Below are 57,671 nucleotides of genomic sequence, written 5' to 3' on the forward strand. Positions count from 1 at the left end.
GCACGATTGTGACCTTGCGGCGGCCCGCGCTGCGGGCCAGCTCGAAGGCGTAGCGGACGATGCGCTCCGAGCCCTTGCGGGTGATCTTCTGGGTCAGGGTGGCGACATCGCCATCCGGCGACACCGTCTGGCCTTCGCCGATGTAGGCGCCTTCGGTATTCTCGCGGACGGTGATGATGTCGATGCCGCTGTAGCGCGCCTTGGTGTTCGGAAACGAGATCGCCGGACGCACGTTGGCGTAGAGGTCGAAGCGCTTGCGCAGCTCGACGTTGATCGAGGAAAAGCCCTCGCCCACCGGCGTGGTCAGCGGGCTCTTGAGCGCCACACCCAGCCGACCGATGGCCTCCAGTGTCGCCGCCGGCAGCAGCTCGCCGTGCTTCTCCAGAGCCACCATGCCGGCGTCGACGAATTCGTACTTCAGGCCGAGCTGCATCGAATCCAGCACATGCAGGGTAGCGTCCATGATCTCGGGGCCGATGCCGTCGCCGCGGATGACCGCGATTGTGGTGCTCATAAATTAGGGTCCGTTTGCTGGTCTGGAGTCGAGGGCGGGGCGCGTCGCGCCGTCAGGGCACGCGGCCGTCGAGGCCCGGTGTGATGGCGAATACCGCGGGCCGCGGATCGGCCGGTGACGTCGTTCCGGCCTGGCCCGCCACCATAGCGGCCGCCCGGTTGACCCGCCATTATCCGAAAGACGCAAAGCCTGCGTAACCCTCCGCTGGTCATGGGGTTCAGCCGCGAGGCGGCCGCAGCGCCGAGGCCGCGACAGCCCGGAAGCGGCCGACGGGAGCCGCAGTCGGATGGTAGAGTAGCCGTCTTTCCTGTACGCCCATGACGCTCGATGCCTCGTTCCTGGCTTTCGCTACTGCTTCTGATCCTTGCCCCGGCGCTTGGCCAGGCCGCAGGCGCCCGCATCACGGTCGAGCAGTCGGCAGAGCGGGTCGGCGAAGCGTTCACGGTCAGGGTCGAGGACTCATGGCCGAACGCCTGCGTTCCCGAGCTCGAAGCCGTCGAGGTGGATGGCCCGCAGATCTGGGTGATCGCCCGCGATACCAGCGAAGCACGGTTCTGCGGCAATGCGGTCAGCGACTACAGCCTCGACACCGGCCAGCTCGGCGCCGCCAGGCTTGGGGCCGCCGGCGTGCAGCAGATCCACTACGTTGTCCGCTCCAGTGCTGGCGTGCGCCTGCGTGGCTTCGAGCTCGCGGCCATGGCCGGCACCAATGACCCTGCGCCAGCGTTGGAAAGCGGCTACTGGTGGGCGGACCCAGGGCTTGCCAACGCGTTCGCCGGCCGCGGCATCGGCATCAATATCGAGCGGCAAGGCGGCATCCTCAGTGCTGTGCTCTACGGCTACGACGAGGCCGGGGATCCCGACTGGAGCCTGGGCTCCGGCAGCGTCGGCGCGCAGTTCAGCAGGCTTGGCCTGAGCCGGCTGTCGTCAGGCGCAGGCCCGCACGCGCGCTATCGCGAACCGCGTGAGCTGCAGAGCTTGGGCGCGATGTTGATCCAACCGCTGTCGCCCTCGCGCGCGCGCCTGTGGCTCGCCTACCTGGAGTCCACGACCGGCGACCTGAGCCTGCGCGAGATCGAGATCGTGCGTTTCGGCTTTGCGTCCTCGCCCGCCAGCGCCTGGGCCGGCGAGTGGTTGCTGGCGCCCGCCGCGAACGCCGGAGGCGAGGTCGAGGCGCGTCAGTTCGCCTTCGTGGCGCTGCAGGGCGGCCGCGGCGAGTTCACTCTGCTCGACGCCTCGGGCGAGATCACCCTGACCTGCGCCATGGGCGGCGCCCGCAGCGATCGCATCCCCGAGCTGTGCAGCCTGCGGCTGCTGCAGGGCGAGGATCTGCGCGAGTACAGCTTCGATCGCATCGGCCTGCGCCGCATGGAAGGCGTGGACGCCGAAGGTCGCCCGGTGCGGATGCTGCTGCTGGGCGCGGACTGACGCCAACAGTTGAGCGCGGAAACAGCGGATAGGCCCTGGCGTGCGCTTGGCTGCCCCCGACAGCGGGCAGGCGACACGACTGCCCTGCCCCGCATTCTGGCCACTCCTGTGGTGAGTCACCCTTTGCAAACCGCGTCTGAAAGCTCCGTCGAGCGGACCTGACACCGGCTCAGGGCGGCCCGGGCTCTTCCAGTTCGAGATCGCTTCCGATGCGCACCAGCACGCTGCGCACGATCGTGCCGGGGAAACCGCGCCGCAGCAGGAAGTCCGCCAGGCGACGCTGCTCGCGTGGGTCTTTCGGATTGGCGCCGCGCAAACGCCTCTGCGCGAGCTCAAGGGCCCGGCTGACCCAGTCCTGGTCGCTCTCGGCCCGTTCGATCGCCTCCGCTGCCAGCCCCTCGGCCAGCCCGTGTCGCGCGAGCTCCGCGCGCAGCTGCAGTGGTCCGCGACCGCGGTTGGCCCGCGATCGGGCCAGCGCATCGGCGAAGCGCGCGTCGTCCTGCAGACCATTGCCCTGCAGGCGCTGCAGGGCGGCATCCACCTCGGCGGGCTCGAATCCACGCTCGATCAGCTTGCGGCGCAGCTCCAGGGCGGAATGCTCGCGCCGCGACAGCAGCGCGACCGCACGCGCGAGCACGCTGCTGCGGCGCGCGCGGCGGTCGGGCTCATCGGCATCAGCCATCCGAGCTGTCGTCACCGGGCACGGCCACCGTCGGCACGAACAGTTCGCGCAGCTTGGCCTCCAGCTCGGCCGCAGCGGCCGGATTGTCCTTCAGCCACTGGCGGGCGTTCTCCTTGCCCTGGCCGATGCGCTCGCTGCCGTAGCCGTACCAGGCGCCGGACTTTTCGACCAGCTTTGCCTCGACGCCCATGTCGATCAGCTCGCCTTCGCGGCTGATGCCCTCGCCGTACAGGATCTCGGTGACGATCTGCTTGAAGGGGGGCGCCATCTTGTTCTTGACGACCTTGATCTTGGTCTGGTTGCCGATGATCTCGTCGCCCTTCTTGACCGCACCGATGCGGCGGATGTCGAGACGCACCGAAGCGTAGAACTTCAGGGCATTGCCGCCGGTGGTGGTTTCCGGGCTCTGGCCCGGCATCATCACGCCGATCTTCATGCGCAGCTGGTTGATGAAGATGACCAGACAGTTGCTGCGCTTGATGTTGCCGGTGAGCTTGCGCAGGGCCTGGCTCATCAGGCGAGCCTGCAGGCCGGGCAGCTGATCGCCCATGTCGCCTTCGATCTCGGCCTTGGGCGTCAGCGCGGCCACCGAGTCGATCACCACCATGTCGACGGCGTTCGAACGCACCAGCATGTCGGCGATTTCCAGCGCCTGCTCGCCGGTGTCGGGCTGGCTGACCAGCAGGTCGTCGACGTTGACACCCAGCTTCAGTGCATAGGTGGGATCGAGCGCGTGCTCGGCGTCGACGAAGGCGGCGGTACCGCCCTGCTTCTGGCACTGCGCGATGGCCTGCAGGGTCAGGGTGGTCTTGCCGGAGGACTCGGGACCGTAGATCTCGACCACGCGGCCCTTGGGCAGGCCACCGATGCCCAGCGCGATATCGAGCATCAGCGAGCCGGTGCCGATGACCTCGGCCTTCTCGATGGCCTGGTCGCCCATGCGCATCACCGCGCCCTTGCCGAACTGCTTTTCGATCTGGGACAGGGCTGCGGAGAGGGCGCGCTTCTTGTTGTCGTCCATGGCGGATCCTTGACGGCGTCGTCGTTGAAAGTGCGGGGAGGCTGCGGAAGCGCGTTCTCAGGGACTGAGACCGCCGCCGCGATGCAGGGCCCAAAGTATCCCACAGCCCCGGGTGAGGGCCTCGGTGAAAGGCTTACCCCGGGGTCGGAATTGCGAGGATTCCGCGCAGGGCAACCGCCACGGTCTGCCGTCGGATGGCTTCACGGTCGCCCTCGAAGTGGTGCAGTTCTGCGCGCGGATACCCACCGCGGCGTTTCCAGGCCAGCCACACCGTGCCAACCGGCTTGTCCTCGGTGCCGCCGCTGGGTCCCGCGATGCCAGTGACCGCCACCGACACCGTGGCCCCGGCGTGGGTCAAGGCACCCGAAACCATTTCCAGCACGGTTTCGCGGCTGACCGCGCCGTGCTCCAGCAGGGTATCCGGGCGCACCCCGAGCAGACCCTGCTTGGCCTCGTAGCTGTAGGCGGCAATGCCGCACTCGAACCAGGCCGAGCAGCCCGGCACGTCCGTGATCATCTTGGCGATCCAGCCGCCGGTACAGCTCTCGGCGGTCACCAGGGACAGACGCTCGGCCTGCAGGCGCGCACCCACCTGCGTGGCGAGCTCAAGCAGTTCTGAGTCGGAGGGAGAGTGCATGGGCGGTGCCGCGGACAATCGAAGGCCGGCCAGCATGGCCAGCCCCTGCGCAACAGGCAAGTCGCTGCGCTCAGGCGACGGCGGCCTGCGCGAGTTGGGCGGCTGTTTCGGCCTTGAGCCCGGCTTCGCGCCGCTCCGAGTAGCGATCGACCAGCTGCTCCGCGTGCGGACGCAGCAGCACGGTGAAGCGCACCAGCTCTTCCATCACGTCGACGATGCGCTCGTAGTACGGCGAGGGTTTCATCCGGCCGTGCTCGTCGAACTCCTGCCAGGCCTTGGCCACGCTGGACTGGTTGGGGATGGTGAACATGCGCATCCAGCGCCCTAGAAGACGCAGGGTGTTGACCGCGTTGAAGGACTGCGAACCGCCCGAGACCTGCATCACCGCCAGCGTGCGGCCCTGGGTGGGGCGCACCGCCCCCATCGACAGCGGCAGGTGGTCGATCTGATTCTTCATGACCGCGGTGATCGCTCCATGCCGCTCCGGGCTGCACCAGACCTGGCCCTCGGACCACAGCGACAGCTCGCGCAACTCGCGCACCGCAGGGTGGTCATCGCCGCGGATCTGGTCCGGCATTGGCAGGGTGGAGGGGTCGAAGATGCGCGCCTCGGCGCCGAAATGGCGCAGCAGGCGCGCGGCCTCCTCCACTGCCAGCCGCGAGAACGAGCGCTCGCGCAGGGAGCCGTACAAGAGCAGGATCCGCGGCGGTGAAGCATCCCCCAGCCCTTCGGCCGGGCGTGCCTGTGCGTAGCGCTCATCCAGCGCGGGCAGGTGGTCAGGGTCGGGCAATTCACGCAGGGGCATGCAGAGGTTCCTGGGTTCGCAGTGGTACGGCCAAGGTGGCCGTGGTCGGGGGGTTGGACCGTCGATCAAGATCGCAGCCGCGCTCGGCTTCGATGCAGCACTCCGCGGCAATCGCCTCCAGCAGCTCGCCGAGCGCTCGCGGCTGGGCCCGGTAGCGCGGGCCATCCGGACTGGACACGCCGTCGATCAGACCTGCGCGCAGCAGCGCCTTCAGATGGAAAGACAGCGCGGTTCCGCCGATGCCGAACTCGGCCATGAGCCAAGACGCCGATACACCTTCGCTACCCCGACGCAACAGGCGACGGAACAGCGCCAGACGCGTGGGCTGGGCGAGGGCTGCGAGGCGACGAAGCGCGAGGTCGGATTGCATTATTTGATATTTCCCGAATTCTCGAATTGATGCAAGGCCCGCGGCGTGCGTGGCTCCAAGTCACTGCGCGGCCTACAATTGCCGGCTTCGCGCACGCCAACCTTGTCCCCGGCGCGCCCAACACCGGCGCCGCGCACATGCGCGCATCGCCCCACTCGCAGGACCGACACCCATGGCCGGCAAGCTCTTCGTCAAGACCCACGGCTGCCAGATGAACGAGTACGACTCGGACAAGATGGCGGCCGTGCTGGCCGAATCGCACGGCCTCGAACTCACCGAGAACGAGGACGAGGCCGACGTCATCCTGGTCAACACCTGCTCGATCCGCGAGAAGGCGCAGGAAAAGGTGTTCAGCCAGCTCGGCCGCTGGAAGCAGCTCAAGAAGAAGAACGACAAGGTCATCATCGGTGTCGGCGGCTGCGTCGCCAGCCAGGAGGGCGAAGCCATCCTGAAGCGCGCGCCCTACGTTGATCTGGTGTTCGGCCCGCAGACCCTGCACCGCCTGCCCGAGATGATCGAGGCCAAGCGCGAGTCCGGGCGTCCGCAGGTCGACATCAGCTTCCCGGAGATCGAGAAGTTCGACCGCCTGCCCGAGCCGCGCGCCGAAGGACCCACGGCCTTCGTCTCGATCATGGAAGGCTGCAGCAAGTACTGCACCTTCTGCGTGGTGCCCTACACCCGCGGGGAGGAAGTCAGCCGGCCCTTCGAGGACGTGCTGGTCGAGGTCGCCCAGCTGGCCGAGCAGGGTGTGAAGGAAGTGAACCTGCTGGGCCAGAACGTCAACGCCTACCGCGGCGCGCTGGACCGCAATGACGCTGACGCCGGCACCGCCGACCTCGCCGACCTGATCCGCGCGATCGCCGAGATCCCCGGTATCGGCCGCATCCGCTACACCACCTCGCACCCGGTCGAGTTCAGCAACAGTCTCATCGAAGCGCATCGCGACGTGCCGCAGCTGGCGTCCTTCGTGCACCTGCCGGTGCAAGCGGGCTCCGACCGCATCCTGGCGGCGATGAAGCGCGGCCACACCGCGCTGGAATACAAGGCCAAGATCCGCCGCCTGAAGGAAGCCAAGCCGGGCATCTCGATCAGCTCGGACTTCATCGTCGGCTTCCCAGGCGAAAGCGAGCGCGACTTCGAAGCCACGATGAAGCTGATCGAGGACATCGGCTTCGACCAGAGCTTCTCCTTCATCTACTCCTCGCGCCCCGGCACCCCGGCGGCCAACCTGCCGGACGAGACGCCGGCTGCGGAAAAGAGCGCGCGGCTGGCGAGGCTGCAGGCGGCGATCGACGCCAATGCGAAGAAGATCTCGCAGGCCATGGTCGGCACCGTGCAGCGCGTACTCGTCGAAGGCCCGAGCAAGAAGGACCCGAACGAGCTGACCGGCCGCACCGAGAACATGCGCTTCGTGAACTTCGCCGCCCCTGCCCGCCTTGTCGGCGAGTTTGCGGACGTGCTGATCACCGAGGCCATGAGCAACTCCCTGCGCGGCCGCGTACAGCTGCGCGACGACGCGGAGGCGGCGTGAGCCTCGGCGCGCTCGTCCAGCGCGACTTCGTGCTCGAACCCGACAGCCTGGAGCGCCTCGCCAACCTCTGCGGCCCTCTCGACGAGCATCTTCGGCTGATCGAGCTTCGGCTCGGCGTCGAGATCGCCAACCGCGGCAGTGTGTTCCGGGTGATCGGGGAAGAGCCGCTCGCCGAGAAGGCCGAGCGGGTGCTGCGCGATCTCTACGCCGACACCGGGCAGGAAGTGCTGAACGCGGGCGCGGTGCACCTGCGGCTGCAGGACGCGGGCGTCGACGCGCTGGTCGAACGCACGATCGCCGACGCCGCGCGCGGCGCCCAGGAAGTCGCGATCAAGGTCAAGCGTGGCGTGGTCAAGGGCCGCGGCCCCAACCAGGCGCGCTACCTGCACGCCATTGCCACCCACGACATCAACTTCGGCATCGGCCCCGCCGGCACCGGCAAGACCTTTCTCGCCGTGGCGATGGCCGTGGAAGCGCTCAACGAGAACCGCGTCCAGCGCCTGATGCTCGTGCGCCCTGCCGTCGAGGCCGGTGAAAAGCTCGGCTTCCTGCCGGGCGATCTGAGCCAGAAGGTCGATCCCTACCTGCGGCCGCTGTACGACGCGCTGTACGAAATGCTCGGCACCGAGCGCGTGGCCAAGCTGCTGGAGCGCAACGTGATCGAGATCGCGCCGCTGGCCTATATGCGCGGACGCACGCTCAACGATGCCTTCGTGATTCTGGATGAAGCACAGAACACCACGGTCGAGCAGATGAAGATGTTCCTGACCCGCATCGGCTTCGGCGCCACCGCGGTGATCACCGGCGACTTGAGCCAGATCGATCTGCAGCGCGGCCAGAAGTCCGGCCTGCGCGATGCGCTGGAGGTGCTGAAGGACGTGCCGGGCATTTCGTTCACCTTCTTCACCGCCGCCGACGTGGTGCGGCATCCGCTGGTGGCGCGCATCGTCCGTGCCTACGACCGCCGCGACGAGGTGCGCGAGCTGGCCAAGCGCGAGGCGCAGGCCGCCACCGAGAGCTCGACGCCGAAGGCCCAGGGATGAGCAGGATCGACATCAGCTACGGACTGTCGCGCGCCGGCCTGCCGGCCGCGGCGACCCTGCGTGCCTACGCGGAAGCCGCCCTGGCTGGCCGCCGCGAGGACGGCGAGCTGTCGGTGCGCATCGTCGACGCCGACGAGGGCCGCGCGCTCAATCGCGACTACCGCGACAAGGACTACGCCACCAATGTGCTGAGCTTCCCGGCCGAACTGCCGCCGGGCGTGCCGCTGCCGATCCTCGGCGATCTGGTGCTGTGCGCTCCCGTCGTCGCCCGCGAAGCCGAGGAACAAGGCAAGCCGCTCAAGCATCACTACGCGCACATGCTGGTGCACGGCGTGCTGCACCTGCTCGGGCACGACCACATGGACGAGGCCGAAGCCGAGGCCATGGAAACAATCGAGCGCGAGGTGCTGGCCGGGCTGGGCATTCCGGACCCCTACGCCTGAGCGCTGCACGGACTGATCAAGGCGAGGCTGAAGAATCCAGCGTTGTCGCGCGCCAGTGAGGGCGCGCCCGCGGACCGAGCGCGCAAGCGCTTGATCCAGCGCAACCGAGAGAAGCGAAGGCGTCGCCGCGGAGCGGCCGAACGAGCCCGGACCTTCGCCGGACTCGCGATCACTGATCCAGGCCAGGATGGACTTGATCAGTGTTGCCTTAAACTTCCGCACCGTTCCGCGGTCTGGAGCCATTCTTCCCATGGACCTGTCTTTCGCATGAGCACACTTCTGGTCACCGGCGGCGCCGGCTTCATCGGCGGCAACTTCGTCCTGCAGCAGGTGGCCGCGGGCCATCGCGTGGTCAACCTTGATGCCCTGACCTACGCCGGCAACCGCGACACGCTGGCCAGCCTCGACGGCAACGCCAACCACGTGTTCGTGCAGGGCGACATCGCCGACCGAGCGCTGGTGCAGAAGCTCCTCGCCGAGCACCGCCCCGATGCGATCGTGAACTTCGCTGCCGAAAGCCACGTCGATCGCAGCATCGACGGCCCCGGCGCCTTCGTGCAGACCAATATCGTCGGCACCTTCCAGCTGCTCGAAGCCGCCCGCGGCTGGTATGCGGAGCTGGACGAGACCGCACGCGGCCGCTTCCGCTTCCTTCATGTCTCGACCGACGAGGTCTACGGCTCGCTGGGCGAGACCGGCAAGTTCACCGAGACCACGCCCTACCAGCCCAACTCGCCCTATTCGGCCTCGAAGGCGGCCTCGGACCACCTGGTGCGCGCCTATCACCACACCTACGGGCTGCCGGTGCTGACCACCAACTGCAGCAACAACTACGGCCCCTTCCAGTTCCCGGAGAAGCTCATCCCGCTGATCATCCAGCGCGCGGTGGCCGGCGAGGACCTGCCGGTCTACGGTGACGGCCGCAACGTGCGCGACTGGCTCTATGTCGGCGACCACTGCCGCGCGATCGCGCGCGTGCTCGAAGCCGGCCGCGTCGGCGAGGTCTACAACGTCGGCGGCGATGCCGAGCGCCAGAACATCGAGGTCGTGCACACCATCTGCCGCCTGCTGGACGCGCGTCGCCCGCGCGCCGACGGACAGCCGCGCGAATCGCAGATCCGCTTCGTCAAAGACCGCCCCGGCCACGACCGTCGCTACGCCATCGACGCCAGCAAGCTGAAGTCCGAGCTCGGCTGGGCGCCCTCGCGCAGCTTCGAGCAGGGCATCGAGGAAACCGTCGACTGGTACCTGCAGCACCAGGACTGGGTGCAGCGCGTGCTCGACGGCAGCTATCGGCTTGAGCGCATCGGAACCGGCAAAGAAGCCTGAGGAAACCCGACCATGAAAGGCATCATCCTCGCCGGCGGCTCCGGCACCCGGCTGTATCCGATCACCCAGGCGATCAGCAAGCAACTGCTGCCGGTGTACGACAAGCCGATGATCTACTACCCGCTCAGCACCCTGATGCTGGCGGGTATCCGCGAAGTGCTGGTGATCAACACCCCGCATGAGCAGGCCCTGTTCAAGCAGCTGCTGGGCGACGGCAGCCAGTGGGGCATGCGCATCGACTACGCCGTGCAGCCCAGCCCCGACGGCCTGGCGCAGGCCTATCTGATCGGCCGCGAGTTCGTCGCCGGCCAGCCCAGCTGTCTGGTTCTGGGCGACAACATCTTCTACGGCCACGGCTTCTCGGAGCAGCTACGCCGCGCCTCGACCCTGCAGAACGGCGCGGTGGTGTTCGGCTACTGGGTGCGCGATCCCGAGCGCTACGGCGTCGCCGAGTTCGATGCCAGCGGCACCGTCATTGGCCTGGAGGAAAAGCCGAAGACGCCGAAGTCGAACTACGCCGTCACCGGCCTGTACTTCTACGATGGCCGCGCGCCCGAGTTCGCCGCCGAGCTGAAACCTTCTCCGCGCGGCGAGCTCGAGATCACCGACCTCAACCGGCGCTACCTCGAAGACGGCAGCCTGAAGCTCGAGAAGCTCGGCCGCGGCTATGCCTGGCTGGACACCGGCACGCATGAATCCCTGCTGCAGGCCGGCACCTTCGTCGAGACCATCGAAGCGCGGCAGGGTCTCAAGATCTGCTGCCCGGAAGAAATCGCCTACATGAACGGCTGGATCGATGCTGCCCAGCTCGAGGCCCTGGCGCAGCCGCTGCTGAAGAATGGCTACGGCCAGTACCTGATGAGCCTGCTCAAGCTGGGGCTGGCCAAGTGAAAGTCATCGAGACCGATCTGCCCGGCTGCCTGGTGATCGAGCCGCGCGTGTTCGGCGACGCCCGCGGCTTCTTCTTCGAGCAGTGGAACCGTGAGCGCTATGCGCAGCACGGCATCTTCATGGACGCGGTGCAGGCCAATGTTTCGCGCTCCGCGCGCGGCGTGCTGCGCGGCCTGCACTACCAGCTGCCCAACCCGCAGGGCAAGCTGGTCTCGGTGCTCGAGGGCGAGGTCTTTGATGTCGCCGTCGACATCCGCCGCGGCTCGCCAACCTTCGGCAAGTGGGCGGCGGTCGTGCTCAGCGCCGACAACCAGCGCCAGTTCTGGATTCCGCCCGGCTTCGCCCACGGCTTCGCGGTGACCTCCGAGCACGCCCTGTTCCACTACTTCTGCAGCGCGCCCTACGACGCTGCGGCCGACAAGGGCATCCGCTGGGATGACCCTGCAGTGGCGATCGACTGGCCGGTGGCGGCCCCCGAGCTGTCGGCCAAGGACCGCGCAGCTCCGCTGCTGGGCGAGGTCGCCCAAGAGCGCCTGCCGGTCTACTGAGAGCACGTGGAAAAACCATCCGGCTTCTGCAGCCACCTCCGGCCGCCTTCGCTAAGACGTCTGAGCCTACTCACACGCTCTGAGCAGAGACTCACGGTTCGGCGCAGGCTCGGCCCGGAAGCTTCTGCGACGTGCGCGCTGCGCGGCGACAATGACCTTGCCCCCGTTCACGCAGCGACCGCTTGCATCGCTCTGGATCCCATGGCAACGGCCTCGCGACTGCCGCCTGCGCTACCCTTCCCGCCTCTCTGACCGATCTCGCCCATGGCCATGCAGGACATCCTTCCCGTCATCCTCTCCGGGGGCTCCGGCACCCGTCTGTGGCCGCTCTCGCGCGAGTCCTATCCCAAGCAGTTCCTGCCGCTCACGGGCGAGGACAGCTTGCTGCAGGCGACCTGGAAGCGTGTGGCCACGCTCACCACCTGCCGCCCCATCGTGGTGGGCAACGTCGACCACCGCTTCATGATCGCCGAGCAGCTGCGCGAGGCCGGGGTGACGCCAGCGTCGATCCTGCTCGAACCAGTGGGCCGCAACACTGCTCCCGCCATTGCGGTTGCGGCTCTGGAAGCCACCCGCAGCGGTGAGGATGCGCTGCTGCTGGTGCTGCCTTCGGATCATCTGATCCAGCAGGTCGAGGCCTTCCACGCGGCGGTGCATGCAGCCACGGCGGCGGCCGCAGCCGGCCAGCTGGTGACCTTCGGTGTGGTGCCGACCTCGCCCGAGACCGGCTACGGCTACATCAAGGCGACCGAGGGCAGCGGTGCGCGCGCGGTCGAACGCTTTGTGGAGAAGCCCGATCTCGCCACTGCGCAGGACTACGTCGCCTCCGGCCAGTACTACTGGAACAGCGGCATGTTCCTGATCCGCGCCAGTCGCTACCTGGAAGAACTCGAACGTCTCGCGCCGGACATGCTGGCCGCCTGCCGGGATGCGCTGACGAAAGCGCGCCGGGATGAGGACTTCGTACGCCTGGATACCGAAGCGTTCGCAGGCTGCCCCGCGGACTCCATCGATTACGCGGTGATGGAGCACACCCCGCATGCCGCCGTCGTGCCTCTGGACGCGGGCTGGAGTGATGTCGGTTCGTGGGGCGCCCTGTGGGAAGTCAGCCCAAAGGACGACCAGGGCAATGCGCATCGCGGCGACGTCATCGCCATCGACTGCCGCAACACCTATGCCCACGGCCAGCGCCTGATCACGCTGATTGGCCTCGAAGACGTGGTGGTCGTGGAAACCGATGACGCCCTCCTTGTCGGCCGCCGCGACCAGCTGCAGAAGGTCAAGGATCTGGTCGGGACGCTGAAGTCCGACGGCCGCAGCCACGCGGTCTGGCATCGCAAGGTCTATCGCCCCTGGGGCGCCTACGACAGCATCGACTCGGGCGAGCGTTTCCAGGTCAAGCGCATCACCGTCAAGCCGGGCGGCAGTCTCAGCCTGCAGATGCACCACCACCGCGCCGAGCACTGGATCGTGGTCAGCGGCACGGCCCGCGTGACGCGCGGCGAGGAGGTGCTGCTGCTCACCGAGAACCAGAGCACCTACATCCCGCTCGGCGTAATGCATCGACTGGAGAACCCCGGCAAGCTGCCGCTGGAGATGATCGAAGTGCAGTCAGGCAGCTATCTGGGCGAGGACGACATCGTCCGCTTCGAGGACGTCTACGGCCGCATGGCGTGAGCCGAGCGCTGCGACGCCAACAACCGGAGTCAAGTGGCGAGCACCACAACAAGATACGCCCCGGCCAAGACCGGGGCGTTTGCTTTTGAGGCAGTTCTCAAGTCATCAGTTTCCGCGGCCGCCGCAGCAAGAGCGCAGACCCGCCCGCGAATCCCTAATCCCCAATCCCGAATCCCGGCCTCTCAGTGCCCGCCGTCGAGCGCCTTCAGCTCGGCGACCAGCTGATTGACCATGCTGGCGCCGTCGCCGAACAGCATGCGGGTGTTGTCGGCGTAGAACAGGGCGTTCTCGATGCCAGCGAAGCCGGTGCCGCGGCCGCGCTTGATGACGATGGTGTTCTTCGAGTTCACCACGTCGAGGATGGGCATGCCGTAGATCGGGCTGGCCGGGTCGGTCTTGGCCACCGGGTTGACCACGTCATTGGCGCCGATCACCAGCGAGACGTCGGTGATCGCGAACTCCGGGTTGATGTCGTCCATGTCGGCGATCAGGTCGTAGGGCACGCCGGCCTCGGCGAGCAGCACATTCATGTGGCCCGGCATGCGGCCGGCGACCGGATGGATCGCGAACTTGACCTTGACGTCGCGCTTCATCAGCTGCTGGGTCAGCTCCCACACCTTGTGCTGGGCCTGGGCAACCGCGAGGCCGTAACCCGGCACGATCACCACCCGCTCGGCGTAGGCCATCATCGCGGCGACGTCGGACGCCTCGATGGGCTTCTGGCTGCCGGTGATCGCCTGTGCTTCGCCCGAGCTGCCGCCAAAGTTCGAGAACAGCACGTTGCTGATCGGCCGGTTCATGGCCTTGGCCATCAGCTGGGTCAGCAGCATGCCAGCCGCACCAACCACGGTGCCCGCGATGATCAGCGACTCGCTCTGCAGCACATAGCCCTTGAAGGCCACGGCAAGGCCGGTGAACGCGTTGTACAGCGAGATCACGACGGGCATGTCGGCGCCGCCGATCGGCAGGGTCATCAGCACGCCGAAGATGAGCGTGAGCACGAAGAAGGCGATGATCACCCGCACGTCGAGCTCGAACACCAGCCAGGCGCCGAGGCCCAGGCAGGCGACGAACACCAGCAGGTTGACCATCTGCTGGCCGCTGAAGCTGAAGCGCTTGTCGAGGCGCCCGTCGAGCTTGGCCCAGGCGATGACCGAGCCCGAGAACGAGACCGCGCCGATCAGCGAGCCGAGCACGGCGAGCACGAGTTTGGTGGTGTCCATGCAGGCATGCGCGGCCATGTCGACCGGCGTGCAGGCGCCGGTGTGCGCGGCCGAGTTGATCAGCGCATAGGCGCCGATCGCCGCCGCCGAGCCGCCGCCCATGCCGTTGAAGATGGCGACCATCTGCGGCATGTCGGTGATCGGTACACGCTTGCCCCAGACCCAGAACACGAAGGACAGCACGATCGCCACGACCATCAGGCCGAGATTGAGCGGATCGATGCCGTGCGTGCCCCAGGTGCTGGGCGCGAAGAAGGTGACCACGGTGGCAATGACCATGCCGACGCCGGCCCACTTGATGCCGCGCTTGGCGGTCACCGGCGAGCCCATCTGCATCAGGCCGATGATGAAGAGCAGGGCCGCGGCGAAGTAGCTGGACTTGGCCAGCAGGTCGAGCAGTTCGGGAAGGCTCATCGATCAGCCCTCCTTCTTCTTGCTGGACTTGAACATCTCCAGCATGCGCTCGGTGACGACATAGCCACCCACCGCATTGCCCGCACCCAGCAGCACCGCGAGGAAGCCGATGGTGCGCTCCAGGGTGGTGTCGGCATGGGCCAGCGAGATCATCGCGCCCACCACCACGATGCCGTGCACGAAGTTCGAGCCGGACATGAGCGGGGTGTGCAGGATCACCGGCACGCGCGAGATGATGACGTGGCCGCAGATCGCGGCCAGCATGAAGATATACAGCGCAACAAAGCCGTCCATCAGGCCGCTCCTCCCTCGATCCGCTGCTTGCTGGGGCCGTGCTTGATCTCGCCGGCATGGGTGAGGCAGGTCTGCGCGACCAGTTCGTCGCTCCAGTCGGAGCTGATCGCACCGTCCTTGATCGACAGCACCAGGAAGTTGTAGAGATTGCGCGCGTACATTTCGCTGGCGTGGATGCAGCCCATCGAGGCCAGATGGGTCGGCCCGACCACGTCGACGCCGTTGGCGGTACGCACCGTCTCACCGGCCTTCGTCAGCTCGCAGTTGCCGCCGGTTTCAGCCGCGAGGTCGACGATCACGCTGCCCGCCTTCATGCCCTCGACCATGGCGGCGGTGATGATCTTCGGCGCTGGGCGACCCGGCACGGCGGCGGTGGTGACGATGACGTCGATGCCCTTCAGATGCTCTGCCAGCTTGCGCTGCTGCTCGGCACGCTCTTCCGCCGTCAGCTCGCGCGCATAACCACCCGAACCTGCCGCGCTGACGCCGAGGTCGAGGAACTTCGCGCCCAGCGATTCGATCTGCTCGCGCGTCTCGGGGCGCACGTCGAAGCCTTCGACCTGGGCACCGAGCCGACGGGCCGTCGCAATCGCCTGCAGGCCGGCCACGCCGGCGCCGACGATCAGCACCTTGCTCGGGCGGATGGTGCCGGCGGCGGTGGTCAGCATCGGGAAGAACTTGCCGCTGGTCTGCGCCGCGATCAGCACCGCCTTGTAGCCGGCCATGCCGGCCTGCGAGCTGAGCACGTCCATGGCCTGGGCGCGGGTGGTGCGCGGCAGCAGCTCCATGGCGAAGCTGGTGAGCTTGCGGTCGCGAAGCGCCCGCACGCGGTCGTCACCGGTGTGCGGCTGCAGGTAGCCGATCACGATCGCGCCTTCCTTCAGTGCGGCGATCTCGTCGGCTTCGGGCGGCTGCACCTTCAGCAGCACGTCGGCGCGAGACAGGACTTCGGCCGCGGTGTCGACGAACTCGACGTCGGCATAGGCGCTGTCGGGAAAGGCTGCAGAGACGCCCGCCCCCTTCTGCATCAGCACGGACACGCCGGCGGCGCGTAGCTTCTTTGCGACTTCCGGCGTCAGCGCTACGCGGCGTTCACCCGCGACGCGCTCGACGACGGCACTGACGGTACCCGCCATGTGCACACCTCCCCTTTGCTGAAACCCCGGGGGATGCTAGCCGAAAGTCGTAGGGCGCGCGCAGCGCAGTCGCGGCCATCGCGGCACAGGCATATGCGGATCGGTCACTGGCGAACCGCCCAAGCGCAAGAAGACGCATCGCGACGACAGGGCGTGGCGCGGCGCACTCCCACTCCCGCTGGATGCGCGCCAGGCTCAGCCGGCGCTGTCGCCCTCGGCACCCTTGCCGCCAGCGCGCAGCCGGCCGAGCACCTGGTTCATGGCGTGCTCGAAGGCCGCATCGTTCTGGCGGATGACGAGGCGCTTGGCGCCGATCATCGCCGCCAGCTCTTCCGCCGAGGCCACGCAGTAGCGCAGGCCGCGGCGATTGACGAACAGCAGGCGGTTCGAGATCGGACTCTGCCAGCTCAGCTTCGCCGGCTGGGCGTTGCCTTCCTCGTCGATGAACTGCACCCAGGTGCCAACCGGCAGCTTGCGGATGCGCTCGACATCGTCGGCGTTGAATTCAAGGCCCGCCAGCGGATCGGGCTCGGCTTCGATCTCCTCGCTGCTGCTGGCTGTCGCCAGGGTTGGCGAGTCCATCGGCGGTGCATTGCGCTCGACTGCACCGGCCAGCTGCTGCTGGATCTCCGGAGAAGCCGCTCGCGGGCTCAGCGCCGCCAGCAGGGACTGCAGCACCTCGTCCGCCGCCGCGCCCACGCAGCCTGCGCTCTGCAGCACCGGCTCCAGCTGCGGACGCAGCGCGGAAAACGCGGTCTCGGAAAACGCGCGGCGCTCGCGCGACTCCGACCACGCGCCCAGCAGGGAGTCACCGGCAGCCAGCGCCGCCTGGTACTTGGGTGCGTCGTGCCCCTCGCGCAGGCCCATCAGGGTGACGTGGTGGACCCAGTAGCGGCGCAGGAAGGAATCCACCGCCGGCGCCAGTTCGGGGTGCAGCTCAAGGCGGCGGTTGAGCTCGGCCGTGGCCGCGGCGCGCGCGAACTCAAGACGCTCCTTGCCGCGCTGGGCTTCGGCCGCGCGTCGTTCGGCCAGCGCGATGCGCCGGCGATGCTGCTCAATGAATTCGCGGAACTCCTGCTCCAGCGTCTCGAAGATCGCGACGTCCTCGTTGAACTCGACCGCGAGCCTGTCCACCGTGCGGCGCACGCGATCCAGCAGCTCGCGATCCTGCGGCGCCTCACCGGTATTGCCTTCGCAGGCCTCGGCCAGCGAGTTCAGCAGGCGGCGCGCCGGATGCGACTTCTGCAGGAACATCCGGCGGTCCAGCAGCGCGACCTTGATGAAGGGCACGATCATGCGGCTGATCGTCTTGCGCGTGTCCGAATGGAAATCGCGCTCCTCCAGCAGCACCTCGAACAGCATGCCGACCAGGTCGATCGCGTCCTCGTCGGCCGCGCTCATGCGCGAGGTGTTGGGGTCCAGACCCAGGCGCTCGGCGCCGGTCAGCAGCTCCTGCTTGAGCCGCTGCGCCAAGCTCTGCTCGGGGTCGTCAAGGGCGTCGCTGACCGAATCGGGCAGCTCGTTCTGGTAGAGCGATAGCACCGAGAGCATTTCATTGGGCGAGAGCGGGCGCAACGGCTCGGTGTCGCCGACCCCCGAGCGATCGCCGTGGGCCGCATGGCCGGCAGGCACCGAAAAAGCGCCGCGACCGCCGCGCGCGCCGCGGTAGGACTCGAGCAGCTCGTGCAGGGTAGAGAACAGCGCCTGCTCGGCGGCCGGGCTGACCGGGGCCTGTTCGGCGTACTCGCGCGGCGGCGGCGCGTAGCCGCCTTCGGCTTCCGCCTCGCGCATCGGATCCACGGGCCGCGGCGGGGCGCCCGGTCGGCGAGCGACGCTGTGACGCACTTCGGGTAGCACGCCAGACTCGACCAGGGCCTTGTTGAGGTCCACGTAGAACGCGGGCAGCAGGCGCTGGAATTCGCGCTCGTACAGCTTGAACAGCAGGACCTTGACCCGCACCGAAATGTCGAGGCCGGCGAGCGCGCCGCGGAAGGCCTGCGCGATGTGGGCGGGGCCAACAGGGCTGTTGTCGTCGTCGATCTCGACGCCGCCGATCAGCGCACCCAGGCGCCGATTGATCTGGTGCAGGGCCGGGCCCAGCCCGCGCGAGATCGCCACGGCGACCATGCGCGCGCTCAGCTGCTCCTCGAGCTCCTCTTCGGACACCAGCGAAAGCTCGCCCGGCTGCGCGCTGCGCACGCCCTGCTCCAGATCGACCTTGAGTGGCGCCCGCCGCTCGTAGGCGGCGAACGCAGTCAGCAGGTGCTCGACGAAGCGCTGCTCGATCACCGGACGCTGCTTGCGCAGTTCGCGCATCGCGTCGAAGTACTCCTGGTGGTTCAGGGAGCCGTCGGCGCGCTGGACGAAATCGAACAGTGTGTTGTCCGCCTTCTCCAGAGTCTCCCCGAGGAAGGCGGGTAGGCGCTTGACGGCGCGCGCGCGCAGGCCGGAGACCAGCGACGAGATGTCGAAACCCGGCTTCATCGCGAGGCGACCGTTGATGTCCAGTACATTGTCGGGGGTAGACTTGCTGACCATGTCATGTGTCCTCAGGCGCGATGCTCGCCCCCTCACGGGCTGCGAGTCTACGGGTCGCAATTGTGGCGAAACGTGAGAGCCCTCGCGCTTCGCCGCCCCTGGGACGCGGCCCTGCCAACACCAAGGTCGCAAGTGTGACAGAGCTGGCGCGCCAGCGACCTGTTTCGTCACTTGTCCTTCGCTCACCGGAACTCCGATTGATGAACCCGTTCGCGCTCGACCAGCGCCGCTCGACGCCCTCCCGCCTGCTCGGCGAGCCCGCGCCGGATTCCGGACAGCTGCTGGACCTGCTGCGCGTCGCCTCGCGCGTACCCGATCACGGCGCGCTGGCGCCCTGGCGCTTCCTGACCGTCCGCGGCGATGCGCGAGCAGAACTGGGCGCGGCCCTGGCCACCCGCGCGCTGGCGCTGAATCCGGACATCGAGGCCGCCGCCCTGGACAAGGAGCGCAAGCGCTTCCTGCAGGCGCCGCTGGTGGTGGCGGTGATCGGCTGCTACATCCGGCCGCACAAGATTCCGCTGGTCGAACAGCAGCTCACCGCCGGCTGCGTCTGCTTCGGCCTGCTGCAGGCCGCCCAGGCCGCCGGCTTCGGCGCCCAGTGGCTGACCGGCTGGGCCGCCTACGATCCAGAAATCCGCGCCCGCCTCGGCCTTGAGGAAAACGAAGCGGTGGTGGGATTCATCCATATCGGCACGCCGCGCGACAGCCTGCCCGAGCGCCCGCGACCGGATCCGGGAGCACGCCTGCAGGACTGGACGCCTTGAGCGCGAGCCCGGTCCTGCTGGTCGACGCCAGTCTTTACGTGTTCCGCGCCTGGCATTCGATCCCCGATGAGTTCACTGATCGCGAAGGGCGCCCGGTCAACGCCGTGCAGGGCTTCCTGCGTTTCGTGCTTGAGCTGCTGGAGAACGCGCGCCCGGAGCGCATCGCCATCGCCTTCGATGAATCGCTCGAAACCTCGTTCCGCAATCGCCTGTACCCCGCCTACAAGGCCAACCGCGAGCCGGCGCCAGAGTCGCTGAAGTACCAGTTCCAGCAGTGCCGCGCCCTGTGCGAAGCGCTGGGCCTGTGCACGCTGGCGGACCCCGAGTTCGAAGCGGACGACCTGATCGGCAGCCTGCTCGCCGGGATTCGCGCCCAGGGCCTGCGCGGTCTCATCGTGTCGGCGGACAAGGACCTCTCGCAGCTGCTCGAAGCGGGCGACAGCCAGTGGGACTACGCGCGCAACCAGCGCTGGGACATGGCGGGCGTGCGTGAGCGCTACGGCGTGCTGGCCCGGCAGATCCCGGATTTCCTCGGCTTGGCCGGAGATGCCGTCGACAACATTCCGGGCGTGCCGGGCGTCGGCGCGAAGACGGCCGCTGCCCTGCTGGAGCATTTCGACAGCCTCGACGCCCTGCTCGCGCGCCTCGGCGAACTGCCCTTCCTGCGGATCCGCGGCGCGGCCTCGCACGCGCAGCGCATCGACGCGCATCGCGACATGGCGCTGCTGTGCCGCGAGCTCGCCACCATCCGCTGCGATCTAGACCTGGGAGACGCAGCCGAGCGCTGTCGCCGCGCTGCACCCGATCAGGCGCGGCTCGACGCGCTTGCCGAACAGCTCAGGCTGGGGCCGATGACGCGGCGACGCATCGCCTCGCTCGGCAGTACGCAGGCTTGATCCGGTGAAGCGAGGGGCGGCGGGCGCAGGCGCGCGCCGCCGGCCCGGGATCAGCGCACGAACTGGGTCGGACGCGCTTCCTGGCGATCCATCGCGAAGTCCGCCTGCAGTCGATAGATGCGTGCGCCTTCGATGCGCTCGCGATTGCGCGGCAGACCGAAGCGGTCGTAGCCATTGCGCTGACTGTTGCCGATCAGATAGACCGCAGCGTTCTCGCCGATGGCCGCGCCCACCTGCAGCGGCAAGGCCTGCTGGTTGGCCTCCAACGGATGGCCCAGGGCGATCTGGCGGCCGTCGGCCGACAGCTTGAGCCGCATGATGCGATTGGGCGGCAGGCCGTTCTGCACGACGATCAGGTGGTCGTTCCACCAGGCCATGGATTCGATGCCGGCCAGTGCGAGGTTACGCGGCACCGCGATGTCGAAGGGCTTGCCGGTATCCAGGTCGAGGCCGAACACGCCACGCTCGACGTCGCTGAAGTACAGGCGCTTGGAGTCACCCGACACCGTGAGGCCACGCAGGCCCGACAGGTGCGGCGCCTGCAGCAGGCGCCGGAAGCTGTCGTCGCGCACCTGGTAGATCACGTTGTTGACGCCGTCGAGGGCATACACGCTGCCGTCACCGGCGACCGCGATGTTGGAGAGCACGAAGCTCTGGCCCGGCACTACCGGCGACAGGAAGCTCTTGATGAACTTGCCGCTGGCCAGCTCGAACTTGAAGATGCCGGCCTTGCCCAGATCGCGTTCGGCGCTGTAGCCCTTGTAGTGCGGCACCGCGCTCGAGGCCACCCACAGGACGCCGCGCTGGGCATCAACCGCCACGCCAAACACGCCCCACATGCCGTTGGTCTCGTCGGCTGCGGCCAGCGCCTTCAGGCTGCCGTCCTCCTCGACCACATAGACCTTGCCCTCGCGTACGCCGCCGGCCAGCAGGCGGCCGCGGGTCGCGTCGAAGGCCAGGCTCTCGATCAGCAGGTCCTCGCGCGGCAGGGTGTAGGCCACCTTGCCCTCACCGAAGCTGTCGCGGTTGCGCTGGAAGCCCTGCACGACGTATTGCCAGACCTCGGTGGTGCTGACCTTCTCGAAGCGCGGGTCGTTCTCGACTTCGTACGCAAAGCCCGCCGCCTGCAGCTCCAGCAGGGCGTTGTAGGCCTCGCTCTTCATGTCCTGCTGCGCGTAGCCGGCCGCCATCTCGAAACGCATGGCGCCGACGTGCGGACGCAGCGCGGCGAGGCGCTTCCAGACCAGGGTCTCCTTGACGATCTCACCGGCTTCGCGCAGCTGCGCGGCCAGCTGCAGCAGGCTGTCGGTGTCGTCGACGGCGGCCAGGGCCTGCTCGATCTGCTCCGGCGTTTCGAGGGTCTTGCCCTCGGCCGGCGGCGCCTCCTGGGCCAGCAGAAAGGCGGGCGACGTCAGCAGCAGGGTGCACAGCAGGAAACGCTTGAACGACATGAGTGGGGTTTTCCGTGGAAGGCAAGGTGAGAGCGGACCTCAAGACCAGCGCCGGGGCCGCGGGTTCCCCAGGGTCCGGTGGCCGGCCCCGGCAAGGGCTGCGTACACACCGAGGGGTGCGCGGCGCTGGCTAAGATGGCGCCCATTCTAGCCAAGGCCTATCCGATGAGCCCGACCCCCGAGCCCGCAGCCGTCGAAACCCTGCACGAAGCCCGCTTCCTGCGCCTGTGCCGGCGCGGCCGCTGGGAGTACGCCGAGCGCACCAATGCCGGCAGCGCGGTGATCGTGGTGGCGGTGACGCCCGAGGACCGCATCCTCTTCGTCGAACAGTTCCGCGAGCCGATCCAGCAGCGCAGCATCGAGATGCCGGCCGGTCTGGTCGGCGACATCGATGGCGAGGAGTCGATCGAACTGGCCGCCCAGCGCGAGCTGGAAGAGGAAACCGGCTGGCGGGCCGAGCGTGTCGAGTTCCTGATGATGGGGCCGTCCTCCTCGGGCATGAGCACCGAACAGATCGCCTTCGTCCGCGCCCACGGCCTGACCCGCGTTGGCGCCGGTGGCGGCGATGTCACCGAGAACATCACCGTCCACGAGATCCCTCGCACGCAAGCGCCCGCATGGCTGGATGCAAAGCGGCGCGAGGGCTACTCGATCGATCCCAAGCTCTATGCAGGGCTGTACTTCGTCGAGCGCAATCCCGATGGCAGCGCGGCTTGAGCCCCTCTCCCATTGGGAGAGGGGTTGGGGTGAGGGCGGGGTGTCCTCAGATTTGAATCGAGCGAGCGCTTGGCCGATGTAGCCGAGGCTCACCCTCGTTGCGCGCTTGGGGCAGTCGCGTTGCCCGGCCCTCTCCCCAACCCCTCTCCCTCGGGGAGAGGGGCCAAGAACGAATCCCGAATCCCGAATCCCTAATCCCGGGCCTTCAACACCTCACGCGCCGCGTTGTGCCCCGGCAGCCCACTGACGCCGCCACCCGGGTGCGCGCCGGAGCCGCACAGGTACAGGCCCTTGAGCGGCATCCGGTAGTTGCCGTGTCCCAGCACCGGCCTCGCGGAGAACAATTGGTTCAAGCTCAGCACGCCGTGGAAGATGTCGCCGCCGATGAGGCCGAACTCCTGTTCGAGGTCGAAGGGCGAGAGCGCGCGGTAGCCCAGCACCGAGGCCTTGAAGTTCGGCGCATACGCGTTGACGGTGTCGATCATCAGCTGCGCCACCGCGTCGCGATGGTCGGGCCACTGCTTGCCATCGGGCAGCTCGGGCGCGACGTGCTGGCAGAACAGGCTGGCGACGTGCGCGCCCTTGGGCGCCAAGCTGTCGTCCAGGGTCGACGGAATCAGCATCTCGACGATGGGCTGCTTCGACCAGCCGTGCTGGCGCGCATCGAAATAGGCCTGCTCCATGTAGCGCAGGCTGGGCGCGAGGATGATGCCGGCGGTGTGGTGCTCGGCGCGCGCGCGACCCGGCAGGCAGCTGAAGTCGGGCAGTTCGGACAGGGCCACGTTCATGCGAAAGGTGCCCGAGCCGCAGCGGTAGCCGCGCATGCGCTCGGCGAAGTCGGCGGGCAGCTCGGCCTGCGGCACCAGCCGGGTGAACAGCAGCTTGGGATTGACGTTGGCGACCACGCGCGCCGCGCGATGCACGCGACCGTCCTCGGTACGCACGCCGACCGCCCTGCCCTGCTCGACCAGCACCTCGGCCACGCCGGCATTGAGCTCGATCTGCACGCCGGCGACCTCCGCTGCGCGCGCCATCGCCTGGGTGATCGCGCCCATGCCGCCAATGGCATGGCCCCACACGCCGGCCTTGCCGTTGACCTCGCCGAACACGTGATGCAGCAGCACATAGGCGCTGCCGGCGGCATAGGGGCTGGCGTAGTTGCCGACCACGCCGTCGAAGCCGAACAGCGCCTGGATCGGCTCGGACTCGAACCAGCGCTCCAGATAGGCGCCCGCGGAATCGGTGAACAGATCGAGCAGATCGCGCTGGCCTTCGATGCCCAGCGCCGCGGCGCGCCGGCCCAGTCCGGCCGCGCGGATCAGCTCGGGCAGCGCGGCCAGCCAACCGCCCTCCGGCGGCACATTGGGCGGGGTCTGCACGGCCAGCTCGCGCAGCAGGCCGGCGATGCGATCGAGGTGCTGGCCGTAGGCCGGCAGCCGCTCGGCATCGCGGGCGCTGAACTTGGCCACCTCGGCCTGGGTCCGTCCTTCGCCCGCCTTGAGATAGCGGCCATCCGGCAGCGGCAGGAAATTGCCCAGCTCGCGCTCCACGATGCGCAGGCCGTGGCCGTGCAGGTCGAGCTCGCGGATCACCTTGGGGTGCAGCAGCGAGACCGTGTAGCTCGCGGTGGAGTTGCGGAAGCCCGGGTGGAATTCCTCGGTCACTGCCGCGCCGCCGACCACGCTTCTTCGTTCCAGCACGCGCACCGACAGGCCGGCCTTGGCCAGATAGGTGGCGCAGACCAGGCCGTTGTGGCCAGCGCCGATCACCAGCACATCGCTGCGCATGTCGCTCATCTCAGCGCTCCGTCATCTCGACGCTGACCTGGCCGATGCCCTCGACGCGCGCGGTGAGCCGATCCCCGACCACGCAGGGGCCGACGCCAGCGGGCGTGCCGGTGAACACCAGATCGCCTGGCTCCAGCCGCACGAAGGTCGAGAGATTCGCCAGCAGTTCCGGCACCGACCAGATCAGATCGGCGATGTCCGCCGACTGCCGCGTCTCGCCGTTCTGGATCAGCTCGATGCGCGCCGCTTTCGGATGGCCGATCCGCGCCGCCGGCGCGATCGCGCTGCAGGGGGCGGAGCGGTCGAAGCCCTTGGCCATGTCCCAGGGCTTGCCGCCCTTCTTGAACTGCGCCTGCAGGTCGCGGCGGGTGAAGTCGATGCCGACGCCGTAGCCGAACACGAGGGCCTGCGCCTGCTCGGGCGTGAGATTCGCGCCGCTGCCGCCGATCGCCACTACCAGCTCGGCCTCGTAGTGGAAATCTGCGGTCTGGCCCGGATACGGAATCCGCGCGCCGTCGGAGACCACCGCATCGGCCGGCTTCATGAAGAAGAACGGCGCCTCGCGGGTCGGGTCCGCACCCATCTCGCGGGCGTGCTCGGCGTAGTTGCGGCCCACGCAGTAGATGCGGCGCACCGGGAAGTACTGCGGGCTTTCAGCCACAGCGACGCAGGGCTGGGCGGGCGGCGGCAGGACGTAGACGCTGGACTGGGGCATGGGGTTCGTCTCTCGGGATTGGGGATTGGGGATTGGGGATTGGGGATTCGGGATTGGGGATTCGCAAGAGCCGGAGCAGAGCGACTCCCCTCTCCCTTCGTGTGAAGCGGAGAAGAACGCCTGTCGGCTGCCGGTGGCAGCCGACGTTCTCCGGAGCCCGCGCGAAGCGACGGCAGACCAAGGGAGGAGGCGAGTCTCGCGCGAGGTTCGCCCCCTCTCCCCAACCCCTCTCCCACCAGGGGAGAGGGGCTCCACATCAGGGGTCGAGAGACTGAGTCGCGCTCGCCCCCTCGCGCGTCCTGCGAACAGCCTGCAAAGCATAGCCGCGTGCACGTGGTTCGCACCCCTGCGTAAAGGCGCAGCACAGGCTTGACGCCGGCCCAAGCGCGAAACTTGCATGCCGCGAGTCAACACACCCCGCGCGGAGGCCCCCATGCTGCCCCAGGACGACGAAGACGCACTGCTGAAGCGGCACCGCTATGCGCTGCAGGAGATCGAGCGCGAGATCCGCAAGATCAACCGCGAGGTGATCCACCGCGACATCCCGAAGATCGAGCGCAAGCACGTGGTCGAACTGGCCAAGGTGGTGGCCGAGCACCGCGCCCGCTATCTCACCGCCGGCATGCGCCTGTCGTCCGCCAAGATCGGCACGCCGGAAGAGCAGGAGCTGATCCGCATCCTGCCCGGTCTGCGCCGCGAGTTCGAAACCGCCCGCGACGTGTTCGCTGCACTGGAGCGCGCCATCGAGCAGGCCTACGTCGACGTCGATCTGCGCTGAAGGCAACCGCGGCAGCTCACGTGGCCGCAGCAAGCCTCGCTACTGCGCTCGATCCCGTCGCCCCCGCGACGGCGGGGGCCCAGCCCGGCGCGCGCCGGTCGCTGAATCCCGGGACTCCCGCCCCTACGTTCAAGCGCACAGGTTCTGCGTGCGCGTGACTCATCCCAGCCTGCTGACCGGCATCCGCACGACGCACCGAGCCCAGTCACCCCAAGCGCTGCGCCCTGCCTTCTGGCACCCGCGCCGAAGCGCCGCAGGCGGCACCTTTGCAGCCCTGTCCAACGACCGGGCCCGCCGCTCATGACCCTGCTGTCCCCCCTCCCGCGCCGCCTGCGGCTCGCCGCACTGGCGGCCTTCAGCCTCGGTTTCGCCCTGCCCGCCTTAGCCGCTGAGCGCATCGAAGTCGGCAACCGCGTGACCGAAGGCGTGCCCGAGCTGCCGGCCGATCTGATCGAGCGCCTCGACCGCTACCAGAACACACGGCCGTCCAACTTTGCCGGCTGGGCCAGCGATGGCGAGCTGCTGATCGGCACCCGCTTCGGCGAGACCAGCCAGGTACACCGCGTGCGCGCGCCGCTGGGCATGCGTGAGCAGCTGACCTTCCACAAGGAGCCGGTGTCCTCGGTGCGCGCCCAGCCGGGCAGCAACGGCCGCGGCTTCGTGTTCGGCAAGGATGTCGGCGGCTCGGAGTTCTGGCAGCTCTACCACTACGACCTCGAGAGCCGCAGCACGCGCCTGCTCACCGACGGCGGCCGCAGCCGCAACGAGCAGCCAATCTGGTCACCCGACGGCCGCCTCATCGCCTGGTCGAGCACGGCCCGCAACGGCCGCGACAGCGACATCTGGGTGCGCTCGCTCGACGGCGAGGCGCGCGCCGTGCTGACCGAGGGCGGCAACTGGTTCGCCAACGACTTCTCGGCCGATGGCAAGCGCCTGCTGGTGCAGCGCTACATTTCGATCAACGAGAGCCAGCCGGGCGAGGTGGATCTCGCCACCGGCACGCTCGAGCGCTTCCCGGTCGAGGGCGGCAAGGCGGCCTTCGGCGGCCTGCGCTACGCGCCCGATGGCGAGGGCATCTACTTCATCTCCGACGAGAACAGCGAGTTCCGGCGCCTGCGCTACCACCGCCCCGGCCAACCGGTGCAGGTGCTCACGGCCGATCTCGACTGGAACGTGGTGGCCTTCGACATCGCCTCGGACGGCCGCCATCTGGCGTATGCGAGCAACGAGGACGGCATCTTCCGCCTGCACGTGCTGTCCCTGCCCGATCATCGTCCCGTGCCCCTGCCCGAGCTGCCGGTCGGCGTGATCGGCGGCATGGGCTTCTCGCCCGACGGCCAGCGCATCGCGCTGACGCTGAACAGCGCGATCACGCCCAGCGATGTCTATGTGGTGGATCTCGCCGCGCGCAGCCTGACCCGCTGGACCGAAGGCGAAGTCGGCGGCCTCGACGCCTCGCGCTTCGTTGCGCCCACGCTGATCCGCTACGAGAGCTTCGACGGCCTGTCGATTCCGGCCTTCTACTACCGCCCGGCTGGCGTGCCGGCCGACCGCAAGCTGCCGGTGGTGATCAACATCCACGGCGGCCCCGAGGCCCAGGCCCTGCCGGTGTTCAGCCCGGCCGTGCAGTTCATGCTCGACGAACTGCAGGTGGCCGTGCTGGTGCCGAACGTGCGCGGCTCGGCGGGCTACGGCAAGACCTTTCTCGACCTCGACAACGGGTTGAAGCGCAAGGACTCGGTCAAGGACATCGGCGCCCTGCTCGACTGGATCGCCCAGCAGCCGGGTCTCGATGCCGACAAGGTCGGCGTGTCGGGCGGCAGCTACGGTGGCTACATGGTGCTGGCAACCCTGGTCGACTACGCCGACCGCCTCGCCGCCGGCATCAACGTGGTCGGCATCTCGCACTTCAGCACCTTCCTGAAGAACACCGAGAGCTACCGCCGCGACCTGCGCCGCGCCGAGTACGGCGACGAGCGCGACCCGGAGATCGCCAAGTTCTTCGAGGAGATCGCGCCGCTCAACAACGCCGCGCAGATCCGCTCGCCGCTGTTCGTGGCCCAGGGCGCCAACGACCCTCGCGTGCCGCTGTCCGAAGCCGACCAGATCGTCGACGCGGTGCAGGGTAACGGCGGCGATGTCTGGTACCTGGTGTTCAAGGACGAGGGCCACGGCTTCGCCAAGAAGACCAACAGCGACTACTTCAGCGCCGCCAGCATGCTGTTCTGGCAGAAGCACCTGCTGGGCGAGTAGCTCAAGGCGCCACGCCCGCGGTCGATCCCGCGGGCGTGACTTGGGCTTTGCGAACCGCATTGCGTGGTCGCGGCCTTCGAAGCTGCAAGCCTGCTCGCGATACGGTCGGCGTGGCGAAGCGAAGGCCGTGGTCGCCTGCGAGCAGGCTCCTACACAGAGCGAGAGCGCGGCGCCCATCCTGACGGGATCTTCCCGGTTACCGATGCCCGGCTCCTGTAGGAGCGAGCTTGCTCGCGACCGCAGCGCGCCGGACTTGTCCATCGAAACGCTCTTGCCGCACCTGCCACGGCGCGGTTCCCGCGACACTGGGCGATCTTGAGGGAACGCGGTCCGCTGCGAGCAGGCTCCAATCAAGAGTGGAAGTGCGCCCCCAGCGCTGCGACGACGGCGCGCCAGGCTTTACCCGAATCCCGAATCCCGACGCAAGCATCATCGCACCGCGAACACCCGCCCCGCGGCAATCGTGGTGTCCAGCGCCAGCGAATCGGCGTCGAGCAACAGCAGATCGGCATCCGCCCCCACCTCAATGCGGCCCTTGCGCGGCAGGCCCCAGACCGAGGCCGCGCTGGAGGTGATCGGCCGAAGGGCATGCTCCAGCGCGAGGCCATGCGAGAGCACCAGCTCGCGCAGGCCCTCCAGCAGGCTGTGCATGGGCGCGAACTCGATCGACAGCAGGCGCCCCTGCGCATCGAAGCGAGGCAGGCTGGCCTGGCCATCCGTACTGAGGGTGATGCGCTCGATCGGGGCACCGTCTTCCAGCAAGGCCAGCAAGGCGCGCAGCGGCGGCACCTCGCCGGCTTCGAGCAGTTCGGCACTGGTGCTCGCGGTAATGTCGATGCTGCCGCCGGCATGCAGCCAGCGGCGCCCCTGCTCGAACAGGCGCGCGTTACGGCTCATGTGGGTCGGGTGCCACTGACCGCGCGGCAGCGGCGTCCGCGCGCCCAGCTGCTCCAGTAGATCGATGCCGTCGGCGCCGTCGCCGACGTGGATCAGCACGGTGCCGCGCTTGCCAGCCAGCATGCCGCCGACGCGCGCATCGGCGCCGATCCGCGCCAGCTCGTCGAAGCTGGGCTGCGAACCGCGGTGATCGGCGATCGCAATCTCGCCGACGCCCTGCATCTCGGGGATCAGCACCAGATCGGAGCGAACGCTGCCGGTCAGCGTCGCCACCGGCACTCGATAGCTGCCCGAGAGAACAAAGGCCGAAAGACCTTCGGCGTTCAGCGCGCGCGCGCAGGCCAGCAGGTCGGCGTGGCTGCGGGTGACTTCATCGGTGCCCAGCGCACCGATCAGCGTGGTGACGCCGGCGCGCAGCGCATCTTCGGCGCGCAGCGGATGCGCGCGGGTGGCAAAGCCGCCCTCGCCGCCACCGCCGCCGATGTGCACCAGGCTGTCGACGAAGCCCGGCACCAGCGGGCGACGGCGCGCATCGATGCGCCGCAGCGGCAGCGCGCTGCCCGGCTGCAGATCGCGCCCGATCGCCAGCACGCGGCCGGCAGCAATCAGCACATCCTGGCGACCGAGCGGCGCAGGGGCGAACACCTCGGCATCGGTGATCAGCAGCGGCGTGTCGCGTTCTTCGAGCAGCATCATTGGTATCCCGTCAGTACGCCAAGCGCGACGAAGCCCGCCGCCATGGCCAGCAGAAGAAGTTCGAAGCGCCAGACGATGCGCAGCCACTCCGCCCATGAGAGGCCGGCCACGCCGGTGGCGCCGATGAGCAGGGCCGAGGTCGGCACGACCAGGTTGGTGAGCCCGTCGCCGAGCTGGAAGGCGAGCACCGACACCTGCCGCGTCACGCCGACCAGATCGCCGAGGCCGGCCATCAGCGGCATGGTGATGGCCGCCTGCGCCGAGCCCGAGGTCACGAAGAAGTTGAAGCCCGACTGCAGGCCGAGCATGCCCAGCGCCGCCAGCATCGGCGGCGCGCCTTCGAACACCCAGGCCATCGCGTAGAGGAAGGTGTTGAGCACCGAAGGCGTGTGCGGATCGGTGCCGCCCAGCAGCCACAGCAGACCCTTGGCGGCGGCGATGACGAGCGCCACCGGCACCATCGAACGCACGCCGTCGGTGAACACCTCGGCGATGCGGTTGGCGCCGAGGCGACGGTCGATGAAGCAGATCAGACCGCTGACGAGGCCGAGGGTGAAGAACTGCGCGGCGATCTCGGGCAGGTAGTACCGGCGCTGGCTCACGCCCCAGACGATCCACACGACCGTCGCCAGCACCGCCAGCAGAATCGCGCGATCGGCCCAGCGCAGCGGCTCGGCGCGGATCAGTTCGGCCACGTCGCCCGCGTCCACCCGCTGCGCGCTGCGATGGCGCAGCGCAAAGCGCAGGGTGAAGGCGATGCCGACCGCGGTGAAGCAGGCCCACATGGCCATGCGGAAGTCGGCGCCCGACAGCGGATCCAGCCCGGCGATGCCCTGCGCCACCAGCACGCTGAACGGGTTGGTCCAGGAGGTCGCGAAGCCGATCTGGCTGGCCATGTAGGTGCACATCACCGCCGAGGCGCGCGGCAGGCCGAGGCGATCGGTCAGCGGCAGCAGCAGGGCGATGAAGGCGATGGTCTCCTCGCCCATGCCGAAGATCGCGCCGCCCAGCGAGAAGGCGATGAACAGCACGCTGAGCAGCAGCCAGTCGCGACTGCCGGTGATGGCGACCAGACGGAGCAGGCCGCGGTCGATCGCGCCCGAGGCCTGCACCACGGCGAAGCTGCCGCCGATGATGAAGACCAGGGCGATGACGCCGATCGCTGCGCCCGTGCGGCTGCCCGAGGCGAAGCCTTCGAACAGGAAATTGAGGAAGCCCGGCCCCTGCCCTTCCGAGAACAGGCTCAGGCCATGCTCGGGCTGGACCAGGCTGAAGCTGTCCAGCGACAGCGGCTGCCCCGGCGCGAATTGCCCGGCCGGCACCAGCAGGCTCACCGCGCTGAAGCCGAGCGCCACCAGGAACAGCAGCAGCAGGGTGTTGAGGCCCTTGGGTTCGGGGCTCGCGTTCAAGCGGTTCTCCAGACAGGCGAGGAAACAGAAAGCGGTGGACAGGAACACAGGCAGCAAGGACACCGCAAGACCGAAGTGACACGCAGAACTCGTCCGGGATCGCGCCCGGCCAACTCACGCAACATCGCGGGCACCTAGGGTGGGCCCTGGCCCACCGCAAGCCATGCTCCCGCCACGCTCGGGGATCCCGCGAAACGCACTCCGCGCGCGAGCACCCGCGCTACAGACCACAGACCGGGGCAGGCCAAAGGCCACGGTGGGCCAGGGCCCACCCTATAGCTGGACGGGGCTCATCGCCAAAGCAGTCGCGGGAGCCGGGCGTGGGGGGCGCCGGCTCCCGACGAACGACGGCCTGCATTGCCGAAGCGCAGACCATCGGGCCGAAGACGCGGGGAGGGAATCTTCGGCACCTGCGCCGCGGTACTCAGAACCGGTAGACGTAGTCCAGCGTCCAGAACCGGCCGAGGGTGTTGTGGTTGTAGAGGTCCACGTTGGTGGCCGAACCCAGCGCGATCGGCGGGTCGCGGTCGGCCAGGTTGCGGATGTTCAGGCTCATCGACTGGTGCTCGCCGAAGTCGCGGCCCACGGTGAGGTTGAGCGTGGTCCACGAACCGACGCGACGCTCCGCCGGCACCTCGGCGCGCTGGTCGTCGTCGAAGTACCCATCGACGTAGTTGGCGAAGAAGCGGGCGAAGCTGTCGCCGCGCACCCAGCGCAGGCCGGCGTTGGCGGTCCACTCCGGATAGCGGAACTCGCCAACGCGCTCGATCAGGCGCTGGCCGTCGCTGCAGGGGCCGGCGCCGCGTCGACTGTCGCTGCCGCCGCAGGATTCGCTGCGCTCGAAGCTGTTCACCCAGGTCGCATCCACCAGCAGGGTGAGTCGACCCCAGGCCTGCTCCTCGAAGCGGTGCTCAAAGCGCAGGTCGATACCGTCGGTGCGCTGGCGGCCGATGTTGATCAGCTGCAGATTGACCTGGTCGACGTTGCCGCCGATGCGGCCGTTGCGGATGCCGATGCCGAGCTGGCCGGGCGGCAGATCGGCCGTGCGGAAGACGAGACTGGGGTCGTTGAGCGCGCGCCGGAACAGCTCCAGGTCATCGATGTCGACGAGGTCGCGCTGGTCGAAGTTCCAATAGTCGAGGCTCAGCGTGGTGGCATCGCCCAGGCTGAACACGCTGCCCAGATACCAGGCTTCCGAAGTCTCGGCCTTCAGATCCGGATTGCCGTAGACCTCGGACAGATAGCCGTCGTCACCGCTGAAGCCGCCGCAGAAGCTGTCGAAGAACTCACTGCCCGGCGAACACGGCACCGCACCCGAGCTGAGCGTGGTGCCGGCACCGACCTGGGCCAGCGAGGGCGCGCGGAAGGAGGTGTTCCAGCCGGCGCGCAGCACCACGTCGTCGTGGGGCTGCCAGCGCAGGCCCAGGGCCGGGTTGAAGTCGCCGCCGAAGTCGCTGTAGTGGTCGTAGCGCGCCGCCAGGCGCAGGTCGAAGTTCGCGTGGAAGGGCAGGAAAGCTTCGGCATACAGCGCCTGCTGGCGGCGGTCGGCCTGCACTGCGGTCGAGCCGAAGCCGTAGACCGGCACTTCGCCGGTGGCGGGGTCGAGCGTCGCCAGCGGCGAAGGCGCATCGACGATGTCCTCGCGGCGCGCCTCGACACCCAGCGCCCAGCCGATGTCACCGCCGGCCAGCTGGCCCCACAGGCGCGACAGCCGCGCATCGACGCTGAGCAGTTCTGACTCCCCCTCGCGCGGCACCCTCTCGCGCAGCAGGTCCAGCACCTGCGCACTGTTGTTCAGCTGCCCACCAAAGGGGTTGTAGTACAGCCCGCCGCTTCCCGGCGCGCAGTTGGTGGCGCCCGAGCCGCAGAGCTCGCCCAGCAGGCTGGCGCGGAAACGCTCGACGTTGTAGATGCCGGCCACCGCCTCCTGGGTCGAGCGGCTGCGCGAATAGCTGGCTGTGGTCTCCCAGTCCCAGTCGCCGGCGCTGCCGCGCAGGCCGTTCAGCCAGCGCAGGTTGCGGGTTTCGACCTCGATCTCGCGGGCATCCGGAAAGCGGCCCCAGCCGAACACGGTGAAATCCGGATCGGCGCCGGCTGCAAGCAGGCGCGCGCGCAGTTCGGCCGGCATGCCGGGGTGGTTGAAATCGATCTCTTCCTCGCTCCAGGGCGCCGGCGCGCTCGCTGCGCGCGAGCGGTTCTGCTGCAGGGCCAACTCGGTGAAATACTCGGTGGCGTCCGACAGCTGCAGCTGCCAGGTGGCGTACAGGCCGTAGCGCTCGGTTTCCGGATCGGTCGGCGTGAACGCGTTGCGGTTGAGCGTGCAGTAGGCGCCGAAGCGGCTGTTGGGAAAGCCAGGGCGACCGTCGAAGCGCTGGTCGTCGGGACAGCCGGCTTCGACCAGATCGAGGTCCATCTCGGCGAGGTCGTTGATGCTCGGGTAGATACCCTGCTGCGAAGGCCGCGGCTCCACCGCGCTGATTGCGCGATCGCGGTCGTAGAGCGCGTTGCGCTGGAAGGCGTCGAACACCAGCATGCCGCGCGAGCGCTCGCCGACGTAGCCCGACACCAGGTTGAAGTTGGCCCGACTCTCGTCGGTGTCGGCCTCGGAATCGCCGTAGCTCGCCGACAGGCGCAGGCCGTCAAAATCGTCGCGCAGGATGAAGTTCACCACGCCAGCCACGGCGTCGGCACCGTAGATCGCCGAGGCGCCGGTGGTCAGCACTTCGACGCGTTCGATCGCCGCCAGCGGAATGGCATTGATGTCGACGAAGTTCTCCGAGCCCGAGGCGAAGGACGAGGCCGCGATGCGGCGGCCGTTGACCAGGGTGAGGGTCGACGCGGTGCCCAGTCCGCGCAGCGAGACCGCGGCCGAGCCGGCCGGCGCATCGGCCTGCAGCGCGCCGGAATTGGCGGTGCTGAAGCTGCCGGTACCGCCGCGCGCGGCAGCGATCTGGGTGACGAGATCACCGACCGTGATCGCGCCGAACTGGCGGATGTCCTCGGCGTCGATGACGGTGATCGGCTGCGCTTCCTGCAGGTCGATGCCGCGGATGTTGCTGCCGGTGACCAGGATCTGGTCGAGCGTCTCGGTCTCGTCTTCGACAGTCGGCGGCGCCGGCTGCTGGGCAACGGCAGTCGACACGAAGGACAGGCTGCACAGGGCCGCGACGATGGCGGCCGACAGGGCTCGGGTCTTGCGCATGCTGGATTTCCCCACGGATGCCCGATGGCGCCACAGGCGCGACGAGGGCAAGGATTCGGTCGCCCGGCGCATGCCCAAGGCGGGCCTTCGAGGGCCCGGGACATCACCGGTCAGGAGCTACCGCAGGGAAACGCCTACTCGTCCCACCACTCGCTCAAGTAGTAGGTGCGCGCGATGTGCCGGATGTGGTTCCGCGGCTTGAACATGGGCGCAGGCAGGAAGGACGACGCGGCGAAGCATTACGCCGCTGTTCGCGCGGCGTCAAGTCGACCGCCAGCGCCCGCGGCGACCGGCACCGCGGCGCCGCTTGCGTGATCGCCCGGCTGCTGACTACCGTGGAATGCATGAACCTTCGTTCGCGCATCGCCCTCGCCCTCCTGCCGCTCTGCGTAATGGCGAGCGGGTCAAGCCGCGCCGCGGATGGCGCCGTCGGTTCCACGCCTGAACACTCCGAACGGACACTCATCCTCGCCGGCGGCGCCCTGCCGGTGTGCTCGGATCTCGCTCCGCGCGCCTGTATCTCGGCGCCTGAACCAAGACACGACTCGCGGACGGCTCCGCTGTACCGGACCGATCCGGAAGCCTTTTCCGAACAGCACTTCGCGACTTCGCTTGCCGCGGTCCGCGATCAACTTCCGCAGCCGCTCGCGCAGATGCTGAACCACGCCGCCGAACAGGCCGGAGGCCTACCGGTCAAGGCCGACGCACTTGAGGAGATACTGTTCACCTACTGCGCGGATGCAGGAACCGGCAAGGCCTGCCCGCACGCACAGCGCAGCCCCTGGCTGCGACTCACCGATGCCGAGCGCGCCGGCCTGCTGTCGACGCTCGAGCTGCCGCAGATCGACGCTGCCGGCGAGCGCAGGCGTGAACGCGCGTACCCGGCGCAGTCGCGCGAAGCGCACGGCAGCGCCGTGCTCGCCAGCGTGGTCGAGGCGGCTTCCGCGCGCAGTGCGGGCGATGCGCCGCGCATCCTGATCGTCACCGCCTCGGCGCTGGACCCGATGGAAGCCGTCGACTTCTATCGCTCCGCCTTTACCGAACTCGGCGCTCGCGCCGAATGGCTGCCGCTGGATGCCGCTGTCGCGCGCGCAATCGAGACGGGCGACTGCGATCTGATCGGGCATCGCCGCGCGGTGCTCGGCCTGCACCGGCGCGAGCAGGTCTATCCTGATCTGCACGCCGAGCAGCAGCAGGCCTGCGCGCAGCCGGACGCGCTCAGCGCGCGAATCGCATCCGCCCAGGCGCTGTTCTTCGCCGGGGGCGACCAGTGGCGGCTGCGCCAGGCCTTTGTCCGCGCCGACGGCGGCGCCCTGCCCTGGCTCGATGCCCTGCGCGCTGCGCACGCGCGCGGCGACCTCGTGGTCGGCGGCACCAGCGCGGGCGCGGCCGTGCAGTCGGCGGCCGCCATGCTCACCAACGGCAGCCCGGCCTCGGCCCTGCGCGAGCCGGGTCGGCCTGCGGCTCCGCCTGAACCCGGCTGCGCGCGGGCGGGGCTGTGCAGCGACGCGGACGAGCAGCGGCTGAGCTTCTGGGCCGAGGGCGGCCTCGGGCTCGCCGCGGACGCGATCGTCGACACCCATTTCTCCGAACGCGCACGCGAACCGCGACTGCTGCGCCTGCTCGCGCAGACCGGCGCGCGCATCGGCTATGGCGCGGACGAGGCCAGCGCATTGCGCATCGACAGCCGGGGCGAGAGGCGCAGCGTGCAGGCCATCGGTCGCGAGGGCGGCTGGGTATTCCTGCGCGACACCGACACCGGCAACGACGCGCTGGAGGCGCAGGTGTTCCATCTCGGCCCGGGCGCGCGACTGCGCATCGATGCCGGTTCGGCAGCGCTGTCGGACCCTGCCGGCGCGCCCTGCCTGGGTGCTGACGCCGATTCCGCTGGAGCACCAGGCAGCGCTGATGCAGACCCGAAGCGCGCGGCTCGCCACCTCAGAGATGTAGTCGCCCGCGACGCCAGCTCGGAGGCCGCCGCCAAAGCGCAGAGCGCACTGGACCCGGGCGCCAGCCGAGCCGCCGCGCGCGCGCTGGCCCGCTGCGGAATCGATGCGGTCGAACTGCCCGGCCCCGCGGGGCGGCTGGTGATCGAGCGCACACCGCAGACGCGCATCAGCGCGGGTTCTGCAGGGCTCGGCATCGGTCCACTGCGCATGCGCTGGCTGCCTGACTGAGCGCGGCCCTACAGGACCACAGACGTCGTTCGGCGCTGCGCATCCTCGGGACTCGCTGGCGGATGCGCTGCGCTTATCCGCCCTACGACTCGAGTGACGCATTGAGCCTATCGAAGTCATGAGCCGCTGTGCGCGTAGGGTACATAAGCGCAGCGCATGTACCTACGACTCGAGCGACGCCTTGCATCCGTCGGAGCCGCAGACGGCTGTGCGCGTAGGGTTCCCAAGGACCTCGCCTCGGCCCTGAGCACCTCGCCCCTGCCCGAGCATCCGGCCCCACGCCTTCGATTCACTCCGAGCAATGCGTCCTTCGCCCTCGCTGGCGGATGCGCTGCGCTTATCCGCCCTGCGGCCCGAGTGACGCGCTGTGCCTATCGAAGTCATGAGTCGCTGTGCGCGTAGGGTACATAAGCGCAGCGCATGTACCTACGACTCGAGCGACGCCTTGCATCCGTCGGAGCCGCAGACGGCTGTGCGCGTAGGGTTCCCAAGGACCTCGCCTCGGCCCTGAGCACCTCGCCCCTGCCCGAGCATCCGGCCCCACGCCTTCGATTCACTCCGAGCAATGCGTCCTTCGCCCTCGCTGGCGGATGCGCTGCGCTTATCCGCCCTACCACTGCCCGCAAATCGCCAGAACCCGTCGCTGCGAACACCGCCCCGGGGCGTCCACTGTGCCTGCCGCGCGCCCACTGCCGCGGTGATCCCCGCAGAGGACTGCCTCATGTTCAAGCGAGAAACCCGAAAGCCCCGTCTGCCCGTGTTGGTGCCGCTCGGAACTCCGGTGCCGCGGGCTCCACTGAATTCCGCAGCCACTCCGCGAACCGCCCTGCCCGCTGCAGCCTTGCATGCGCGCGCGCCTCGGGAGCAGGGACCATGGACCTGACCTTGCCTCCGCACCTGCGCGAACCCGGGCATCTGGTGCCGCGCGATGACCCGCCCCACGACAGTCGTCCCATCCCCGCCGCAGCAGCACCAGCAAGGCTGCCCCCGGACGCTGCGGCCCTGCCGCGCAGCACCGTGTGCCAGCGCCGCCCGGTCTGCGGGCTGATCGACTGGCGCCGCACAGAGCCGATGCCGGCTGCGACGCGCCACATTGCCCGGCCATCGAGCACCGCACCGACCGCTGCCACGGACGTCCGCTAGACCGCCCCAAGCGCTGGCCCCACGCCCCATAGGGTGGGCCCTGGCCCACCACGGGCACGACGCTCGCCGCAGCTACGTCCGCCGACCGCGGCCCTGCGATCCGCTTCGTCACCCGTTCCCCGCGGAAGGCGCCCGGCAGGCGTCCGCGCAAGCGGCTACGAGCTAAGGCGCATCGAGCCCGAACCCTGAGGCCCCCTGCCGGACTTCGCGCAGCAGCGGCGCCTCGGACACCAGCGCGGTCTGCAGCACCTGCAGGGCCCGCTCATGCTCGGCGCGCGCATCCGGCCCCTGCGCCAGCGCTTGCGCACGCCGCACCACCAGCTCGGCCCAGCGTGGATGGTCCGGTGGCAAGGCCTCGCGGGCCAGTGCGATCGCGGCATCGAGCGCCACGCGGGCGCCCTCCGGATCGCCGAAGGCCAGCGCCAGCTCGGCCTCGGACTCCAGCAACCGCACCCGCAGCAGCGGATCGCGCGGCGCCAAGGCCTCGAACTGGGCCTTCGCCGAGTCGAACTGCTGCGTGGCCGCCGCGCGGCTGCCGCTGCGCGCTTCGAGTCGCGCCAGCAGCAGGCGATTGCCCATCAGCTCGACATGCGGCTCGGCCAGCGCGCGCCCACGCAGATCCAGCGCGCGCTCAAGCTCGACCCGCGCGGCCGCGAGATCGCCGCGCAGCATCAGCAGGCGCCCCAGGTTGTTGTGGGCGCGCGCTGTGGCCAGATGCTCAGGGCCCAGCGCGGCGCTGCGGATGCGCAGCGAATCGCGCAGCAGCGGCTCGGCGCCGCCGAAATCGCCGCGATCCTCCAGCAGGCTGGCGAGGTTGTTGATCACCACGGCCGTGTCCGGCGAATCCGCCCCGCGACGCAGCAGGTTGATGCGCAGGGCCTCGCGATACGCCCCTTCGGCTTCGACATAGCGGCCGAGGTCGTGCAGGCCGGTCGCGAGTTCGTTGGTGACGCTGGCCACCCGCACGCTGTCGGCGCCGTGCGCACGCACGCGCAGCGCGCGCTGGTGCTCGAAGCTCTCGACCGCACGCGCCAGTTCGCCGCGATCGCGATACACGTTGGCCAGCACTTCGAGGCTGGTCAGCACCCGCGGATGACCCTCTGGCACCAGCGCCCGCTTGGCCGCCAGCGAGCGCTGCAGCCAATCTTCCGCCTCGTCGAAACGGCCGAGGCGACGCGCCGCGAGCCCCAGGTTGTGCAGGGTGGCGGCGGTTTCGATGCTCTGCTCGCCGAAGGCGGCGAGGCGGATCTCCAGCGCGCGCTGCAGCAGCGGCAGGGCTTCGGCGCTGCGGCGTTCGGCGTCCAGCAGCAGGCCCTGCATGTTCAGCGCGTTCGCCAGCGCCGGATGCTCCGGCGGCAGGCCCGCCTCGGCCAGCGCGCTGGCGGACTCGGCGATCGCCAGCGCCTCGGGGCGCCGGCTGAGCGAGTTCAGCGCATGCGCCAGCGAGTCCATCAGCAGCAGGCGCTCGCCCAGCTCAAGATCCGGCGGCGCCAGGCTCTCGGCCATGCGCAGCAGGGCCAGCGCTTCGGTGGGCAGTCCGATGCGCTCGTAAATCAGCCCGAGGGTGACGCCCAGCCGCAGCTTCAGCCGCGGCTGGCGGTCCAGGCTCTGCTCCAGCTCGGAGCGCGCGGCGTCGATCAGCTCGCGCGCGGTGGTGTCGGCGCGTTCGCCGGCCTCGGGGTCGGCGTGCTCGAACACGGCCAGCAGGAAGTCGACGGTCTCGCGATTGCTTTCGGCTTCCAGCCGCGCGGCACGCTCCGCCGCCTGCGCGCGCTGCAGCTGCTGCTGCAGGCTGAAGGTGAAGCCCAGCGCCATCGCCAGCAGCACGCCACCCACGGCGAACGCGGGCCAGCGCCGCTGCAGCAGGCGCCGCAGGCGATAGCCGCGCCGATGCGCCAGCGGCGACACCGGCCGGCGCTCGAAGTAGCGCTCGATGTCCTCGGCCAGGGCTTCGGCGCTGGCGTGCCGCTGTTCCGGCGCGGCCGCGCAGGCTCGCATCACGATCGCATCCAGATCACCGCGCAGTCGCCCCGCCCAGGGCAGACCGCTGCGGCGGGCGCGCCCGCTGGGCGGCTGGGTCGGCGGCGTCGCCGTCGACGGATCGCCCTGCGGGTCCTCGGCGCTGGGCGCGACCAGCTCGGACAGGATCAGGCCGAGGCTGTAGATGTCGCTGGCGGCAGACAGTGCTTCGCCGCGCTTCTGTTCCGGGCTGGCGTAGCGCGGCGTCATGTAGCCCTGGCCCTGCAGGTCGTGACTGTCGGCCAGCCGGGCGATGCCGAAATCGAGCAGCACCGGCGAGCCGTCGGCGCGCACCAGGATGTTCGAAGGCTTCAGATCGCAGTGCAGGATGAGATGCCGATGGGCGTGGCCCACGGCCCGACAGACCTGCTGGAACAGCCGCAGCCGCGCCGGCAGGTCCAGCGCCTGCGCGCGGCACCAGCGGTCGATGCGCTCGCCCTCGATGTACTCCATCACCAGATGCGGCTGGCCGTTCGGGCTGGTGCCGCCGTCCAGCAGACGGGCGATGTGCGGATGCGCGAGGTCCGCGAGGATCTGCCGCTCGCGTTCGAGCATGCGGTTCTCGCCCGGCTGGCCCAGCGCACGCAGGCGCTTGATCGCGACCTTGAGCTGGTACTGGCCGTCGGCGCGCTCAGCCAGGTAGACCCGACCCATACCGCCTTCAGCCAGCGTCGAGAGGATGCGCCAAGGCCCCAGCCGCGTGCCCGGCGCCAGCTCGGGGTCGAGGTTCGCGAGCAGGGCCGCCACCGGCTGCGGCAGGCCAATGCCGCGGGTCTGCGCATCGCAGAGCGCAAGCACTTCCTCGGCCACCGCCGCGCTGGCGCCGGCCGCGCGCAGGGCTTGGCGCCACTGCTCCGGCGGCAGCTCGCAGACTGCGTCGAACAGGCGCCGCACCTCGGCCCAGTCGAGCGCGCTCATGGCGGCGTCCGCGCGAACTGCAGCACGGCCTCGGCGACCGCCTCGGGCAGCTCCATCATCGGCATGTGCGCGCAGTCCTGCAGCTCGACCCGGCGCGCGCCGGCGATGCGCGCCGCGTACTGTTCAGCGGCGCTTGCATCGACCACGGGATCGATCGCACAGCCGAGCACCAGGGTCGGCAGGCGGATGGCCGCGGCGGACTCGCCGGGCAGGAAGGCGTCCTCGCCGCGCAGCGCGCCCAGCGCTTCGATCTCGAAGCCGCGGTCGGCGCGGCGCCGCTCCACCAGGGCCGTCTTCAGCGGCCAGGGCAGCAGCGGTGGCTCGCGGAACACGAGGCCCAGATAGGCGTCGAGCTCGGCCACGCTGTCGACGCCGAACGGATGCTCGCCGCGGAGCACGGCGAGGCCGAAGGCGTTGTCGCGATAGCGCACGCCGGCGGCACTCATCAGCACCAGCGAACGCAGGCGCTGCGGATGGCGCGCCGCGGTCAGCGCGGCGATGCCGCCGCCCATCGAATGGCCGACCAGTCGCACCTGCTGCAGCTCCAACTGCGCGATCAGGGCCGCGACGCGCTCGGCCTGCGCAGCGTAGCCGTAGTCGGCCTGCGCGCGGCGCTCGGACTCGCCCCAGCCCGGCAGGTCGGGCATCAGCACCGGCACATCGTCGGGCAGCGCGCGCAGCAGCGGCAGCCAGTTCTCCTTGCTGCCGGTGAAGCCGTGCAGCAGCAGCCAGACCGGCTGCGCGGGATCGACCACGCCGCGCTGCAGCAGCACCCAGCGCTCGCCGCCGACCTGCAGCTCGATGCGCGCAGCACCGCTGCGCCAGGCCTCCAGGCGCAGGGCCTGGCGCAGCAGCCAGTCCGGCGCGAGCAGGCCCAGCGCGAGATAGACCAGCAGGGGCAGCGCCAGCAGCGCCAGCCACGGCGCCCAGCGGCGGCGTCGACGGCTGAAGCGGCGGCGCCGGCTCATCGGCTTACTTCAGTGCGGCTTCGACCGAAGCCGAGGTGATCGGGTGGTAGCCCGGGCGCGCTTCGGCGAACACCGCGCGGGCGAACTCCAGGCCCTCGGGCGTCGCCGCCAGGGCGGTGTACAGCGGCATGATCAGCTTGCGGCGGCCGATGCGCTTCAGGAACTCGGCCATCGCCGGACGCGCCTCGAAGTAGCCGCTGCGCTCGGCCAGCGGATACCAGCGCATCGCGAACTCGCCGTTGGCGGTGCCGGTGAAGCGGAAGGCCTCGTCGAGCGCGATCAACTGGGCGCTTTCCAGCACTTCCGGCATGCCCTCCAGGAAATGCAGCCACTCCTGCGTGCTCCAGTCGCTGCTGCCAAGCTCGGCGGCGGCCTTCTCGCCGTCCAGAAAACTCTTGCGCGCGGCGTCGACCGCGGTGAAGCGGGGCGAGCTGGCCGGCACCGCGAACTCAGGCACGCCGGGCTCGAACAGCCAGGCCTGCAGCTCGGTCTCGCTGACCACGTCGGGCTGCGCGGCCATCAGGGTTTCGCGCAGATGACCCAGGAACGTGCCGCTGTCGATGCTCTGGAACGCGTAGCGATCGAAGTAGCCGCGCAGGAAGGCATCGAAGGCCTCGCGGCCGTAGCGCTGCTCGAGGAAGCTCAGGAACCAGGCACCCTTGATATAGGCCACCGGCGACAGCGCGTCATCGGGATCGCGGCCTTCCAGCGGCGGCAGCACCAGCACCTGGTCCTTGGCGTCAAGCTCGGCCAGCGCGCGGCGCAGGCTGGTCTGCTCGATCACGATTTCCATCTGCGCGCGCTCGATGCCGTACAGGGCCTCGATGATCCGCGTCTCGACGTAGCTGGTGAAACCCTCGTTGAGCCAGATGTCCTTCCAGCTCGCATTGGTGACGAGGTTGCCCGACCACGAATGCGCCAGCTCGTGCGCGATCAGGCTCACCAGCGACTTGTCACCCACCATCACGGTCGGCGTGATGAAGGACAGGCGCGGGTTCTCCATGCCGCCGAAGGGGAAGCTCGGCGGCAGGATCAAGAGGTCGTAGCGCTCCCAGCGGTAGGGGCCGTACAGCGACTCGGTGACTTCGATCATGCGCTCGGTGTCGGCGAACTCCTCGACCGCGGCGTCCAGCGTCTGCGGCTCCGCCCAGACGCCGGCGCGCGCCGAGATCGGCTTGAAGGCCAGGTCGCCCACCGCGATCGCCATCAGATAGGAGGGAATCGGCTGCGACATGCGGAACACGTAGCGGCCGTTGCGCACCGGGCTGACCGGGTTGTCGGCGCTCATCAGCGCGACCAGGTTGGGCGGCGTATGCACGACCGCGCTGTAGGTGTAGCGCACGCTCGGCGTGTCCTGCAGCGGCACCCAGCTGCGCGCGTGGATGGCCTGCGACTGGCTGAACAGGAAGGGCTGCTTGCCGCCGGCGGTCATCGAGGGCTCCAGCCACTGCAGGCCCGAGGCCGACTGCGAAGTGCGGTAGCGCACGCGCACCACCTCGTACTGCCGGCGCATCTCGATGCGCAGGGCCGAGCCGAACACCGGATCGGGTGCGTCGAGCTTGAAGTCCAGCCGCCGCCACAGGCCATCGGCACGTCGGCCCAGCACCTTGTCGATGCTCAGGTCGCGGGTATCGAGCACCAGCTCGCGGGCCTTGTCGTCCTGCCAGTCCAGCGCGTAGTCGGCCGCACCGCGCAGGCTGCGGGTGTCAAAGTCGACGTGCAGGTTCAGCGCCAGATCGCGGATGCGGACCTTGTCCGGCTCGGCATAGCTGTGCTCGTCGCGGGCGCGATCGGCGAGCGCCGGATCGATCTCGACAGCCGGCTCGGCGGGGGCTGCCTGCACGGTGGCGACGACGCCTAGGGCGAGCAGCCCGATCAGGCCGAGAAGAACGGAACGCGAGGCGGAGCGCAGGGCCATGGGCGGAACTCGCAGGGCAAAGTGAAAACCGCACGAGTCTAGCAGCCGACCGCATTTCACACCCGCCGTCGGTGAGGGGTGCCAGGCGGAGTCACGGTGAGGGTTCAAGCCTGCGGCGAGGTTCCGAGCCACCCCATTGCCAGACCGGGGCCGAGCCAGCGGTGGGCCAGGGCCCACCCTATGCAGGGTCGAGCTCTTGCGAATCCCGAATCCCGAATCCCGGCTCCTGATCGTAGGGCGGATAAGCGCAGCGCATCCGCCAGCGAGAGCGAAAGACGCATTGTGGGGATCGAAGCGAAAGCGTGGGGCCGGCTCAGGGCCAGGGCGAGGTTCTCACGGCGGGGGTTCAAGCCTGCGGCGAGGTTCCGGTGCATGCGCTGCGCTTATGCACCCTACGCGCTCGGCGCCCTTCGGCTTCGCTGAAGGCAAAGCGTCACTCGCGGTCGTAGGGCGGATAAGCGCAGCGCATCCGCCAGCGAGAGCGAAAGACGCATTGCGGGGATCGAAGCGAAAGCGTGGGGCTGGCTCAGGGCCGGGGCGAGGCTCGGAGCCATCCCATTTCGAGACCGATGCGGCGCCGGCGGTGGGCCAGGGCCCACCCTATGCAGGGTCGAGCTCTTGCGAATCCCGAATCCCGAATCCCGAATCCACAATCCCGAATCCCGAATCCCCAATCCCGGCTCTTCAGAGCTTATGCCCCGAGTGGATCGCACAGATCCCGCCGGTGAGGTTGCGGTAGTCGCAGCGCTCCAGGCCGGCGGCCTCCATCATCGCCTTCAGCTCCTGCTGCGGCGGATGCTGGCGGATCGACTCGGCGAGGTACTGGTAGCTGTCGGCGTCACCGGCGAACAGCTTGCCCAGCCGCGGCAGCACCTGGAAGGAGTGGATGTCGTACAGCGGCTTCAGCCACTGCGGCTGCACTTCCGAGAACTCCAGCACCAGCGCGCGGCCGCCGACCTTCAACACGCGCTGCATTTCGTTCAGCGCCTTCTGCTTGTCGGTGACGTTGCGCAGGCCAAAGGCAATCGTGACCAGATCGAAGCTGGCGTCGGGAAACGGCAGCGCCTCGGCATTGAGCTGGGCGTAGCGCAGGCCGCGCACCAGGCCGCGATCGGTCAGGCGGTCACGGCCCACGCGCAGCATGTCGCCGTTGATGTCGCCGATGATGACCTCGCCACTCTCGCCCACCCGCTCCAGCAGCAGGCGCGCGATGTCGCCGGTGCCGCCGGCCAGGTCGAGCACGCGATCGCCGCGGCGCACGCTGCTGGTGGCGACGAAGTAGCGCTTCCAGATCCGGTGGATGCCGAAGCTCATGAGGTCGTTCATGAGGTCGTACTTCGCGGCCACCGAGCTGAAGACCTGGCCGACCAGGCGCTTCTTGTCGGCGGTCGGCACTTCGCGGAAACCGAAGTGGGTGGTGTCGCCGGGCGCGCTCTGCGCGCGGGCGGAATCCTTGGCGTCGCGGGTCGTATTCATGGGGCTGGATTATCGCAGCATCGGGTGGGTGGGGTGGCGATGTCTGGCGGGCTTTGGCGGCGTTCGCCGGGAACGGGGTGAGGCGGGTGCGGAGCTCATGGTGGGCCAGGGCCCACCCTATGAGTCGCAGCGCTTGCGCCTGTCCGCAGGTCGCGCCCATCCCCCTACACTGCGCGCCTCGCTCCTGCGCCCTGCCCCATGACCGCCTTCGTCGTCTCCGTCTTCGTCCTCGTCTACCTCGGCATGGCGCTGGGTCGCCTGCCCGGGCTGGCGCTGGATCGCAGCGGCATCGCGCTGTGCGGCGCGGCCCTGCTGCTGGCCACGGGCGCCCTGCCCTACGACGAGTGGGCGCAGGCGCTGGACCTGCCGACCCTGGTGCTGCTGTTCGCACTGATGCTGATCGGCGGCCACTTCGCCGAGGCCGGCGCCTTCGATGCAGTGGCGCGCGCGCTTTCGCGCAGCCCGCTGTCGCCGCTGGCCCTGCTCGGCCTGGTGGTCGCCACCAGCGGCCTGCTGTCGGCGCTGCTGGTCAACGACATCGTGGTGTTCGCCTTGACACCGCTGCTGGTGCACGGCCTCGCCGCGCGCGCTCTCGACCCGCGGCCCTACCTGCTGGGGCTGGCCCTGGCCAGCAATGCCGGCTCGGCGGCGACCCTGGTCGGCAATCCGCAGAACCTGCTGATCGGCGAGCTCGGCCAGCTCGACTTCCTGGGCTATCTGGCGGTCGCCGCCCTGCCCTCGGCGCTGGCCCTGCTCTGCGTGTTCGCGGTCGTCGCCTGGACCTGGCGCGGGCGTCTGGCGGTGGAATGGCGCGCCGAACCCCTCGCCGAACTGCCGCTGCAGCGCTGGCTGCTGCTGAAGAGTCTGCTCGCCGTGCTGGCAGTGGTGGTGGCGATGCTGCTGCTCGATCGACACCGCGAGATCGCCGCGCTGGCGATTGCCGCCGTCCTGCTGGCGGGCCGCGGGATCGGCACCGCCGCCCTGCTGAAGCGCGTCGACTGGAGCCTGCTGGTGCTGATCGCCAGCCTGTTCGTGGTCACCGCCGCCTTCGCCCAGCTGCCCATCGCCAGCACCTCAGTGGCGGCGCTGGATGCCGCCGGCCTCAGCTTCGAGCGGCTCGGCCTGCTGGTGCCGGCGGCGCTGATCGGCAGCAACACCATCGGCAACGTGCCCCTGGTGATGCTGCTGGTGGAAACCCTGGGCGGGCTGTCGCAGCCGGCGCTGACCGCGCTGGCGATCTTCTCGACCCTGGCCGGCAACCTGCTGCTGCTCGGCAGCCTGGCCAACATCATCACCGCCGAGCGCGCGGCCCAGGCCGGCGTGCGGCTCGGCTTCGCCGACTTCGCCCGGGTCGGCATCCCCGTCACCCTGATCTCGACCGCGCTGGCCCTTGCCTGGCTGCTGCTGCGCGGCTGGAGCCTCTGATGTCCGCACCTTCCGTCGCCTGGTCCTGCCTGCCCTTCGAGGCGCTCGACGTGCATCGCCTGTATGCGCTGATGCGCCTGCGCGTCGATGTGTTCATCGTCGAGCAGACCTGCCCCTATCCCGACCTCGACGGCCGCGATGCACAGGCCGGCGTCTGGCATCTGCTGGGCGAGCGCGCAGGCCAACTGCAGGCCTACGCGCGCCTGCTGCCGCCTGGGCTCGGCTTCGACACGCCGGCAATCGGCCGGGTCATCGTGAGCGCTTCAGCGCGCGGTTCGGGTCTTGCGCATGCCCTGATGAAGGAAGCTATTTCCCATTGCGAAGCGCGCTGGCCCGGCCAGCCGATCACCCTGGGCGCACAAGCGCACCTGCAGGGCTTCTACGCCGCGCACGGCTTCGAGGTGTGCTCGGAGGGCTATCTCGAAGATGGCATCCCGCATGTGGATATGCGGCGGGCGGGGTCACTTTGAGACTGTATTCGAGGTCGCAGGCCTGAGGTGCGGCGCTGCGACTGGGGCGGGGTTCTGGTACATGCGCTGCGCTTATGTACCCTACTCGCACAGCCGTCTTCGGCATCGCTCAATGCAAGGCGTCGCTCGAGTCGTAGGGCGGATAAGCGCAGCGCATCCGCCAGCGAGTGCGAGGGAGGCCATGCCTCGAACGAAGCGATAGCTGGGACAAATTTCCGGGCTCGGGTGCGGCGCTGCGACTGGGGCGGGGTTCTGGTACATGCGCTGCGCTTATGTACCCTACGCGCAACCGCCGTCTTCGGCTTCGATCATTGCAAAGCGTCGCTCGAGTCGTAGGGCGGATAAGCGCAGCGCATCCGCCAGCGAGTGCGAAGGAGGCCATGCCTCGAACGAAGCGATAGCTGGGACAAATTTCCGGGCTCAGGTGCGGCGCTGCGACTGGGGCGGGGTTCTGGTACATGCGCTGCGCTTATGTACCCTACGCGCAACCGCCGTCTTCGGCTTCGATCATTGCAAAGCGTCGCTCGAGTCGTAGGGCGGATAAGCGCAGCGCATCCGCCAGCGAGGGCGAATGACGCCATGTCTTGAACGGAGCGGCCGGCCGGCAGGGGGCCGCCAAGAGCGCCGCCGCGCGCCCAGCATCAGCGCACGCGCAAGCCCCCGCCTCACGCATCTGCCAACCACGCCTCGCCAGCGTTGATCCTCAACGCGACAGGCCTCAGCGCCTGCCCCTTGCACGGCCCCGCCACGCAGCGGCCGCCGGGCAGTTCGAAGCTGGCCCCATGCGCCGCGCAGATCAGCCGTCCGCCTTCCATCAGGAACTTGCCGGGCGCCCAGTCAAGGCGCCGTCCCGCGTGCGGACAGACATTGAGGAAGCCCTCGACGCCATCGCCGATGCGCACCAGCAGCAGCGATTCCTCGCTGCCCTCGACGCGGGCCTCGAAGGCAACAGGCTGGCCCTCGGGCAGATCGGACAGCAGGCAGAGGCGCTGGCTCATGGGGCGGATCGCATGGGGACGGCCGCTCAGCATACGCAGCCGGCGCGATGCACGGAACGTGACGGCGACCCGCACGACACGGGCGCGCCGTGCGCAGGACATGACGCAGCCGCGTTCAGCCGCGGATCGGGTTCAGCCTTGAGGTGTGGGCCGGCCGGCTCAATACTCCGACGACGCCTGCGCACCGCCGGCGCCCACAGGACTCCCCATGCGCCCCGCCTTCGTCCAGCTCCGCCTGCCCCGCAATCCGCTGCTGCGCCTGCTGCTGGCGGTGGTCGGCATAGCCGTGCTCTCGTTCTTCGCGCTGGCGGGCGCGGCGATTGCCGCGGTGGTCCTACTGGGCTTCGGCCTGCGCAGCCTGTGGTGGAAGCTGCGCGGCGGCGCCAATGCCCCGCGCGAACGGGCCAGCGACGTGATCGAAGGCGATTACACCGTGGTCGAGAAGGTGCGCATGCCGCTGCCGAAGCGGCGCGAGGGGTGAGGCCTCGGGCGAAGGCTTGATATCAGGCTGGGGCGAGGCCTTGATGCGAGCGCGAGGCGAGGTTCTGGTACATGCGCTGCGCTTATGTACCCTACGCGCACAGCAGCGTTCGGCTGTGTTGCCTGCAAGGCGTCGCTCGAGTCGTAGAGCGGATAAGCGCAGCGCATCCGGCGCCGAAGGCGAGGGATGCCTGGGCTCGAACGAGGCGAAAGCCTGCGGCGATGGGCGCGAGCCCGGCATCGAGCGATGCGCGAGGCGAGGTTCTGGTACATGCGCTGCGCTTATGTACCCTACGCGCACAGCAGCTTTCGGCTGTGTTGCCTGCAAGGCGTCGCTCGAGTCGTAGGGCGGATAAGCGCAGCGCATCCGCCGGCTGGCGCGAGGGATGCCGTGCATCTATCGAAGTCCGCGCGTTCGCCAGGCGATGCACGAAGCCGGACACGCAAGTGACGCCTACTCCGCATCCAAGCCGCGCAGGTTCAATGGCTCGGATTCGCCCCAACCCGGTTCATACCAGCCGCGCGCCACGCATGCCTTGAAGCTCGACCACGCCCAATCGCCCGGTCGCGCCACATGGCCATGCTTCACCGGGTTGTAGTGGATGTAGTCCAGATGCCGGCGCCAGTCGGCTTCGTCGCGGATGGCGTGCTCCCAGAAGCGCAGTTGCCAGACCCGTTCGGAGGCCGGCAGCGCCAGCCCGCGGGTGAAGCGCTTCTTGATTTCGCGCCAGCGCCCGGCGAAGTCGGCATCGCCTTCGGGCAGGCGCCACAGACAGTGCAGATGCTCGGGCAGCACCACGAAGCCATCGATGGTGAAGGGCCGCTCGGCGCGGGTTCGCCGAACCGCCTCGCGCAGTAGCGCCACCCTCGCCTCGCTGTCGAACAGCGGGCGCCGCTGTTCGAGCACCACGGTGAAGAAATACACCCCGCCAGGAATCCACGCGCGCCGGTAGTCAGGCATGGTCGAAGCCGTTCAGCGCCATGGCATGTTCAGTGATGGAGCAGCGGGCAGGTTAGCGTGTTGTGGGGCATGTGCGCGAGGCGAGCCTGCTGCGAGGTTCTCGTGTGGAGTCGAAGCCTGGGGCGGGGTTCTGGTACATGCGCTGCGCTTATGTACCCTACGCGCACAACCGTCTGCGGCTCTGATCGATGCGAGGCGTCGCCTGCGGTCGTAGGGCGGATAAGCGGAGCGCATCCGCCAGCGGGGGGCCAGGGATGCATTGGCTCGAACGAAGCGAAAGCCTCGGAATAAGTTCTGGCTTCGGGCGAGGTTCTGGTACATGCGCTGCGCTTTGAGTGCCCTACGCGCACAACCGTCTGCGGCTCCAAAGGATGCAAGGCGTCGCCTGCGGTCGTAGGGCGGATAAGCGCAGCGCATCCGCCGGCAAGAACAAGAGACGCCTTGTCTCGAACGGAGCGCATGCGCGCGCCTCGGCGTTCCGCTTCGCCCTCAGCCCGCCAGCCCCGAATAGCTCAGATAGGCGGCGATGATCTGCTCGCCCCAGAGGAACTGGATCCAGCCGGCGGCGGCGAGGTAGGGGCCGAAGGGGATGGGCGTGGCCTTGTCGCGGCCTCTGACCGCCAGCCAGACGCTGCCGAACACCGCGCCGACCACGGCCGAGATCAGCACGATCGGCAGGATGCCGCTCACGCCGCACCAGGCGCCCAGCGCGGCGAGCAGCTTGAAGTCGCCGTAGCCCATGCCCTCCTTGCCGGTCAGCAGCTTGAAGCCCCAGTACACGGTCCACAGCGCGAGATAGCCCACCACCGCGCCGTATATGGCCTGATCCATGCCCACGAACAGCCCCTGCGTGCTCAGCAGCAGGCCGATCCACAGCAGGGGCAAGGTCAGGCTGTCGGGCAGCAGGGTGGTGCGGGCGTCGATGCCGCTCATGGCGATCAGCAGGCCGGTGAACACCAGCCCGGCCAGGGCCTCCCAGCCGACGCCGAACTGCCAGACCACCGCCGCGAAGGCCAGGCCGGTCAGCAGTTCGACCAGCGGGTACTGCAGGCTGATCGCCGTGCCGCAGCCGGCGCAGCGCCCGCGCAGCGCCACCCAGCTCAGCAGCGGGATGTTGTGCCAGGGCTTGAGGGTGTAGCCGCACTTCGGGCAGTGCGAGGCGCGCACCACGATGCCCGGCGGCTCGGGCTCATCGCCCGGCGGCAGCTCCAGGGTTTCGCGGCAGTCGCGCCGCCACTGCCACTCCATGCGCGCAGGGACGCGCAGGATCACCACGTTCAGAAAGCTGCCGATGATCAAGCCGAAGACGCCGGCGAGGGCCGCGGCCAGCGCCGGCATCTGCTGCAGGAACTCGATCACCCGACGGTCGCCGCGATCTTGAAGATGGGCAGGTACATGGCGATCACCAGGCCGCCGACAATCACGCCGATCACCACCATCACCAGCGGCTCGATCAGGGTGCTCAGGTTATCGACGGCGTTGTTGACTTCGGCCTCGTAGAACTCGGCGATCTTGAACAGCATGGTGTCCAGCGCACCGGCTTCCTCACCGATGGCGGTCATCTGCAGCACCATGTGCGGAAACAGGTTGACCTGCTTCATCGCCGTGTTCAGCGGGTAGCCGACGGCGACATCCTGGCGCACCTTGTTGACGGCTTCTGTATACACAATGTTGCCGGTGGCGCCGGCCACGGTTTCCATGGCTTCGACCAGGGGCACGCCGGCCTTGAAGGTGGTGGCCAGGGTGCGCGCGAAGCGCGCAATCGCCGCGTTATGCATGATCGGGCCGATGATCGGCAGGCGCAGCAGCATGCGGTCCTTGAAGCGGGCGAAGGCATAGCTGCGCTTGTTGGCCTGCACCAGGGCCACGCCCGAGCCCACCACGACAATCAGTACCAGCCACCAGTAGCTGACCATCCAGCGCGACATGCCCATGACCAGCTGGGTGAAGGCCGGCAGGTCGGCGCCGAAGCTCTTGAACACCTGTTCGAACTGCGGCACCACGAACATCAGCAGCAGGGCCGAGACCAGGCCAGCGACGAAGATGACGATGCTGGGATACAGCAGGGCCTTCTTGATCTTCGACTTCAGCGCTTCAGTGCTTTCCTTGTAGCTGGCGATGGTGTCGAGCACGGTGTCCAGAACGCCGGCGCCCTCGCCAGCGCGCACCAGATTGCAGTAAAGCTCGTCGAACTGGGCCGGATGCTTGCTCAGCGCCTCGTACAGGGTGCTGCCGCTCTCGATATTGGATTTGATGTCCTCCAGCATCGCCTTCATGCGCGGGTTGGTCTGGCCGCCGGCGATGATCTCGAAGCTCTGCACCACCGGCACGCCCGACTTCATCATGGTCGCGATCTGGCGGCTGAAGATCGCGATGTCTTTGGCCGTGATGGTGGCACCGCTCTTGCCGAACAACGGTTTGGGCCGCGGCTTGACCACGCTGGGCACGATGCCCTGGCGGCGCAGCTCGGCCTTGAGCAGGTTGGCGTTCTTGGCCAGCTGCTCGCCCTTCATCACGGTGCCGCGCTTGTCCTTGCCAACCCAGACAAAGGTCTGCAGTTCGCTGCCCTGACGCTTGGGCAGGGCGCGGGCGGCGGGGCGCGCGGCGGTCTTGGTGGCTACGGCCATGGCTTAGTCCTTGGTGACGCGGTTGATTTCGGCAAGGCTGGTGACGCCGTTGCGGGCCTTGAGCAGGGCCGACTTGCGCAGGTCATTGATGCCCGAGCGGATCGCCGCATCGGCGATCTGCATGGCGTTGCCGCCCTGCAGGATGATGGCCTGGATCTCCTCGGTCAGCGGCATGACCTGGTAGATGCCGGTGCGGCCTTTGTAGCCCTCGTTGCATTCGTCGCAGCCGACCGCCTCGTACAGATTGATGCCGGCGGCAATATCGGCGTCGGTGAAGCCCTCGGCCAGCAGGGCCGGCTTGGGCAACTCGATGCGGCGCTTGCAGTCGTGCAGGCGGCGAGCCAGACGCTGGGCGATCACCAGGGTCACCGAGCTGATGATGTTGTAGGGCGCGATGCCCATGTTCATCAGGCGGCTGACGGTCTGCGGGGCGTCGTTGGTGTGCAGGGTGCTGAGCACCATATGGCCCGTTTGTGCCGCCTTTACCGCGATCTCTGCGGTTTCCAGGTCGCGGATCTCGCCGACCATGATCACGTCCGGGTCCTGGCGCAGAAAGCTGCGCAGGGCGGCGGCAAAGGTCATGCCGCGCTTGTTGTTCTGCTGCACCTGGTTGATGCCGGCCACGCGAATTTCGACCGGATCTTCGACCGTGCTGATATTGCGGCCTTCGGTGTTGAGGATATTCAGCGCCGTATACAGCGACACGGTCTTGCCCGAGCCGGTGGGGCCGGTCACCAGCACCATGCCGTAGGGCTTCTCGATGGCCTCCAGAAACAGCTTCTTCTGGTCGTCCTCGTAGCCCAGCTTGTCGATGCCGAGCTTGGCCGCCGAGCCGTCGAGGATACGCAGCACGATCTTCTCGCCGAACAGGGTCGGGCAGGTGCTGACGCGGAAGTCCATGGACTTGGTCTTGGACAGGTTGAGCTTGATGCGGCCGTCCTGCGGCACCCGTCTTTCTGCGATGTCCAGAGCCGACATCACCTTCAGGCGCGAGGCGATGCGCGGGCTCAGCTTGACAGGCGGCTTGGCCACCGACTTGAGAATGCCGTCCATGCGGAAGCGCACGCGGTACTCGGTTTCGTAGGGCTCGAAGTGGATATCGGAGGCGCCGCGCTTGATCGCGTCCACCAGCATCTTGTTGACGAAGCGCACCACCGGGGTGTCGTCGCCCTTGGCATCGACACCGCCGCCGGTGTCTCCCTCATCACCAGTCTCACCGAGCTCGAGGTTCTCCAGGCCCTCGTCTTCTTCCATGCCGCCCACGGCAGAGTCCGCAGCGCTGAGCGCCGCGTCGATGGCCTTCTCCAGCTGGTCCACCGCCACCAGGATGGGCTCGACCACGAGGTTGGCGGCGAACTTGATCTCGTCCAGGCCGCGCGTATTGGTAGGGTCGGCGATGCCGACAAACAGGCGGCTGCCGCGCTTGAACAGCGGCAAGGCCCGATGGCCGGTGATCAGCTTCTCGTCGATCAGCTTGACCGGCATCTGCGCCGGGTCCATGGCGGCGACGTCGATCATCGGCATGCCGAACTCGACGGCCTGGGCCTGGGCGATATGGCTGCCGCTGACCAGGCCGCGGCTGAGCAGCCACTGGGTGATCGGCGATTTGTCCTTGCCGGTCTCGTCCAAGGCCTTGCGGGCGTCGGCCTCGCCCAGGTGGCCGTCCTGCACCAGGCGGCGGGCAATGCCGGTGATGCCCACCAGGTTGACGGTGGCTGGGCCGTTCATGGGTGCTGCTCCGCTAAAGCCTGTCTGAACGGGACTTTACCGCATGCTTCTGCGGAAGCACAGCAAGTGCGGACGGGCGGAAAGGCCGTTTCGCGAGAACTGTCACGAAATGCAAAGCGACCGGACTTTGAATGCTGCTCTCTGGCAACAGCTCTTGCCCCCTCCCCACGGCAATTGCCTTGCACAGCCTCCGTTTGAGCAAGGGTCCGCGGAACAGCGACTACACGACTAGCAAAAAAAAGGCCCCGGAAAACCCGAGGCCTTTCGAGAGCGTAGCGAGCCGCCCCTCAGAGCAAAGCTCGCTTCATCCCACCCTTACGGCACCAAGGTGCAGGTGCCGGTGCCGGCGTTGCAATCGACGTTCTGCAGGATCGCCGCATTGCCGCGGACCTGCGGAATGTAGCGAAGCACGGCGCCGTTGTTCCAATCAGCCTGGGTCAGACTCGGCGCGGTCGCGCAAGCCTGGGCAAGCGGGTCCCACGCGGGAATCGGAAAGTTGACCGGATCGTTCTGCGCAGCGGCGGCGATGGCGCTACCGACATACGCCTTGGCCTCAGCCTGGCAGGCGCCGTTCGCCGAACGCTGGGTGTAGTCACGGTAGGCCGGCAGGGCGATGGCGGCCAGGATGCCGATGATTGCGACAACGATCATCAGCTCGATCAGGGTGAAACCGGCTTGCTTCTTCATGGTGTGTCTCCCGGAGAACAGTAGGTTGGATGCTGCCTTTGCACGGTGCGGAACTGGCTGCTTCGCCTTGTCCCTGGCCCTTCGAGCCAGCGCTACACCGTGTGCACAGGGTCTAGCAGCAAGCATGCCAAGTCCGTGCGCGGCTGCGCAGATTCGCGCAGAGCCCTTGTTTTGCTGCACTTTGCGGCGCTGGCTCACGCTTCTCGATAGCACCCTTGTTATGCCGCGCAGCGGTCTGTGTTCGGCCTCACGCCCTGCCCCACTGCCCTGGCACCGGTAGCCGACCGCGCAGGCCAAAGCTGACGTTTTTTGTCAGTGTGCGCACCGGCCGGCGGCGCGGCGGGTCTTCACAGGCGGGCGTTTGCGGCCTTGTCGTAGGTTGCGCCAAGCGCAGCGCGGCCCAACGCAATCGATGCGCGCGGACGCAGGGACACGCCCAGTGCGCGGTGGCTTTGTTCAATTCGTGGCGTCACCCGAGTCGTAGGGCGGATAAGCGCAGCGCATCCGCCAGCGGGTGCGAGGGAAGCCTCGGCTTGAACGGAGCGACAGGCCCGCACGATTCCCACGACTACGGCGTGCGCTTGGGCTTTGGGCGAGGTGGCGGAGCCTGGGGCGAGGTTCTGGTACATGCGCTGCGCTTATGTACCCTACGCGCACGGGAGTCTGGGGCGAGGTTCCGGTACATGCGCTGCGCTTATGTACCCTACGCGCACGGCAGCCTGGGGCGAGGTTCCGGTACATGCGCTGCGCTTATGTACCCTACGAGCACGGGAGCCTGGGGCGAGGTTCTGGCACGTGCGCTGCGCCTTGAGTACCTGCGCGCCCAGTGCGCTGTGGCTTTGTTGGATGCTCGGCGTCACTCGAGTCGTAGGGCGGATAAGCGCAGCGCATCCGCCAGCAAGCGCGAGGGAAGCCACTTCGTGATCGGAGACCAGGCGCGCGGACGCTACAGGCAGTGAGGCGTCGGGCCGGGTCTGTCGCGGAGCTTGGCGATTGGGGCGAGATCTCTTTAGAAGCGACATCTCTTGGCAGCGGCAGCTTCGGGAGCGGGAGCTCCTGGGGCGACATCCCTCGGCGCATGCGCTGCGCTTACGCGCCCTACGCGGACCGCGCTCTTCTGCTCCGTTCGATGCAAGGCGTCGCTTTCCTGGATCGCGGCTGACGGAGAGCGTGACGACGCGATGCGCGGTTCAAAGCGCCGCTGCGCGCGCGATGAGCGCCAAACGCGGCCAAAAAAAACCCGCACCGGGCTGGCAGCTCGGCACGGGTAGATGGTTCCAGCTTGGCAGCGCAGCCGCGCTTGCGCTACCAGCAGCTGCCGCCGCCCTGGGCCGTCTTGGCACCGGCCTGGTTCAAGCCCAGCAGGCCGCAGGGGTCGCTGGACTGACCACCCGTGGGCTGGGCGGTGACGGTGAAGGTGTTGCGGGCGATGTTCGCGTAATTCAGGTTGTAGAAATCGTTGGGCGGAAGCGGGCAGCGCGCCTGGCCTCCGACGAAGGTCTGGTTGGAGGTGTTGAAGCGCTCCATGCACTGCGCCGCCGCCTGCAGGGCCGACTTTGCCTCGGCGCGCCGCGAGGTCCGCACATGCTCGACATAGCTCGGCCAGGCGATCGAGGCGAGGATGCCGAGAACCGCGACCACGATCATCAGCTCGATCAAGGAAAAGCCGGCGCGGCGACGCTGCGTAGGTGTGTTCATGGCCCCCCCTGGGGTGCTGTGGAGCATTGGGTGAAAGCGGCGCCGGCCGCAGCCGGCGCCACCGCTTATTGGAGCTGGCGCCACGACTGGCGACCGCAGTTCAACACACCGATGTCGACCGCACCTTCGGAGCCGACGATGGCGGCAAGGCGCGAGGTGCAGTTCGGACCTTCCCCAGGCTCGATCAGATTGCCATCGGCGTCGCGCGGATCTTCCTGGCGCGGGCCGGAGCCCGGCGGCGAGATGATGCCGATCGGCGGCTCGAACACCGGAGCGCCCTGGCTGATCACTACTGCACCGGTGTTGCTGTTGCCATTGTTGAGGTTCAGTGCGGGCGCTCCAGTCAGCAGGCGGGTCAGGTAGAGGCGATTCAGGGCACCCGGGCTGCACTCGTCGCCCTGCGGCTCCAGCGTGGTGAATGCAACGCTGCCCAGGAAGATGCGCGGACGGCCGACCGAGCGCTCACCTTCGGCAGAGCCGACGCTGAGGTCGAGGTACCAGCCGCGCTGGTTGTCCCAGTCGACGGTATTGCTGGAGAGCTGACGCGACTCGCGACCGTTGCTGGTGTTCGAGCTGGTGATCTGCTGGGGCTGCAGGTTGCTGCGCGCGCCCACGGTAGAGCCATCATTCTTGTCCCAGATGCCGTACAGGGTCTGGATCTGGGTGGTGGCCTGCGCGGTCGGCAGGTTGTCACCCACCTCGACGTACTTGCCCGTACCGAACACCACCATCTGGCCCTCAATATGGTGCGGGGCAGAGTCGAGCGCACCGGTGATCGGCTGACGCGTGCCGCCAGAGTCGGTGGCGGTAAACAGCAGGCTGCCGGCGCTGAACGAGCCGGAGGCGCTAACGGTGAACTTCCAGACGTTGCCGTGCATGTCGCCGCCGTAGACGGTGTCGACCTTGCCGTTGAAGTCGGTGTCCATGGGCACGGCCGAGGTCAGACCATTGGGGTTGGAGGCTGATCCGGCTCCGACGACGATACTTTCGCGCAGGCCACCGTTTGCGGCGTCCAGCACCATCAGGCGGGCGCGGTTGTCGCTGCTGTTCAGACCATTGCCGGCGAACACGGCCCAGTCGCCGCTCTCCAACAGACCAACGGTTGGCGGATTGAGGACATGGCCGAGGTTGGGATGGCGGAACTCCCACATGAAGTTATCGGTGCCGAAGCCCGAGGCGGCATTGGTGACGTCGAGGGCCATGATCGACTTGCCGCCGGCGCCGTTGTAGCTGAGCAGCATGGTGCGCCAGGCGCTGCCGAGGCGCACATCGTGCTGGGTCGGCGAACCGTCGACGTAGTAGAGGTGCTGGTAGCCCTGCTTGGGCAGCTCCTTCATGTAGCCGAGCACGGAGTTCGGAATGACGCTGAACTTCACGTCGCCGCCGGCGGGGCCGGAGCTGACGGCATGCAGCATGCCGTCATTGGAGCCCACAAAGACCAGCGGTGGCCGCGAGCGCTTGGCTGCCACATAGGCGCCATAGCTGCCGGGGCCGCTGGCGCCGCCGCCTTCCGAGGGCGGGAGCAGTGCGTAGCCGAAGTTGACGGCGTTGTTGAGTGCCGGCTGCGAGTTAAGGATGTCGCCGATCGCAGCACTGCGGGTGCGCAACGGGCCGCCATTGATCACTTCGCTGCTGCGATCGCCGCGCAGGTAGGCGACGATCTGGTCGATGGTCGCATTGCCCATCTCGGCGATGTCGGTGGGCGTGATGCCCAGCGCGTCCTGGGCACCGGTGGCGCCGCCCAGGCCGCTCACGCTGAAGGGCACCAGGCTGAAGCTGCCCGCCAGGTCGCGCACCGCAAAGATGTTGCGGGAACCGGCCGGCACCGAGGCAAGCTTCTCTGCAGCACTCCAGGTGGGCGTGGCCGCCAGCTGGCCGTCGCTCTGCAA

44 protein-coding genes and 1 pseudogene (2 of these 45 cut by a window edge) are annotated in these 57,671 nt (G+C 68.5%); 17 read left to right on the top strand and 28 right to left on the bottom strand.

What is annotated here, in order from left to right; all coding sequences use genetic code 11:
* A protein-coding gene (locus Q0654_RS19575) for an isocitrate dehydrogenase (RefSeq protein WP_298856686.1) crosses the window boundary here: on the bottom strand, positions 1-514 show its 5' portion. It extends 497 nt beyond the left edge of the window; only the first 514 of its 1,011 coding nucleotides appear in the window; its start codon is at positions 512-514; its stop codon lies beyond the left edge, outside the window.
* Between the two features lie 327 nt (positions 515-841).
* Here Q0654_RS19575 and Q0654_RS19580 point away from each other — a divergent pair, with 327 nt between their 5' ends.
* Positions 842-1,942, top strand: a complete 1,101-nt coding sequence (locus Q0654_RS19580; protein ID WP_298856687.1) for a hypothetical protein — start codon at positions 842-844, stop codon at positions 1,940-1,942.
* Positions 1,943-2,111: 169 nt separating this feature from the next.
* Here the strand turns inward: Q0654_RS19580 and Q0654_RS19585 are convergent, their stop codons facing one another.
* The 5 genes from Q0654_RS19585 to Q0654_RS19605 all read right to left on the bottom strand — a co-directional run bounded on the left by Q0654_RS19585 (position 2,112) and on the right by Q0654_RS19605 (position 5,457).
* Positions 2,112-2,624: a regulatory protein RecX gene (locus tag Q0654_RS19585; RefSeq protein WP_298856688.1), complete on the bottom strand. Its 513-nt coding sequence runs from the start codon at positions 2,622-2,624 to the stop codon at positions 2,112-2,114.
* Positions 2,617-3,645, bottom strand: coding sequence for a recombinase RecA (recA, locus tag Q0654_RS19590; RefSeq protein WP_298856690.1), 1,029 nt, complete (start codon positions 3,643-3,645; stop codon positions 2,617-2,619). The genes Q0654_RS19585 and recA overlap by 8 nt, the downstream gene beginning before the upstream one ends.
* A gap of 133 nt (positions 3,646-3,778) precedes the next feature.
* Positions 3,779-4,282 (bottom strand): CinA family protein, encoded by a 504-nt coding sequence (locus Q0654_RS19595; RefSeq protein ID WP_298856691.1) that lies wholly within the window; start codon positions 4,280-4,282, stop codon positions 3,779-3,781.
* Positions 4,283-4,352: 70 nt separating this feature from the next.
* Positions 4,353-5,087: an arsenical resistance protein ArsH gene (gene arsH, locus Q0654_RS19600; protein ID WP_298856692.1), complete on the bottom strand. Its 735-nt coding sequence runs from the start codon at positions 5,085-5,087 to the stop codon at positions 4,353-4,355.
* Positions 5,074-5,457 (bottom strand): helix-turn-helix transcriptional regulator, encoded by a 384-nt coding sequence (locus Q0654_RS19605; RefSeq protein WP_298856693.1) that lies wholly within the window; start codon positions 5,455-5,457, stop codon positions 5,074-5,076. Before Q0654_RS19605 ends, arsH begins: the two co-directional genes overlap by 14 nt.
* A 178-nt stretch (positions 5,458-5,635) precedes the next feature.
* On the opposite strand from Q0654_RS19605, the pseudogene miaB reads away from it, so the two are divergent.
* From miaB to Q0654_RS19640, 7 genes and pseudogenes are all read left to right on the top strand, one after another.
* A pseudogene (gene miaB / locus Q0654_RS19610) lies at positions 5,636-6,988 on the top strand (tRNA (N6-isopentenyl adenosine(37)-C2)-methylthiotransferase MiaB); the annotation flags it as partial.
* On the top strand, positions 6,985-8,031 hold the full coding sequence (locus Q0654_RS19615) for a PhoH family protein (RefSeq protein WP_298856695.1): 1,047 nt from the start codon (positions 6,985-6,987) through the stop codon (positions 8,029-8,031). The pseudogene miaB and the gene Q0654_RS19615, both read left to right, overlap by 4 nt.
* Positions 8,028-8,474: an rRNA maturation RNase YbeY gene (ybeY, locus tag Q0654_RS19620; protein WP_298856696.1), complete on the top strand. Its 447-nt coding sequence runs from the start codon at positions 8,028-8,030 to the stop codon at positions 8,472-8,474. The genes Q0654_RS19615 and ybeY overlap by 4 nt, the downstream gene beginning before the upstream one ends.
* A gap of 267 nt (positions 8,475-8,741) precedes the next feature.
* Positions 8,742-9,803, top strand: a complete 1,062-nt coding sequence (gene rfbB / locus Q0654_RS19625; protein WP_298856697.1) for a dTDP-glucose 4,6-dehydratase — start codon at positions 8,742-8,744, stop codon at positions 9,801-9,803.
* A gap of 12 nt (positions 9,804-9,815) precedes the next feature.
* The gene (gene rfbA / locus Q0654_RS19630) at positions 9,816-10,694 is read left to right on the top strand and encodes a glucose-1-phosphate thymidylyltransferase RfbA (RefSeq protein WP_298856698.1); all 879 of its coding nucleotides are present in this window, start codon (positions 9,816-9,818) and stop codon (positions 10,692-10,694) included.
* Positions 10,691-11,242, top strand: coding sequence for a dTDP-4-dehydrorhamnose 3,5-epimerase (rfbC, locus tag Q0654_RS19635; RefSeq protein WP_298856699.1), 552 nt, complete (start codon positions 10,691-10,693; stop codon positions 11,240-11,242). The genes rfbA and rfbC overlap by 4 nt, the downstream gene beginning before the upstream one ends.
* A gap of 270 nt (positions 11,243-11,512) precedes the next feature.
* Positions 11,513-12,919 (top strand): mannose-1-phosphate guanylyltransferase/mannose-6-phosphate isomerase, encoded by a 1,407-nt coding sequence (locus Q0654_RS19640; RefSeq protein WP_298856749.1) that lies wholly within the window; start codon positions 11,513-11,515, stop codon positions 12,917-12,919.
* Positions 12,920-13,101: 182 nt separating this feature from the next.
* Here the strand turns inward: Q0654_RS19640 and Q0654_RS19645 are convergent, their stop codons facing one another.
* The 4 genes from Q0654_RS19645 to Q0654_RS19660 all read right to left on the bottom strand — a co-directional run bounded on the left by Q0654_RS19645 (position 13,102) and on the right by Q0654_RS19660 (position 18,524).
* Positions 13,102-14,556 (bottom strand): NAD(P)(+) transhydrogenase (Re/Si-specific) subunit beta, encoded by a 1,455-nt coding sequence (locus Q0654_RS19645; protein WP_298856700.1) that lies wholly within the window; start codon positions 14,554-14,556, stop codon positions 13,102-13,104.
* 3 nt (positions 14,557-14,559) lie between these two features.
* The gene (locus tag Q0654_RS19650) at positions 14,560-14,853 is read right to left on the bottom strand and encodes an NAD(P) transhydrogenase subunit alpha (protein ID WP_298856750.1); all 294 of its coding nucleotides are present in this window, start codon (positions 14,851-14,853) and stop codon (positions 14,560-14,562) included.
* Entirely contained in the window at positions 14,850-15,986 is a 1,137-nt protein-coding gene (locus Q0654_RS19655; protein ID WP_298856701.1) for a Re/Si-specific NAD(P)(+) transhydrogenase subunit alpha, read from the bottom strand. Before Q0654_RS19655 ends, Q0654_RS19650 begins: the two co-directional genes overlap by 4 nt.
* Positions 15,987-16,181: 195 nt before the next feature.
* Positions 16,182-18,524, bottom strand: coding sequence for a DUF1631 domain-containing protein (locus tag Q0654_RS19660; protein WP_298856702.1), 2,343 nt, complete (start codon positions 18,522-18,524; stop codon positions 16,182-16,184).
* Positions 18,525-18,724: 200 nt separating this feature from the next.
* On the opposite strand from Q0654_RS19660, the gene Q0654_RS19665 reads away from it, so the two are divergent.
* Both Q0654_RS19665 and Q0654_RS19670 read left to right on the top strand, forming a co-directional pair.
* Positions 18,725-19,288, top strand: a complete 564-nt coding sequence (locus Q0654_RS19665; protein WP_298856703.1) for a nitroreductase — start codon at positions 18,725-18,727, stop codon at positions 19,286-19,288.
* Positions 19,285-20,184: a 5'-3' exonuclease H3TH domain-containing protein gene (locus Q0654_RS19670; protein ID WP_343230154.1), complete on the top strand. Its 900-nt coding sequence runs from the start codon at positions 19,285-19,287 to the stop codon at positions 20,182-20,184. Before Q0654_RS19665 ends, Q0654_RS19670 begins: the two co-directional genes overlap by 4 nt.
* A gap of 50 nt (positions 20,185-20,234) precedes the next feature.
* Here the strand turns inward: Q0654_RS19670 and Q0654_RS19675 are convergent, their stop codons facing one another.
* A complete protein-coding gene (locus tag Q0654_RS19675) occupies positions 20,235-21,635 on the bottom strand; it encodes a hypothetical protein (RefSeq protein WP_298856704.1) in 1,401 nt (466 codons plus the stop codon).
* Positions 21,636-21,800: 165 nt separating this feature from the next.
* On the opposite strand from Q0654_RS19675, the gene Q0654_RS19680 reads away from it, so the two are divergent.
* A complete protein-coding gene (locus Q0654_RS19680) occupies positions 21,801-22,352 on the top strand; it encodes an NUDIX hydrolase (protein ID WP_298856705.1) in 552 nt (183 codons plus the stop codon).
* A gap of 191 nt (positions 22,353-22,543) precedes the next feature.
* On the opposite strand, the gene Q0654_RS19685 is transcribed toward Q0654_RS19680, so the two are convergent.
* Together Q0654_RS19685 and Q0654_RS19690 are read right to left on the bottom strand one after the other, a co-directional pair.
* A complete protein-coding gene (locus Q0654_RS19685) occupies positions 22,544-24,148 on the bottom strand; it encodes an NAD(P)/FAD-dependent oxidoreductase (RefSeq protein WP_298856706.1) in 1,605 nt (534 codons plus the stop codon).
* Between the two features lies 1 nt (position 24,149).
* A complete protein-coding gene (locus Q0654_RS19690) occupies positions 24,150-24,854 on the bottom strand; it encodes a fumarylacetoacetate hydrolase family protein (protein ID WP_298856707.1) in 705 nt (234 codons plus the stop codon).
* A 433-nt stretch (positions 24,855-25,287) separates the two neighbouring features.
* Between Q0654_RS19690 and Q0654_RS19695 the strand changes: the two genes are divergently transcribed.
* Entirely contained in the window at positions 25,288-25,632 is a 345-nt protein-coding gene (locus Q0654_RS19695; protein ID WP_298856708.1) for a hypothetical protein, read from the top strand.
* A gap of 300 nt (positions 25,633-25,932) precedes the next feature.
* Positions 25,933-27,885 carry a prolyl oligopeptidase family serine peptidase gene (locus tag Q0654_RS19700; RefSeq protein ID WP_298856709.1) on the top strand — a complete coding sequence of 651 codons (1,953 nt, stop codon included), beginning with the start codon at positions 25,933-25,935 and terminating at the stop codon, positions 27,883-27,885.
* Between the two features lie 429 nt (positions 27,886-28,314).
* Here Q0654_RS19700 and iadA read toward each other — a convergent pair whose 3' ends face one another.
* The 3 genes from iadA to Q0654_RS19715 form a co-directional block, all read right to left on the bottom strand.
* Positions 28,315-29,475: a beta-aspartyl-peptidase gene (gene iadA / locus Q0654_RS19705; protein WP_298856710.1), complete on the bottom strand. Its 1,161-nt coding sequence runs from the start codon at positions 29,473-29,475 to the stop codon at positions 28,315-28,317.
* Positions 29,475-30,887: an AbgT family transporter gene (locus Q0654_RS19710; protein WP_298856711.1), complete on the bottom strand. Its 1,413-nt coding sequence runs from the start codon at positions 30,885-30,887 to the stop codon at positions 29,475-29,477. The genes iadA and Q0654_RS19710 overlap by 1 nt, the downstream gene beginning before the upstream one ends.
* A 424-nt stretch (positions 30,888-31,311) precedes the next feature.
* A complete protein-coding gene (locus Q0654_RS19715; RefSeq protein ID WP_298856712.1) occupies positions 31,312-34,089 on the bottom strand; it encodes a TonB-dependent receptor in 2,778 nt (925 codons plus the stop codon).
* 344 nt (positions 34,090-34,433) lie between these two features.
* Between Q0654_RS19715 and Q0654_RS19720 the strand changes: the two genes are divergently transcribed.
* Positions 34,434-36,266, top strand: a complete 1,833-nt coding sequence (locus Q0654_RS19720; RefSeq protein ID WP_298856713.1) for a Type 1 glutamine amidotransferase-like domain-containing protein — start codon at positions 34,434-34,436, stop codon at positions 36,264-36,266.
* 1,305 nt (positions 36,267-37,571) lie between these two features.
* Here Q0654_RS19720 and Q0654_RS19725 read toward each other — a convergent pair.
* The 4 genes from Q0654_RS19725 to ubiE form a co-directional block, all read right to left on the bottom strand.
* Positions 37,572-40,346, bottom strand: a complete 2,775-nt coding sequence (locus Q0654_RS19725; protein ID WP_298856714.1) for a serine/threonine-protein kinase — start codon at positions 40,344-40,346, stop codon at positions 37,572-37,574.
* Positions 40,343-41,314: an alpha/beta fold hydrolase gene (locus Q0654_RS19730; RefSeq protein ID WP_298856715.1), complete on the bottom strand. Its 972-nt coding sequence runs from the start codon at positions 41,312-41,314 to the stop codon at positions 40,343-40,345. Before Q0654_RS19730 ends, Q0654_RS19725 begins: the two co-directional genes overlap by 4 nt.
* Positions 41,315-41,318: 4 nt before the next feature.
* Complete coding sequence (locus Q0654_RS19735; protein WP_298856716.1) at positions 41,319-43,232, bottom strand: M1 family metallopeptidase; 1,914 nt, start codon at positions 43,230-43,232, stop codon at positions 41,319-41,321.
* A gap of 684 nt (positions 43,233-43,916) precedes the next feature.
* On the bottom strand, positions 43,917-44,708 hold the full coding sequence (gene ubiE, locus Q0654_RS19740) for a bifunctional demethylmenaquinone methyltransferase/2-methoxy-6-polyprenyl-1,4-benzoquinol methylase UbiE (RefSeq protein ID WP_298856717.1): 792 nt from the start codon (positions 44,706-44,708) through the stop codon (positions 43,917-43,919).
* Between the two features lie 198 nt (positions 44,709-44,906).
* Between ubiE and Q0654_RS19745 the strand changes: the two genes are divergently transcribed.
* Both Q0654_RS19745 and Q0654_RS19750 read left to right on the top strand, forming a co-directional pair.
* On the top strand, positions 44,907-46,133 hold the full coding sequence (locus tag Q0654_RS19745; RefSeq protein WP_298856718.1) for an SLC13 family permease: 1,227 nt from the start codon (positions 44,907-44,909) through the stop codon (positions 46,131-46,133).
* The gene (locus Q0654_RS19750) at positions 46,133-46,603 is read left to right on the top strand and encodes a GNAT family N-acetyltransferase (RefSeq protein ID WP_298856719.1); all 471 of its coding nucleotides are present in this window, start codon (positions 46,133-46,135) and stop codon (positions 46,601-46,603) included. The genes Q0654_RS19745 and Q0654_RS19750 overlap by 1 nt, the downstream gene beginning before the upstream one ends.
* Before the next feature lie 665 nt (positions 46,604-47,268).
* Here Q0654_RS19750 and Q0654_RS19755 read toward each other — a convergent pair.
* Positions 47,269-47,676 carry a Rieske 2Fe-2S domain-containing protein gene (locus tag Q0654_RS19755; RefSeq protein WP_343230155.1) on the bottom strand — a complete coding sequence of 136 codons (408 nt, stop codon included), beginning with the start codon at positions 47,674-47,676 and terminating at the stop codon, positions 47,269-47,271.
* 133 nt (positions 47,677-47,809) lie between these two features.
* On the opposite strand from Q0654_RS19755, the gene Q0654_RS19760 reads away from it, so the two are divergent.
* Complete coding sequence (locus tag Q0654_RS19760) at positions 47,810-48,082, top strand: hypothetical protein (RefSeq protein WP_298856720.1); 273 nt, start codon at positions 47,810-47,812, stop codon at positions 48,080-48,082.
* Between the two features lie 453 nt (positions 48,083-48,535).
* Here the strand turns inward: Q0654_RS19760 and Q0654_RS19765 are convergent, their stop codons facing one another.
* The 7 genes from Q0654_RS19765 to Q0654_RS19795 form a co-directional block, all read right to left on the bottom strand.
* The gene (locus Q0654_RS19765) at positions 48,536-49,042 is read right to left on the bottom strand and encodes a transposase (RefSeq protein ID WP_298856721.1); all 507 of its coding nucleotides are present in this window, start codon (positions 49,040-49,042) and stop codon (positions 48,536-48,538) included.
* 489 nt (positions 49,043-49,531) lie between these two features.
* Positions 49,532-50,380, bottom strand: coding sequence for an A24 family peptidase (locus tag Q0654_RS19770; protein ID WP_298856755.1), 849 nt, complete (start codon positions 50,378-50,380; stop codon positions 49,532-49,534).
* A 17-nt stretch (positions 50,381-50,397) separates the two neighbouring features.
* Positions 50,398-51,555 carry a type II secretion system F family protein gene (locus Q0654_RS19775; RefSeq protein ID WP_298856756.1) on the bottom strand — a complete coding sequence of 386 codons (1,158 nt, stop codon included), beginning with the start codon at positions 51,553-51,555 and terminating at the stop codon, positions 50,398-50,400.
* A gap of 117 nt (positions 51,556-51,672) precedes the next feature.
* On the bottom strand, positions 51,673-53,397 hold the full coding sequence (gene pilB / locus Q0654_RS19780) for a type IV-A pilus assembly ATPase PilB (RefSeq protein WP_298856722.1): 1,725 nt from the start codon (positions 53,395-53,397) through the stop codon (positions 51,673-51,675).
* Between the two features lie 315 nt (positions 53,398-53,712).
* On the bottom strand, positions 53,713-54,084 hold the full coding sequence (locus Q0654_RS19785; protein ID WP_298856723.1) for a prepilin-type N-terminal cleavage/methylation domain-containing protein: 372 nt from the start codon (positions 54,082-54,084) through the stop codon (positions 53,713-53,715).
* Between the two features lie 1,305 nt (positions 54,085-55,389).
* Positions 55,390-55,782, bottom strand: coding sequence for a type IV pilin protein (locus Q0654_RS19790; RefSeq protein ID WP_298856724.1), 393 nt, complete (start codon positions 55,780-55,782; stop codon positions 55,390-55,392).
* A 65-nt stretch (positions 55,783-55,847) separates the two neighbouring features.
* On the bottom strand, positions 55,848-57,671 hold the end of the coding sequence (locus tag Q0654_RS19795) for a PilC/PilY family type IV pilus protein (RefSeq protein WP_298856725.1). 1,857 nt of this gene lie beyond the right edge of the window; the window shows 1,824 of its 3,681 coding nt (coding positions 1,858-3,681); its start codon lies beyond the right edge, outside the window — the gene reads right to left on this strand; it ends in the stop codon at positions 55,848-55,850.

This window comes from uncultured Aquimonas sp. (assembly GCF_937888285.1).
Classification (GTDB): Bacteria; Pseudomonadota; Gammaproteobacteria; order Xanthomonadales; family Xanthomonadaceae; genus Aquimonas.

Excerpts from the sequence above, each read along its gene's own strand:
- Q0654_RS19580 (WP_298856687.1), top strand. The coding sequence starts at position 842 with ATGCCTCGTTCCTGGCTTTCGCTACTGCTTCTGATCCTTGCCCCGGCG.
- Q0654_RS19585 (WP_298856688.1), bottom strand. The coding sequence starts at position 2,624 with ATGGCTGATGCCGATGAGCCCGACCGCCGCGCGCGCCGCAGCAGCGTG.
- recA (WP_298856690.1), bottom strand. The coding sequence starts at position 3,645 with ATGGACGACAACAAGAAGCGCGCCCTCTCCGCAGCCCTGTCCCAGATC.
- Q0654_RS19595 (WP_298856691.1), bottom strand. The coding sequence starts at position 4,282 with ATGCACTCTCCCTCCGACTCAGAACTGCTTGAGCTCGCCACGCAGGTG.
- arsH (WP_298856692.1), bottom strand. The coding sequence starts at position 5,087 with ATGCCCCTGCGTGAATTGCCCGACCCTGACCACCTGCCCGCGCTGGAT.
- Q0654_RS19605 (WP_298856693.1), bottom strand. The coding sequence starts at position 5,457 with ATGCAATCCGACCTCGCGCTTCGTCGCCTCGCAGCCCTCGCCCAGCCC.
- ybeY (WP_298856696.1), top strand. The coding sequence starts at position 8,028 with ATGAGCAGGATCGACATCAGCTACGGACTGTCGCGCGCCGGCCTGCCG.
- rfbB (WP_298856697.1), top strand. The coding sequence starts at position 8,742 with ATGAGCACACTTCTGGTCACCGGCGGCGCCGGCTTCATCGGCGGCAAC.
- rfbA (WP_298856698.1), top strand. The coding sequence starts at position 9,816 with ATGAAAGGCATCATCCTCGCCGGCGGCTCCGGCACCCGGCTGTATCCG.
- Q0654_RS19640 (WP_298856749.1), top strand. The coding sequence starts at position 11,513 with ATGCAGGACATCCTTCCCGTCATCCTCTCCGGGGGCTCCGGCACCCGT.
- Q0654_RS19645 (WP_298856700.1), bottom strand. The coding sequence starts at position 14,556 with ATGAGCCTTCCCGAACTGCTCGACCTGCTGGCCAAGTCCAGCTACTTC.
- Q0654_RS19655 (WP_298856701.1), bottom strand. The coding sequence starts at position 15,986 with ATGGCGGGTACCGTCAGTGCCGTCGTCGAGCGCGTCGCGGGTGAACGC.
- Q0654_RS19660 (WP_298856702.1), bottom strand. The coding sequence starts at position 18,524 with ATGGTCAGCAAGTCTACCCCCGACAATGTACTGGACATCAACGGTCGC.
- Q0654_RS19665 (WP_298856703.1), top strand. The coding sequence starts at position 18,725 with ATGAACCCGTTCGCGCTCGACCAGCGCCGCTCGACGCCCTCCCGCCTG.
- Q0654_RS19675 (WP_298856704.1), bottom strand. The coding sequence starts at position 21,635 with ATGTCGTTCAAGCGTTTCCTGCTGTGCACCCTGCTGCTGACGTCGCCC.
- Q0654_RS19680 (WP_298856705.1), top strand. The coding sequence starts at position 21,801 with ATGAGCCCGACCCCCGAGCCCGCAGCCGTCGAAACCCTGCACGAAGCC.
- Q0654_RS19685 (WP_298856706.1), bottom strand. The coding sequence starts at position 24,148 with ATGAGCGACATGCGCAGCGATGTGCTGGTGATCGGCGCTGGCCACAAC.
- Q0654_RS19690 (WP_298856707.1), bottom strand. The coding sequence starts at position 24,854 with ATGCCCCAGTCCAGCGTCTACGTCCTGCCGCCGCCCGCCCAGCCCTGC.
- Q0654_RS19695 (WP_298856708.1), top strand. The coding sequence starts at position 25,288 with ATGCTGCCCCAGGACGACGAAGACGCACTGCTGAAGCGGCACCGCTAT.
- Q0654_RS19700 (WP_298856709.1), top strand. The coding sequence starts at position 25,933 with ATGACCCTGCTGTCCCCCCTCCCGCGCCGCCTGCGGCTCGCCGCACTG.
- iadA (WP_298856710.1), bottom strand. The coding sequence starts at position 29,475 with ATGCTGCTCGAAGAACGCGACACGCCGCTGCTGATCACCGATGCCGAG.
- Q0654_RS19715 (WP_298856712.1), bottom strand. The coding sequence starts at position 34,089 with ATGCGCAAGACCCGAGCCCTGTCGGCCGCCATCGTCGCGGCCCTGTGC.
- Q0654_RS19720 (WP_298856713.1), top strand. The coding sequence starts at position 34,434 with ATGAACCTTCGTTCGCGCATCGCCCTCGCCCTCCTGCCGCTCTGCGTA.
- Q0654_RS19725 (WP_298856714.1), bottom strand. The coding sequence starts at position 40,346 with ATGAGCGCGCTCGACTGGGCCGAGGTGCGGCGCCTGTTCGACGCAGTC.
- Q0654_RS19730 (WP_298856715.1), bottom strand. The coding sequence starts at position 41,314 with ATGAGCCGGCGCCGCCGCTTCAGCCGTCGACGCCGCCGCTGGGCGCCG.
- Q0654_RS19735 (WP_298856716.1), bottom strand. The coding sequence starts at position 43,232 with ATGGCCCTGCGCTCCGCCTCGCGTTCCGTTCTTCTCGGCCTGATCGGG.
- ubiE (WP_298856717.1), bottom strand. The coding sequence starts at position 44,708 with ATGAATACGACCCGCGACGCCAAGGATTCCGCCCGCGCGCAGAGCGCG.
- Q0654_RS19745 (WP_298856718.1), top strand. The coding sequence starts at position 44,907 with ATGACCGCCTTCGTCGTCTCCGTCTTCGTCCTCGTCTACCTCGGCATG.
- Q0654_RS19750 (WP_298856719.1), top strand. The coding sequence starts at position 46,133 with ATGTCCGCACCTTCCGTCGCCTGGTCCTGCCTGCCCTTCGAGGCGCTC.
- Q0654_RS19760 (WP_298856720.1), top strand. The coding sequence starts at position 47,810 with ATGCGCCCCGCCTTCGTCCAGCTCCGCCTGCCCCGCAATCCGCTGCTG.
- Q0654_RS19765 (WP_298856721.1), bottom strand. The coding sequence starts at position 49,042 with ATGCCTGACTACCGGCGCGCGTGGATTCCTGGCGGGGTGTATTTCTTC.
- Q0654_RS19770 (WP_298856755.1), bottom strand. The coding sequence starts at position 50,380 with ATGCCGGCGCTGGCCGCGGCCCTCGCCGGCGTCTTCGGCTTGATCATC.
- Q0654_RS19775 (WP_298856756.1), bottom strand. The coding sequence starts at position 51,555 with ATGAAGGGCGAGCAGCTGGCCAAGAACGCCAACCTGCTCAAGGCCGAG.
- pilB (WP_298856722.1), bottom strand. The coding sequence starts at position 53,397 with ATGAACGGCCCAGCCACCGTCAACCTGGTGGGCATCACCGGCATTGCC.
- Q0654_RS19785 (WP_298856723.1), bottom strand. The coding sequence starts at position 54,084 with ATGAAGAAGCAAGCCGGTTTCACCCTGATCGAGCTGATGATCGTTGTC.
- Q0654_RS19790 (WP_298856724.1), bottom strand. The coding sequence starts at position 55,782 with ATGAACACACCTACGCAGCGTCGCCGCGCCGGCTTTTCCTTGATCGAG.